Source organism: Polaromonas sp. A23 (genome assembly GCF_002001015.1).
Lineage (GTDB): Bacteria > Pseudomonadota > Gammaproteobacteria > Burkholderiales > Burkholderiaceae_C > Polaromonas.
Genome location: NZ_MUNO01000045.1, coordinates 110665 through 167637, shown reverse-complemented (window position 1 = coordinate 167637; position 56973 = coordinate 110665). Strand labels below are relative to the sequence as shown.

Annotated in this window: 53 protein-coding genes (2 of these 53 cut by a window edge); 38 read left to right on the top strand and 15 right to left on the bottom strand. The window is 62.7% G+C overall.

Annotated features, from left to right (window positions below; all coding sequences use genetic code 11):
- The 6 genes from B0B52_RS20015 to B0B52_RS19990 form a co-directional block, all read right to left on the bottom strand.
- Positions 1 to 57 carry the start of a copper-binding protein gene (locus B0B52_RS20015; RefSeq protein ID WP_077595431.1) on the bottom strand. The gene continues 291 nt to the left of window position 1, outside the view, so the window shows 57 of its 348 coding nt (coding positions 1-57); it begins with the start codon at positions 55 to 57; its stop codon lies beyond the left edge, outside the window.
- Positions 54 to 3248, bottom strand: a complete 3195-nt coding sequence (locus tag B0B52_RS20010; protein ID WP_077595430.1) for an efflux RND transporter permease subunit — start codon at positions 3246 to 3248, stop codon at positions 54 to 56. Before B0B52_RS20010 ends, B0B52_RS20015 begins: the two co-directional genes overlap by 4 nt.
- Positions 3245 to 4903: an efflux RND transporter periplasmic adaptor subunit gene (locus B0B52_RS20005; RefSeq protein WP_077595429.1), complete on the bottom strand. Its 1659-nt coding sequence runs from the start codon at positions 4901 to 4903 to the stop codon at positions 3245 to 3247. Before B0B52_RS20005 ends, B0B52_RS20010 begins: the two co-directional genes overlap by 4 nt.
- Positions 4900 to 6177 (bottom strand): TolC family protein, encoded by a 1278-nt coding sequence (locus B0B52_RS20000; protein ID WP_077595428.1) that lies wholly within the window; start codon positions 6175 to 6177, stop codon positions 4900 to 4902. Before B0B52_RS20000 ends, B0B52_RS20005 begins: the two co-directional genes overlap by 4 nt.
- 68 nt (positions 6178 to 6245) lie before the next feature.
- Positions 6246 to 6635, bottom strand: a complete 390-nt coding sequence (locus B0B52_RS19995) for a hypothetical protein (RefSeq protein WP_077595427.1) — start codon at positions 6633 to 6635, stop codon at positions 6246 to 6248.
- Between the two features lie 65 nt (positions 6636 to 6700).
- Entirely contained in the window at positions 6701 to 7087 is a 387-nt protein-coding gene (locus tag B0B52_RS19990) for a DUF3703 domain-containing protein (protein WP_139352037.1), read from the bottom strand.
- A gap of 200 nt (positions 7088 to 7287) precedes the next feature.
- Between B0B52_RS19990 and nadE the strand changes: the two genes are divergently transcribed.
- From nadE to B0B52_RS19940, 10 genes are all read left to right on the top strand, one after another.
- Complete coding sequence (gene nadE / locus B0B52_RS19985) at positions 7288 to 8112, top strand: ammonia-dependent NAD(+) synthetase (protein ID WP_077595426.1); 825 nt, start codon at positions 7288 to 7290, stop codon at positions 8110 to 8112.
- Positions 8113 to 8291: 179 nt separating this feature from the next.
- The gene (locus B0B52_RS19980) at positions 8292 to 8756 is read left to right on the top strand and encodes a disulfide bond formation protein B (RefSeq protein ID WP_077595425.1); all 465 of its coding nucleotides are present in this window, start codon (positions 8292 to 8294) and stop codon (positions 8754 to 8756) included.
- A gap of 29 nt (positions 8757 to 8785) precedes the next feature.
- On the top strand, positions 8786 to 9409 hold the full coding sequence (locus B0B52_RS19975; protein ID WP_168173602.1) for a thioredoxin domain-containing protein: 624 nt from the start codon (positions 8786 to 8788) through the stop codon (positions 9407 to 9409).
- An 11-nt stretch (positions 9410 to 9420) separates the two neighbouring features.
- Positions 9421 to 11610, top strand: coding sequence for a protein-disulfide reductase DsbD (locus tag B0B52_RS19970; protein ID WP_077595423.1), 2190 nt, complete (start codon positions 9421 to 9423; stop codon positions 11608 to 11610).
- Between the two features lie 405 nt (positions 11611 to 12015).
- Positions 12016 to 12948 carry a LysR family transcriptional regulator gene (locus B0B52_RS19965; RefSeq protein WP_077595422.1) on the top strand — a complete coding sequence of 311 codons (933 nt, stop codon included), beginning with the start codon at positions 12016 to 12018 and terminating at the stop codon, positions 12946 to 12948.
- Between the two features lie 39 nt (positions 12949 to 12987).
- Complete coding sequence (locus tag B0B52_RS19960) at positions 12988 to 14208, top strand: CaiB/BaiF CoA-transferase family protein (protein WP_139352035.1); 1221 nt, start codon at positions 12988 to 12990, stop codon at positions 14206 to 14208.
- Positions 14205 to 15140, top strand: a complete 936-nt coding sequence (locus B0B52_RS19955; RefSeq protein ID WP_077595420.1) for a hydroxymethylglutaryl-CoA lyase — start codon at positions 14205 to 14207, stop codon at positions 15138 to 15140. Before B0B52_RS19960 ends, B0B52_RS19955 begins: the two co-directional genes overlap by 4 nt.
- Positions 15141 to 15164: 24 nt before the next feature.
- Positions 15165 to 16130 carry a tripartite tricarboxylate transporter substrate binding protein gene (locus tag B0B52_RS19950; RefSeq protein ID WP_139352034.1) on the top strand — a complete coding sequence of 322 codons (966 nt, stop codon included), beginning with the start codon at positions 15165 to 15167 and terminating at the stop codon, positions 16128 to 16130.
- Positions 16131 to 16190: 60 nt separating this feature from the next.
- The gene (locus B0B52_RS19945; RefSeq protein WP_077595418.1) at positions 16191 to 17162 is read left to right on the top strand and encodes a tripartite tricarboxylate transporter substrate binding protein; all 972 of its coding nucleotides are present in this window, start codon (positions 16191 to 16193) and stop codon (positions 17160 to 17162) included.
- Between the two features lie 2 nt (positions 17163 to 17164).
- On the top strand, positions 17165 to 18214 hold the full coding sequence (locus B0B52_RS19940; RefSeq protein WP_077595417.1) for an esterase: 1050 nt from the start codon (positions 17165 to 17167) through the stop codon (positions 18212 to 18214).
- Between the two features lie 117 nt (positions 18215 to 18331).
- Here the strand turns inward: B0B52_RS19940 and fdxA are convergent, their stop codons facing one another.
- The 4 genes from fdxA to B0B52_RS19920 all read right to left on the bottom strand — a co-directional run bounded on the left by fdxA (position 18332) and on the right by B0B52_RS19920 (position 21005).
- Complete coding sequence (gene fdxA, locus B0B52_RS19935; RefSeq protein WP_077595416.1) at positions 18332 to 18709, bottom strand: ferredoxin FdxA; 378 nt, start codon at positions 18707 to 18709, stop codon at positions 18332 to 18334.
- A 94-nt stretch (positions 18710 to 18803) separates the two neighbouring features.
- Positions 18804 to 19055: a hypothetical protein gene (locus B0B52_RS19930; RefSeq protein ID WP_139352033.1), complete on the bottom strand. Its 252-nt coding sequence runs from the start codon at positions 19053 to 19055 to the stop codon at positions 18804 to 18806.
- 133 nt (positions 19056 to 19188) lie between these two features.
- Positions 19189 to 20451 carry a L,D-transpeptidase family protein gene (locus tag B0B52_RS19925; RefSeq protein WP_077595414.1) on the bottom strand — a complete coding sequence of 421 codons (1263 nt, stop codon included), beginning with the start codon at positions 20449 to 20451 and terminating at the stop codon, positions 19189 to 19191.
- Between the two features lie 50 nt (positions 20452 to 20501).
- The gene (locus tag B0B52_RS19920) at positions 20502 to 21005 is read right to left on the bottom strand and encodes a TlpA disulfide reductase family protein (RefSeq protein WP_174575511.1); all 504 of its coding nucleotides are present in this window, start codon (positions 21003 to 21005) and stop codon (positions 20502 to 20504) included.
- Positions 21006 to 21216: 211 nt separating this feature from the next.
- Here B0B52_RS19920 and B0B52_RS19915 point away from each other — a divergent pair, with 211 nt between their 5' ends.
- From B0B52_RS19915 to B0B52_RS22860, 14 genes are all read left to right on the top strand, one after another.
- On the top strand, positions 21217 to 21813 hold the full coding sequence (locus B0B52_RS19915) for a thiol:disulfide interchange protein DsbA/DsbL (RefSeq protein ID WP_254425783.1): 597 nt from the start codon (positions 21217 to 21219) through the stop codon (positions 21811 to 21813).
- Between the two features lie 26 nt (positions 21814 to 21839).
- A complete protein-coding gene (locus B0B52_RS19910; protein ID WP_077595614.1) occupies positions 21840 to 22466 on the top strand; it encodes a cation transporter in 627 nt (208 codons plus the stop codon).
- Positions 22467 to 22557: 91 nt separating this feature from the next.
- The gene (locus tag B0B52_RS19905; RefSeq protein ID WP_371327415.1) at positions 22558 to 25656 is read left to right on the top strand and encodes a heavy metal translocating P-type ATPase; all 3099 of its coding nucleotides are present in this window, start codon (positions 22558 to 22560) and stop codon (positions 25654 to 25656) included.
- Between the two features lie 5 nt (positions 25657 to 25661).
- Positions 25662 to 26270, top strand: coding sequence for a phosphatase PAP2 family protein (locus B0B52_RS19900; RefSeq protein WP_077595411.1), 609 nt, complete (start codon positions 25662 to 25664; stop codon positions 26268 to 26270).
- Positions 26267 to 26839 carry a TRAP transporter small permease subunit gene (locus tag B0B52_RS19895; RefSeq protein ID WP_077595410.1) on the top strand — a complete coding sequence of 191 codons (573 nt, stop codon included), beginning with the start codon at positions 26267 to 26269 and terminating at the stop codon, positions 26837 to 26839. The genes B0B52_RS19900 and B0B52_RS19895 overlap by 4 nt, the downstream gene beginning before the upstream one ends.
- Positions 26836 to 28248, top strand: a complete 1413-nt coding sequence (locus B0B52_RS19890; protein ID WP_077595409.1) for a TRAP transporter large permease subunit — start codon at positions 26836 to 26838, stop codon at positions 28246 to 28248. The genes B0B52_RS19895 and B0B52_RS19890 overlap by 4 nt, the downstream gene beginning before the upstream one ends.
- A 2-nt stretch (positions 28249 to 28250) precedes the next feature.
- On the top strand, positions 28251 to 28742 hold the full coding sequence (lspA, locus tag B0B52_RS19885; RefSeq protein ID WP_077595408.1) for a signal peptidase II: 492 nt from the start codon (positions 28251 to 28253) through the stop codon (positions 28740 to 28742).
- Positions 28739 to 29413: an SCO family protein gene (locus B0B52_RS19880; RefSeq protein WP_254425782.1), complete on the top strand. Its 675-nt coding sequence runs from the start codon at positions 28739 to 28741 to the stop codon at positions 29411 to 29413. Before lspA ends, B0B52_RS19880 begins: the two co-directional genes overlap by 4 nt.
- The gene (locus B0B52_RS19875; protein ID WP_077595407.1) at positions 29413 to 30018 is read left to right on the top strand and encodes a TlpA disulfide reductase family protein; all 606 of its coding nucleotides are present in this window, start codon (positions 29413 to 29415) and stop codon (positions 30016 to 30018) included. The genes B0B52_RS19880 and B0B52_RS19875 overlap by 1 nt, the downstream gene beginning before the upstream one ends.
- A 5-nt stretch (positions 30019 to 30023) precedes the next feature.
- Positions 30024 to 30587: an MAPEG family protein gene (locus tag B0B52_RS19870; protein WP_077595406.1), complete on the top strand. Its 564-nt coding sequence runs from the start codon at positions 30024 to 30026 to the stop codon at positions 30585 to 30587.
- Between the two features lie 95 nt (positions 30588 to 30682).
- Positions 30683 to 31156 (top strand): Cd(II)/Pb(II)-responsive transcriptional regulator, encoded by a 474-nt coding sequence (gene cadR / locus B0B52_RS19865; RefSeq protein WP_077595405.1) that lies wholly within the window; start codon positions 30683 to 30685, stop codon positions 31154 to 31156.
- 62 nt (positions 31157 to 31218) lie between these two features.
- Positions 31219 to 31890, top strand: a complete 672-nt coding sequence (locus B0B52_RS19860; RefSeq protein ID WP_168173596.1) for a helix-turn-helix transcriptional regulator — start codon at positions 31219 to 31221, stop codon at positions 31888 to 31890.
- Between the two features lie 64 nt (positions 31891 to 31954).
- Positions 31955 to 32836 (top strand): sterol desaturase family protein, encoded by an 882-nt coding sequence (locus B0B52_RS19855; RefSeq protein WP_077595403.1) that lies wholly within the window; start codon positions 31955 to 31957, stop codon positions 32834 to 32836.
- 218 nt (positions 32837 to 33054) lie between these two features.
- Positions 33055 to 33483: an AlpA family phage regulatory protein gene (locus B0B52_RS22860; protein ID WP_077595402.1), complete on the top strand. Its 429-nt coding sequence runs from the start codon at positions 33055 to 33057 to the stop codon at positions 33481 to 33483.
- On the opposite strand, the gene B0B52_RS19845 is transcribed toward B0B52_RS22860, so the two are convergent.
- Complete coding sequence (locus B0B52_RS19845) at positions 33411 to 34790, bottom strand: site-specific integrase (protein WP_077595401.1); 1380 nt, start codon at positions 34788 to 34790, stop codon at positions 33411 to 33413. The two genes, B0B52_RS22860 and B0B52_RS19845, sit on opposite strands and share 73 nt — an antisense overlap.
- A gap of 999 nt (positions 34791 to 35789) precedes the next feature.
- Between B0B52_RS19845 and B0B52_RS19840 the strand changes: the two genes are divergently transcribed.
- Genes B0B52_RS19840 through B0B52_RS19800 form a run of 9 tightly spaced genes read left to right on the top strand, consistent with a single transcriptional unit; the run spans position 35790 to position 47978 of the window.
- Positions 35790 to 38057: a TonB-dependent siderophore receptor gene (locus B0B52_RS19840; RefSeq protein ID WP_077595400.1), complete on the top strand. Its 2268-nt coding sequence runs from the start codon at positions 35790 to 35792 to the stop codon at positions 38055 to 38057.
- Positions 38058 to 38085: 28 nt separating this feature from the next.
- On the top strand, positions 38086 to 39543 hold the full coding sequence (locus B0B52_RS19835) for a Y4yA family PLP-dependent enzyme (protein ID WP_254425781.1): 1458 nt from the start codon (positions 38086 to 38088) through the stop codon (positions 39541 to 39543).
- Complete coding sequence (locus B0B52_RS19830; protein WP_077595399.1) at positions 39521 to 40564, top strand: PLP-dependent cysteine synthase family protein; 1044 nt, start codon at positions 39521 to 39523, stop codon at positions 40562 to 40564. The genes B0B52_RS19835 and B0B52_RS19830 overlap by 23 nt, the downstream gene beginning before the upstream one ends.
- The gene (locus B0B52_RS19825) at positions 40561 to 41733 is read left to right on the top strand and encodes an NAD/NADP octopine/nopaline dehydrogenase family protein (protein WP_077595398.1); all 1173 of its coding nucleotides are present in this window, start codon (positions 40561 to 40563) and stop codon (positions 41731 to 41733) included. Before B0B52_RS19830 ends, B0B52_RS19825 begins: the two co-directional genes overlap by 4 nt.
- 37 nt (positions 41734 to 41770) lie before the next feature.
- Positions 41771 to 43666 carry an IucA/IucC family siderophore biosynthesis protein gene (locus B0B52_RS19820; RefSeq protein WP_139352029.1) on the top strand — a complete coding sequence of 632 codons (1896 nt, stop codon included), beginning with the start codon at positions 41771 to 41773 and terminating at the stop codon, positions 43664 to 43666.
- A gap of 6 nt (positions 43667 to 43672) precedes the next feature.
- The gene (locus B0B52_RS19815; protein ID WP_254425780.1) at positions 43673 to 44917 is read left to right on the top strand and encodes an MFS transporter; all 1245 of its coding nucleotides are present in this window, start codon (positions 43673 to 43675) and stop codon (positions 44915 to 44917) included.
- Positions 44918 to 44965: 48 nt separating this feature from the next.
- Positions 44966 to 46171: an ABC transporter substrate-binding protein gene (locus B0B52_RS19810; RefSeq protein WP_077595396.1), complete on the top strand. Its 1206-nt coding sequence runs from the start codon at positions 44966 to 44968 to the stop codon at positions 46169 to 46171.
- Positions 46168 to 47229, top strand: a complete 1062-nt coding sequence (locus tag B0B52_RS19805; protein ID WP_077595395.1) for an iron ABC transporter permease — start codon at positions 46168 to 46170, stop codon at positions 47227 to 47229. The genes B0B52_RS19810 and B0B52_RS19805 overlap by 4 nt, the downstream gene beginning before the upstream one ends.
- Positions 47223 to 47978, top strand: a complete 756-nt coding sequence (locus B0B52_RS19800; RefSeq protein ID WP_077595394.1) for an ABC transporter ATP-binding protein — start codon at positions 47223 to 47225, stop codon at positions 47976 to 47978. The genes B0B52_RS19805 and B0B52_RS19800 overlap by 7 nt, the downstream gene beginning before the upstream one ends.
- A gap of 130 nt (positions 47979 to 48108) precedes the next feature.
- Here the strand turns inward: B0B52_RS19800 and B0B52_RS22535 are convergent, their stop codons facing one another.
- From B0B52_RS22535 to B0B52_RS19785, 4 genes are all read right to left on the bottom strand, one after another.
- The gene (locus B0B52_RS22535; protein WP_168173601.1) at positions 48109 to 48279 is read right to left on the bottom strand and encodes a hypothetical protein; all 171 of its coding nucleotides are present in this window, start codon (positions 48277 to 48279) and stop codon (positions 48109 to 48111) included.
- Positions 48276 to 49193 (bottom strand): DMT family transporter, encoded by a 918-nt coding sequence (locus tag B0B52_RS19795; protein WP_077595393.1) that lies wholly within the window; start codon positions 49191 to 49193, stop codon positions 48276 to 48278. The genes B0B52_RS22535 and B0B52_RS19795 overlap by 4 nt, the downstream gene beginning before the upstream one ends.
- Complete coding sequence (locus B0B52_RS19790) at positions 49190 to 49711, bottom strand: methylated-DNA--[protein]-cysteine S-methyltransferase (RefSeq protein WP_077595392.1); 522 nt, start codon at positions 49709 to 49711, stop codon at positions 49190 to 49192. Before B0B52_RS19790 ends, B0B52_RS19795 begins: the two co-directional genes overlap by 4 nt.
- Positions 49712 to 49969: 258 nt before the next feature.
- On the bottom strand, positions 49970 to 51469 hold the full coding sequence (locus tag B0B52_RS19785; RefSeq protein ID WP_077595391.1) for an AlkA N-terminal domain-containing protein: 1500 nt from the start codon (positions 51467 to 51469) through the stop codon (positions 49970 to 49972).
- A gap of 114 nt (positions 51470 to 51583) precedes the next feature.
- Between B0B52_RS19785 and B0B52_RS19780 the strand changes: the two genes are divergently transcribed.
- The 5 genes from B0B52_RS19780 to B0B52_RS19760 all read left to right on the top strand — a co-directional run.
- Positions 51584 to 53041, top strand: coding sequence for a phosphomannomutase/phosphoglucomutase (locus B0B52_RS19780; protein WP_077595390.1), 1458 nt, complete (start codon positions 51584 to 51586; stop codon positions 53039 to 53041).
- A gap of 145 nt (positions 53042 to 53186) precedes the next feature.
- Positions 53187 to 54248, top strand: coding sequence for a lipopolysaccharide heptosyltransferase I (waaC, locus tag B0B52_RS19775; RefSeq protein WP_077595389.1), 1062 nt, complete (start codon positions 53187 to 53189; stop codon positions 54246 to 54248).
- A complete protein-coding gene (locus B0B52_RS19770) occupies positions 54248 to 55582 on the top strand; it encodes a 3-deoxy-D-manno-octulosonic acid transferase (protein ID WP_077595388.1) in 1335 nt (444 codons plus the stop codon). Before waaC ends, B0B52_RS19770 begins: the two co-directional genes overlap by 1 nt.
- A gap of 4 nt (positions 55583 to 55586) precedes the next feature.
- Positions 55587 to 56699, top strand: a complete 1113-nt coding sequence (locus B0B52_RS19765; RefSeq protein WP_077595387.1) for a DNA alkylation repair protein — start codon at positions 55587 to 55589, stop codon at positions 56697 to 56699.
- A 194-nt stretch (positions 56700 to 56893) separates the two neighbouring features.
- Positions 56894 to 56973, top strand: the 5' end (the start) of a protein-coding gene (locus B0B52_RS19760; protein ID WP_077595386.1) for a hypothetical protein. The gene runs 565 nt beyond the window's last position; only the first 80 of its 645 coding nucleotides appear in the window; the start codon lies at positions 56894 to 56896; its stop codon lies off the right edge, out of view.

Below are 56973 nucleotides of genomic sequence, written 5' to 3'. Positions count from 1 at the left end.
ACCGCCCGACGCCGCAACCCCCAAAGACATGGCCAAAACAAACGCTGACTTGTTCATGAAATTTTCCTTGTGAACAGGTTAAAGAAAACTGATTTTCCACTCGGCGACTTGGTTCCCGTCGCCGCACCCTCCCGCCGGCGCCGGAGCAACAGGTAGGCCGCGGGGATGACGAACATGGACAGCAGCGGCGCGGTGATCATTCCCCCGACCATCGGGGCGGCGATCCGCTGCATGACCTCCGAGCCGGTTCCCGTTCCCCACATGATCGGGAACAGGCCGGCCAGGATGACCGCGACGGTCATCGCCTTGGGGCGCACGCGCAGGACCGCACCCTCGCGGATGGCGTCCAGCAGATCCTGCTCGCCGGTGGTCTCGCGCTTGAGCCGCGCTTCCCAGGCGTGCTTCAGGTACAGCAGCATGATCACGCCGAACTCCGCCGAGACGCCTGCCAGCGCGATGAAGCCCACGGCGCCGGCTACCGACAGGTTGTAGTCCAGGAGGTAGAGCAGCCAAATGCCACCCACGAGCGCAAACGGCAGCGTCGTCATGATCAGGAACGCCTCCTCGAAGCGTTTGAAGGTCAGGTACAGCAACACGAAGATGATCAGCAGCGTGAACGGCACCACCACCTTCAGCTTGGCCGTCGCGCGCTCCAGGAACTCGAACTGCCCGGACCAGGAGATTGAGTAGCCCGGCGAGAGTTCGACCTTCTCTGCAACCGCCTTTTGCATGTCTTGCACGGCGGAGCGCAGGTCGCGGCCGCGGATATCCACGTAGACCCAGCCGGATAGGCGAGCATTTTCACTTCGGAGCATCGGCGGCCCATCGGTGATGCGCACTTCAGCCACATCGGAGAGCACTAGGCGCGCGCCCTGAGGGCTCACGATCGGCAGGCTGCGCAGCTTTTCCAGCGAGTCCCGGATTTCGCGCGGGTAGCGCACGTTGATCGGGAAGCGCTGCAGGCCCTCGACGGTCTCGCCGATGTTCTCGCCGCCGACGCCCGAGCTGATGATGGACTGGACATCGGCGATGTTCATGCCGAAGCGGGCCGCCGCATCACGGCGGATGTTGACGTCCACATAGCGGCCACCGGTCAGGCGCTCGGCCAGCGCGCTGGTGACGCCGGGAACGTCCTTCAGTACCCGTTCGATCTCGGCGGTGGCCTTGTCTATCTCGATCAGGTCCGTACCCGCCACCTTGACGCCCACCGGGCTCTTGATGCCGGTGGCGAGCATGTCGATGCGGTTGCGAATGGGAGGAACCCAGATATTGGACAGACCTGGAATGCGGACGATCTTGTCCAGTTCCTCGACCAGCTTGTCTTGCGTCATGCCCGGCCGCCACTGGTCCTTCGGCTTGAACTGGATGGTGGTCTCGAACATTTCCATCGGCGCCGGGTCGGTTGCCGTCTCGGCCCGCCCTGCTTTGCCATACACGCTCAGGACTTCCGGCACGGTCTTGATCAGCCTGTCTGTTTGTTGCAGCAGCTCGGCCGCCTTGCCGGACGACAGGCCGGGCAGGGCGGATGGCATGTACAGCAGATCGCCTTCGTCCAGCCGCGGCATGAACTCGCCGCCGATACGCGCCAGCGGCCAGGCAGCAGTGAGCAGGATCGCCACCGCAACGACCAGGGTCAGTTTCGGTGCCCGCAGCACGCCGTTGAGCAAAGGCTGGTACACCGCAATCAGGAAACGATTCAACGGGTTGGACTTCTCTTGGGGGATGCGCCCGCGAATCAGATAGCCCATCAGCACCGGGATCAAGGTCACCGACAGGCCCGCGGCCGCTGCCATTGCATAGGTCTTGGTGAAAGCCAGCGGTGAAAACAGTCTTCCTTCCTGAGCTTCCAGGGTGAATACCGGGATGAAGGACAGCGTGATGATCAGCAACGAGAAGAACAGCGCCGGTCCGACTTCCGCCGCCGCATCACCAATCACCCGCCAGCGTGCCTCGCCCTGCAGCTTGTAGTCCGGGTTTTCATGCGCCCAGTGCTCCAGGTGCTTGTGCGCGTTCTCGATCATCACCACCGCCGCATCCACCATCGCGCCGACGGCAATGGCGATGCCGCCAAGCGACATGATGTTGGCATTCACGCCCTGGTAGTACATGACGATGAAGGCCGCCAGAATGCCCAGCGGCAGCGAGATGATGGCGACCAGGGCCGAACGCAGGTGGAACAAAAAGATGAAGCAGACCACCGCCACCACCAGAAACTCTTCCAGCAGCTTGAAGCTCAGGTTGTCGATCGCGCGCTCGATCAGGCTGGACCTGTCGTACACCGGAACGATCTCCACGCCCTTGGGCAGGCTGGCCTGTAGGGACTTGAGCTTGGCCTTCACCGCCTCGATCGTTTCCAGCGCGTTCTTGCCCGAGCGCATCACGATCACGCCGCCCGTGGCTTCGCCTTCGCCGTCCAGTTCGCCGATCCCGCGCCGCATCTCGGGACCGATCTGGATGCGCGCCACATCGCCAAGGCGCACCGACACACCGGCCGGCGTCGTCATGAGGGGAATCTTGCGGAAGTCTTCGAGCGAGGTGAGGTAGCCCGTGGCACGCACCACGTACTCGGCCTCGCCCAGCTCCAGCACCGAGCCGCCGGTTTCCTGGTTGGCCTTCTGCACGGCTTCGGTCACCCGCGTGTGCGGAATGGCGTAGGCCGCCATCTTGTCCGGGTCCAGCACGATCTGGTACTGCCGCACCATGCCGCCGACGGAAGCTACTTCCGCCACATTCGGCACGGTCTTGAGTTCGTACTTCAGGAACCAGTCCTGCAGCGCGCGCAGCTGGCCTGCGTCCTGCGTGCCGCCGCGGTCCACCAGTGCGTACTGGTAGATCCAGCCGACACCGGTAGCGTCCGGCCCCAGCGATGCCTTGGCCGAGGGCGGCAGGCGTGATTGCACCTGGTTCAGGTACTCGAGCACACGCGAGCGTGCCCAGTACATATCGGTGCCGTCCTCGAACAGCACATACACGAACGAGTCGCCGAAGAACGAATAGCCGCGCACCGTCTTGGCGCCTGGCACCGACAACATGGTGGTGGTGAGCGGGTAGGTGATCTGGTTTTCGACGATGCGCGGCGCCTGGCCCGGATAGGTGGTGCGGATGATGACCTGCACGTCCGACAGATCGGGCAGGGCGTCCAGCGGCGTGCGCAGCAGGGCATAGACGCCCCAGGCGCTCAGGCCCAGCGTCGCCAGCACCACAAGGAAGCGGTTGACGATGGACCAGCGGATCAGGGCGGCGATCATTTGCCGGTGCCCTGGGGTTGTTGCAGGGATGGCGGCAAGCTGGGTGCCGGTGCGACACGGGTCAATTGCGGCCCGTCTGCACCCATGTAGAACTCGAAGCTGACGCGGTCGCCGACTTCCAGGTTGCGCGGCAGCGCGCTGGGCGGCGGCGACTTGAACTCCATCGTCATCGCGCCCATCTTCAGCGACGCGATCGGCCCGTGCGACAAGGTCAGGCTGTCGCGCCCGATGGCCTCGATCTTCGCCTCGCCTTCATGCCGCGCCGCGGTGTTGGCTGCGGTCGGTTTGGGAGCGTCGTTCAGGCGGGCTTCCACGCCTTTCAGGCTGGCTTCGGAGTCGATCAGGAACTGCGACGACACCACGACGCGCTGGCCGGCCTGCAGGCCGCTCTTAATCTCGGTCTGGCCGCCCGACTCGATGCCGGCCTGCACTTCCACCGGCCTGAATTTGCCGTTCTCTTCGGCGATCATCACCACCGCGCGCTTGCCGGTCTGGATCACGGCTTCGGTCGGGATCAGCAGCGCCGTTTCGCCGCGTGTGTCCATGAACTGCATGGACACGAACATGCCGGGCACCAGCCGCGCGCCGGGGTTGGCCAGCTCGAGGCGGGCCTTGAGCGTGCGTGTGGTCGCATTCACGTCCGGCAGGATGGCCTGGACCCGGCCCTGGAAGGCCACGCCGGGCACGGCCGGGCTTTGCGCCTGCACCATGGCGCCCGGCCGCACCAGCGCGGCCTGGCTTTCCGGCACCTCGGCGTTGGCCCAGACTGTGGACATGCCGTTGATACGGAACAGCGGCGCCCCCGCCATCACGGTCATGCCCTCCCGCACCGACAGTTCCACCACCACCCCGCCAATCGGCGCGTGGATCGTGGTGCGGGCCTGGGTTTTCAGTGTCCGCTCCACCAGACGGATTTGTTCCTCGCTCATGCCGGCCTGGCGCATCCGCTGGCGTGCGCCATCGACCAGCCCTTCAAGATTGGTGCCATCCATGCGCTTGAGCGAGAGGAATTCTTCCTGCGCCGCCACCCAGTCGGGCACATACAGCTCGGCGAGCGGCTGGCCCTTGCTCACCCGGTCCAGCGTGGCGCGCACGTGCAGGCGCTCGACAAAGCCGGTGGCGCGGGCCTGCACCATCACCTGGTCGCGCTCGTTGAAAGCGATGCTGCCGACGGCGGCCACCTGCGGCGTCAGCTTGCCCTCGGTGACGACTGCCGTGCGCACACCCAGGTTCTGCTGGGTGCGGGGACTGACGGTGACCTTGCTCTGGTCGCTGTCGCCGTCGGCGTACACGGGCACCAGCATCATGTTCATGAAGGGCGACTTGGCGGGCTTGTCGAACTTGCTGGCCGGAACCATGGGGTCGTGGTAATACAGCACCTTGCGGCCGGTGACAGGGTCCATCTCGCCGGCTTTCAGGCCGGCTGCGATGTGGCGGCGGGTGGCTTCTTCGCCTTCGGCGATGCTTTGCGGCAAAGGGCCGGGCGCAGCGGGTACTGCACCTGCTTCTGCTGGCGCTGCTGCACCCGGTGCGGCTGCTCCGGGCGCAGCGGTCATGCCGCCGCCGCGCCGCATGCCCATCTCGAAAGCCGCGTAGCCGAATGCAGCCAGGGCCACGGCGACAGCCATTGCAATGGCGATGTGTTTCCGGTTCATGGTTTGTCCTTCGCAGCGGTGCTGTGTTCAGGGATCAAAAAGTTGACCTGGGCCCAGGCACGGGCCGTTTCCATCTCAACGGTCAATGCCTGTATCTGGGTCTCCACCTCGTCCCGGCGGGCCGTGAGCGTGCTTGCCAGGTCGCTTTTGCCAGTCCGGTAGCTTGTCAAGGCTGCCTCGGTCCGCTGTTTCGCCAGCGGAATGAGTTCGTCCCGGTAGCGTGCCACCCGCTCCTTGCCATTGCGCCAGTCGTTGAGCAGGCCGCGCACTTCTGCGTCGTGGTTGCGCAGCATCTCTTCGTACTTGGCGCGCGCCTCATCCACCATGGCGAGCCTGGCTGCCAATTCGCGGTCCTGGCGATTGGCGCGGTCCCATTGCAGGGGAATGGAAATACCGAACGAAACCATGTTGGAGTAGGCCGAGCCACGCTGGCTGTAGCTGCCCTCGACACTCCAGTCCGGCTTCCTGTTGGCATCTGCAAGCCGTGCTTCAGTCTGCGCGGTCTCGATTTGAGCCCTGAGCATGACGAGATCGGGGTGGTACTGGAAGTGTTCTTCCAGCCGTCCTTCGTCGAGATGGCTTTGCTGCCAGGAGGGCGCGCCTGCGACGGGGCGCTCGGCGGCCGTGCCGACCCAACGCGCCAGCATCAGCGCGGCATTCTTTTCCTGCCGCACCAGCTGGCTCAAGCGGTCCTGCAGCATCGCCAATGCCGCGCGGGCCGCAAAGACATCTGCCTGGCTGTTGCGGCCGGAGCCAAAGCCCGTCTCGGCCGTCTGTGTCTGCAGCTTTGCCTCTTCAATCTGCTGCAATACCAGCGCCCGCATCTGCTGTGTGTAGTAGTGCTCCAGCCACGCTTTTGCAGTCTCGCGCCGGATGTTGACCAGGTTCAGCTGGCGCTCGGCCTGGGTGCGCGCGGCTTCCCGCTCAAAGCGCTCGGTCCGAAGCTGGCGCTTGTCTGCACGTGGCAATTCCTGCGACAGGCCGATGCGTCGCATGGTCATGAAGTCGCGCGAAAGGCTGAGGCGGTCCGGCCCGTTGATGGGCAGGTTTTCGATGCCGAACTTAAGTACGGGGTCGGGCAGCTGGCCTGCCGCGGTGGCCATCTCGCGCGAGGCCGTTATGGACGCACTGTTGGCCGCCAACAGCTGGGAGCGTGCGACGGCGAGCGCCTGGGCCTCCGGCAACGTCAGGGGCTCGGTCGCCCATGCAGGCAAGGTGAGGAATGCGACCCACACGGCCGCGGCGCGCGAGCGTCTCAATGGGGAATGAAACATGACAACTCCAGACGACGAAGAACAGACTGCCGGCGCGAAGCGCAGGCAGCGTCAGACGGTCTGGGGTGTCAGATTCGGAAGCAGCAGTTGCGAACGGCGATCGGCGGAGCCGTAGTTCGCAACAGCGATGGTGCTTGGGCCGGACGTGCCGGCGGGGAAATTCGAGTGGGTTTGATCGTGTAGGCGGAACCAGTCGCCAAAGCGCCCATCGGAGTGGGCGCCTGAACCTTTTCGACCGTCTGTTGGGCAGGCTGGCAGTGCGCATGGCACAAGCTGGGCTGCTCCGTGTCTTTGACCATTTCACCGGCGCAAGGCATCCCGGCTTCAGCCATAGACACCGTCTCGGCTACGTTGCTCTCGACCGGGCACGCATAGCCGGCCACCGCCAGCTGCATGAACAGCAGGCTGAACAGTGCGAAGATCACTGTGAGCAGGCGATGTCGACGGCGAACGAACATAACGCTATTTTAGGACGTTTGGGAAGATGCCAAAGTTGTGGATGAGCTGCGCACCAGAAAGTTCATCATCGTAGACGAGCTACTCTGACCGCGTCGCGAGCGTCATCGATCAGCCGGCGTAGCTCCGGCGACACTGACATGGGCTTGAATGCACTGACGGTTGCCCTCCCGATATTGCCTAGCGGGAGCCTGCCCGTCCCATTCCCCATGGGTACCAACAGGAGGCGCAGCGCTTGGCCAGCAGCCTCCGGCCAGTCCCGTTCAGCCGCAGCGAAGCGAAGCATCATCAGGTGAATGTGCAGGTGAAGGCCCATGCGTTCCTGTCCGGCAATGTGGGCGGCCGTCAACCATTGCCAGCGCTGTTCTGAGTTCTGGTCTGTGCTACCCCTGAACTGTTGGATCAGGTGCGCGTAAATTTCTCGGTCCTCCTGGAGGATCGGCGATCGACGCATGCTCATTCTCGTGGTGTGAAAGCACTGCATTGGAAACCCTGCAGCGACTTCAATGTCAAGTGCCGCCGCACAGTCGTCAAGGTCTCAGAAATTGTCGCCCGTCATCGGTGGGTAGCAGACACCACGCCATTCCTCGCAGCTTGGTAGGAGGCGATGCAGCCCCGCGCCATACTTCATCAATTTCGCTCAGGAGTGCCCCCATGCAACTCGACCGGATCGCAATTGCACGCGAACTTGGCGTCAGCCCCGCTTTCGACGCCCAAGCTGAAGCCGCGCGCCGCGTGGATTTTCTTTGCACTTACCTCGTCCAATCCAGAATGGATTGTCTCGTCCTCGGCATCAGCGGCGGGGTCGATTCGACCGTGGCGGGTCGTCTGTGCCAACTCGCGGTTTACAAAGCCCGCCCCCAGCGAGCGGGCGCCAAGTTTGTCGCGATGCGCCTTCCCTATGGCTCGCAAGCGGACGAACAGGATGCCCGGCGGGCGCTGGAATTCATTGATCCTGACGAGGTCCTCACCGTGAACATCCAACCGGCATCCGATGCCATGCTGGCAAGCCTGAAGGCGGCGGGGCAAGCGTTCGAGCATGCGTCCCAGGAAGATTTCGTCCTGGGCAACATCAAGGCGCGACAACGCATGATCGCCCAGTACGCGGTCGCCGGTGCGCGGCGTGGCCTCGTCATCGGCACCGACCATGCGGCCGAAGCCCTCATGGGGTTTTTCACCAAGTTCGGGGACGGCGCGTGTGACGTGGCGCCGCTTTCGGGACTGACGAAAGGACGCGTGCGCGAGCTCGCTTCCCACCTTGGCGCACCGGCCGAACTAGTCCGGAAAATTCCAACGGCCGATCTGGAGACGCTGCGCCCTCAGCTTCCGGACGAGTCGGCATTCGGCGTCGGTTATGACGAGATCGACGCATTCCTGGAAGGACGGCCCGTGCCGGAATCCACCTTGGCGATCATCGAACGGTTCTACCTCGCCAGCCGACACAAACGCACCCTTCCTGTCCAGCCCGAGCAAAATTGATGGGTGGCCGCTTGACTCTCTACCGACTTTAGGCTTTCAAATAGGCGCTCACCATTAACAAACTGGATCGACTCGCGGGAACTAAGCTGATCAGCACGACTCGCATGCAAGCGACGTCTCCATAGGTGCTTTCATATTTTCCCTCTACGGCTTGCAATCAAGCCTCTGCAATCGACTCCATGCCAATTGGTCTTTCAAACACCACGCCTCCTCGCGCCAACATTCCATCGCCGCAGTGGTCCCTTTTACTGCTGGCTTTCTTGGTTGCGTTCGTCGCAACCCTGGGCAGCTTGTTCTTCAGCGAGGTCATGAAGCTGGCGCCGTGCGTGCTGTGCTGGTATCAGCGTATCGCAATGTTCCCCCTGGTGCCCATCCTCGCCATTGGGCTCTACACGCAAGATTCGGGAGGTATCAAATACGCCATGCCGCTGGCCGGAGCCGGCTGGCTGGCCGCGTTTTACCACTGGCTGCTTTATTCGGGCTACATCCCAAAGGGCCTGCAGCCATGCGGCACGGGCGTGTCTTGCGCCGAGGTCAGCCTGGAATTGGGGGGCCTGGTCACCATCCCGATGCTCTCGCTGGTTTCATTCACCGTCATCATTGTCTTGTTGCTGTTTGCAACCCGGAAAGTTTTGTCCCGATGAACCGGCAGCGAATCCTTCTGATTTCGGCCATGGCCGTGATCCTGCTGTTCGGCTTGGGCGTCTACCTGTACGACAGGATGGAGGACGAACGCCTTGGCGAACTCGCCCGCCAAAGCGACTCCGTGTTTAATCGCCCGCATTCTCCGACGTATGGCTCTGCGCAGGCCAAGGTCAGGATCGTCGAATTCTTCGATCCGGCCTGCGAGACCTGCAGGGCCTTCTACCCCCTGGTGAAGGACCTTGTGGACAGCCACCCCGGCAAGGTTCAACTGGTCGTGCGGTACACGCCGTTCCATGCCGGCGCCGACACCGCCGTGAAAGTTCTCGAGGCGGCCAGGCTTCAAGGCCTCTTCTGGCCGGTGAACCGCACCTTGCTCAACGCCCAGCGAACCTGGGGAGCTGACCACAATCCCCGGCCCGATTTGATCTGGTCCATCGTGGACGGCACCGGCCTGAACCTCAGGAAAGCCCGCGAGGATGCCAACTCACCTCAGGTCCTGGCCAACATCGAACAAGATATGGCCGATGCCAAGGCCCTGAACGTCACCCGCACGCCGGGATTTTTCGTGAACGGAAAACCGTTGAAGGACTTTGGCGAAGAACAGCTCAAAGCGCTGGTCAGTCGAGAGCTCAAAGCGGCTTACCCGCAGTGAAGTGAGATGAGATGAGAAAGTCAAGTTGGTCGCGGAGCAGGCCGCGTGTCCTTCGCGCGGCAAGTGCGCCCTTGGCGTTCGCGCGCCTCGCGTGTGCCGCCCTGCTGATCGTCGGGAGTGCATTCGCCCTGCCGGTCAAAGCGCAAGTGGTCAAGAGCGTGGTCACGACCGAGCGCGCGCGGGCCGAATTGCTGGCCCATGCGCCAGATGGCGTCGAGCCGGGCAAGGCGTTGTGGGTGGGCCTGCAGCTGGCCCACCAGCCAGAGTGGCACACGTACTGGAAGAACTCCGGAGATTCCGGCCTCCCGACGCAGCTGCAGTGGACGTTGCCGCCGGGCGTGGAGGCCGGTGAAATCGCCTGGCCGATACCGAAGAAGTACCCGATCGGAAATCTGGCCAACTACGGCTACAGCGGCACAGTGCTGTTGCCCGTGCCGCTTACCGTCACGCCTCAGTTCAAGCCTTCGCTCCTGGGCGGTGACTTGGAAATCAAGCTGAAAGCGCAGTGGCTGATATGCCGGCAGGAGTGTGTGCCCGAAGAGGGCGAGTTCGCGCTCAAGATTCCCGCGCGCAGTGCCACAGCCCTTTACGCGGATGTCTTCAATGCCAGCTTCCAGGCACAGCCCCGGCCGCTGGCTGGCGCCGGCACGGTTCGAATCGATGGTGGCATGCTCAGGGTCAGCGTGCCCGGTTTGCCGGCGGAGGCGCACGGCAAGGTGCTGGGGTTCTTCCCGGAGACGAAGGAGGTGATCGAGACCGCGGCGCCGGTCACGCAATCCTGGGACGGCAAGGTTTGGAACGCAGTCGTGCCTCTGTCACTCCAGCGCAGCCAGAGCCCGGCGGTGATGCCTTTGGTGCTGACCCTGGGAGACAAGGGATGGCGCACGGAGGCCCAAGTCGTGGGCCAATGGCCGCAAGTTGTGGCTGCAACCGGCGTGTCCCCCGCGCTGGAAGAAGCGTTGCGCCGCAACAGCCTGAGCCAGCCCGCCCCCGCCGTGTCACTGACCTTGGCGGCAGCGCTGCTGGGCGCACTGCTCGGCGGCCTGATTCTCAATCTGATGCCATGCGTCTTCCCCGTGCTGGCGATCAAGGTGATGGGTTTCGCGCGCCATGCCGACGACAGGCGTGCCCACCGCGTCAGCGGCTTGGCGTTTTCGGCGGGCGTGGTGCTGTCGTTTGTGCTGCTCGGCGCCTTGCTGATCGGTCTGCGCGCGGCGGGCCAGCAGCTTGGTTGGGGCTTTCAGCTGCAGTCCCCGCTGGTGGTCGCGACCCTGGCGGCGCTATTCACCGTGATCGGCCTGAATCTCGCCGGAGTGTTCGAGTTCGGCGCCTTTTTGCCGAGCAAACTGGCTACCCTGGAGAGCAGGCATCCAGTGGCCAATTCGTTCTTGTCCGGAGTGCTGGCCGTGGCGATCGCCTCGCCCTGTACCGCACCATTCATGGGTGCTTCTCTCGGCCTGGCGGTCACGCTGCCGACGCCGCAGGCCTTGCTCGTGTTCGCCGCCCTCGGCTTCGGCATGGCCTTGCCCTACCTCGCCGCAGGCTGGATTCCCGCCGTGGCCAGGTTGCTACCTCGGCCCGGACCCTGGATGGTGACGCTGCGCCAGTTCATGGCCTTCCCGATGTTCGCGACGGTGACCTGGCTGCTGTGGGTACTGGGCCAACAAAGCGGGATTGATGGAGCCGCTTCCCTGTTGGTGCTGCTGGTCGCCATGAGCATGGTGATCTGGTCCCTCACGCTGATTGGACGTTCGCGGGGTATCGTGGGTGGCATTTCTTTGGTGGTGCTCGCGCTGCTGATGTGGCATGCAGGTCAGAACATTACCGCAGTCGATGCGCGGCCGACTACGGCTGCCAGCGACGGTGCGTGGCAACCCTGGGAGCCGGGACGCGTCGAGCAACTCCTGGCAACGGGCCGTCCCGTGTTTGTCGACTTCACGGCGGCCTGGTGCGTGACTTGCCAGTACAACAAGAAAACCACCTTGGCGAACCCGGCGGTGCTGGCTGACCTCTCAGCCAAGAATGTCGCACTGGTGCGGGCCGATTGGACACGGCGCGACCCGGCTGTCACCGAAGCCCTGGGTCAGCTGGGCCGCAACGGGGTGCCCGTCTACGTGCTCTACCAAAGTGGCAGGCAGCCGGTGGTGCTCTCCGAAGTGCTGAGCGTGGATGAGGTGCGTGCAGCCGTCGCATCTCTCTGACCTCGTATTGCTTTCACCGCATAGACTTGCCCGTCGGGGGTTGGCGCAAGTTGTCAGTCCAGTTTCGCTCCAGCAATTCGCGTTTGCCGGCCTTTACCGTTCCAGATGTCGGCTCCGGGCACGAGGGGCGTCACCCGCGCGCGTGAGCGGGTTAGGCGTTCAGCTGCCTAAAGGCGAGCTGGCCCAGCGGCAAATCGTCCTCGCAACGGTTCACTTTTCTTGCGATCCGACAACTATCTTGCCCCGCAACGTCTACTTAGCTAAGTCAACGACCTGCGCGATTACAGTAAAGTCACGCGGAAAAGGCGCGGGGAATCACAACCGAGTGTTGTCAATGTCAGCACGCTGGCCTGCTCATGAATGCAAGTTCCTGAACCTTCGCGTTGACTTCGAAGAAAGTGGGCCATGGACCTCCCGTACAACCTTGCACGTTTCGATCTAGTATCAGTGAAGCTTGCAGTTGCTTGTGCACAGCGAGGCAGCCTTACTCGAGCCGCGCAAGATGCGAATTTGGCTCTGGCTGCAGCCAGTCGTCGAATTCGCGACCTTGAAACCGCTATTGGGGCGCCGCTGTTCGAACGTCATGCCCGCGGGGTCCGTCCTACAGCTGCAGGTCGTGTGTTTGCGAAGCACGGATTGACTCTGCTGCAAACCGTCGAGCGACTCGGCGCGGAACTGACTGACCTACAGCATGGAGTCGTACGGCACATTCGCCTGTGCGCCAGCACGGCGGCTATCAGCCAATTCCTCCCTGCACTGCTTGCGCAATACAGCGAGCGGCAACCGCAGGTACGTGTCGACCTGGAAGAGCAGCTGTCCGAGGCCGCTGCAGCTGCAATGCGAGAGGGCCGCTGCGACTTGGCCATCTTCGTCGAGGGGCCGGATACAGCGAACATTGAGACCCGTCTGTTCCGAGAAGACGAGTTGGTCATCGTTCTACCCAAGGGCCACAGACTCGGAGGCCGTTCGAGACTTCCCTTCGCTCAAGCTCTCGACGAAGACTTCATAAGTCTGCCAGCGGGAGCGGCAATGCTGCAGCAGCAGCAACAAGCTGCGCTGGCGGCCGGCAAGCCCCTGCGCCTGCGAATGCAGGTGCGCAGCTTCGATGCAGTGTGCCACCTGGTCGCCTCCGGCATGGGCCTGGCCGTTCTCCCAAAAGGCGCCGCTTTACCAATGGCTGGAGCGATGGGACTGACCTGGCGCCCGTTGGCAGACCTCTGGGCCCAGAGGCGCCTGCTTATCGGGGCGGCCCGGCAACCGACAGACGACGCCGTAAACCAGCTCATTGACTTCCTGGCGGAGCCTACTCCGATTGCGAAGGCTCCCCGCCGAAAGTAGCAATGGTCCTCAGGCGTGATGGCTGACACATTACGCCGTATGAACAGTGCAGGCGTAGGTGCAGGTCCGTTAACCGGTCTCAAAGTCTTGGAACTTGGGCAGCTTATCGCTGGCCCTTTCGCTGCAAAGACCTTGGCCGATTTTGGTGCGGACGTCGTTAAAGTCGAACAGCCCGGCGCAGGTGACCCGCTGCGTCGCTGGCGCATGTTGAAGGACGGGACATCTGTTTGGTGGCAGGCCCAGTCTCGCAACAAGAAGTCGTTGGCCCTCGACTTGAAGAGGCCCGAGGCGCAGGACATTGTCCGAAAGCTCGCAAGCGAAGCCGACGTCCTCATCGAGAACTTTCGCCCTGGCGTCATGGAGGAATGGGGACTCGGCCCTGACCGCCTCCTAGAGGAAAACCCTCGGCTGGTGATGCTGCGAATCAGCGGCTACGGCCAAACAGGCCCATACCGTGACCGTCCCGGCTTCGGGGTGGTGGGCGAGGCGATGGGTGGCTTGCGCCATCTCACTGCCGAGCCCGGACGTGTGCCTGTGCGTGTGGGTGTCTCCATTGGAGACACGCTGTCCGCCCTGCACGGCGTCATCGGAATCCTCATGGCGTTGCAGGAGCGTCAGCTCTCAGGGTTAGGCCAGGTCATCGACGTGGCTCTGTACGAGTCGGTGTTCAACTGCATGGAGAGTCTGCTGCCGGAATACAGCGCTTTCGGGGCGGTCCGTGAGCCCGCAGGGAGTGCACTCCCGGGAATCGCCCCCAGCAACGCGTACCGTTGCAGTGATGGCGGGTTTGCATTGATTGCCGGCAACGGCGACAGCATCTTCAAGCGCCTGATGGAGGTCATCGGCCGGCAGGACCTTGGCAGCGACCCGCGGTTCGCGGACAACGCAGGGCGCGTGCAGGACGTCGCAGAGCTCGACGCGGCCATCGGTGAGTGGACTGCATTGCGTCCGGTGGACGAAGTGATGCACGCGCTCGAGACGGCCTCGGTGCCGGCAAGCCGGATATACACCGTGGCCGACATCGCCAAGGACCCCCACTACAAGGCCAGGGGCATGCTGCAAGAGGTTGCGCTGAACGATGGCAGCAAACTCATGATTCCAGGCATCGTCCCCAAGCTGTCTCGCACTCCTGGAGCCCATCGACGCAATGCACCATCTGTGGGACAGGATACCCGCGAGGTGCTTACAGGACTCGGCTTTGGTAAGGAGCAGGTCGATAGGCTTAAGGCCGCCGGCGTCATCGCAGGGCAGTCGCTATGAGGCCCCGCATCTACTTTCATGAGGTTGTCACCCGAGACGGCTTCCAGATCGAACCCGAGTTCGTACCCACAGACCAGAAGATTGCACTGGTTAACGCCTTGTCCGAGTGCGGTTTCGCGAAGATTGAAGTCACCTCGTTCACCTCGGCAAGGGCCATTCCTGCTCTGCGTGACGCCGACGAGGTGATGGGCCGCATCGCTCGGGTACGTGGCGTCGAGTACACGGTGCTGGTTCCGAACCTCCGAGGCGCGGAGCGCGCGTTGGAAGCGAGGGCCGACGAGTTAAACATCGTGATGTCCACCTCGGAGACTCACAACCTCGCCAACCTGCGGATGAGCCGGGAACAGAGCTTCGCTGGCCTGAGAGAGGTCATCTGGCTCGCGCAGGGCCACGCTGCCATCAATGTTTCCCTTTCAACTTGCTTCGGCTGTCCCATGGAGGGCACCGTGGCGCAGGAGGAAGTTATCCGCTGGGCCGACCGCTTTGCCGAGCTAGGAGTGCGTGGCCTGACCATCTGCGACACCACAGGAATGGCCCATCCCGGGCAAGTTGCACGAATGTCGCAAGTGCTGCTGTCTCGGTATTCACAGCTGCAGCTGACCCTTCACTTTCATAACACTCGGGGTATGGGACTGGCCAACGTGTTGGCGGCCGTTCAGGAGGGAGTGGTCTGCTTCGATGCTTCGCTAGGTGGCCTGGGTGGCTGTCCGTATGCACCAGGAGCGAGCGGGAACATCTGTTCCGAGGACGCCATCCACATGTTGGACGCCATGGGCTACGACACCGGCATAGACCTGCCGCGGCTGTTTGCGCTCGCGCGTGCGCTTCCCGAACTCGTTGGACACCAGGTCCCCGGACAAGTGGCCAAAGCCGGGCGGATCCAAGACCTACATCCCCCGCCCAGCGCCCTCGTCGCGCAGGTAGCCGCCTGAACCCACAATCAAATGGAGACACTTATGAACCGTAGAAATCTCGTCGCAGCTGTTGCGGCAGCAGCCGCGCTCGCATCTTCCCCGCTACTCGCGCAGGACCTGAAGCGGCCAATCACCCTGGTGGTCCCGACTGCGGCCGGCGGAACGACCGACATTTCGGCGCGGATGCTGGCCGAACCGCTGGGCCGCATACTTGGTACGTCTGTGGTGGTGGACAACCGAGGGGGCGGGAACGGCAACATCGCTGGCCAGTTCGTTGCCCGAGCGGCTCCAGATGGGAACACGCTGCTCGTACAGTATTCTGGGTTTCACAGCATCACCCCCCAGATTCAGCCGGTTCAGGGCTTTGACCCCGGGAGAGACCTCAAGCCGCTGGGTCACCTCATCGACGCACCGCAATTGCTCGTCGTGCGAGCAGACTTCCCAGCCAACACGGCTGGCGAGTTCATCAACTACGTGAAGGCCAACCCTGGCAAGGTGAACTACGCATCCAGCGGCAACGGCTCGTTGCAGCACGTGACCACTGAATTGCTCAAAGACCTCACCAAAACTTTCATCACGCACATCCCATACCGCGGAACTGGCCCGACGGTGACGGACATCTTGGCTGGTACCGTGGACCTGACCATTACGACCCCGCCGCCGCTGTTGGCTCACGTGCGAGCCGGCAAGATGAAGCCTCTGATGGTCACTGGCAAGACCCGGCTTGCCGTGCTGCCGCAGGTGCCCACGGCCATGGAGCTGGGCATCCCGTTAGTGGCTTCTTCTTGGTTTGCCGTCTACGGGCCCGCTGGCTTGTCGGCCGATGTGTCGACGAAGCTAACGGCCGCCATCCGCCAAGTTGTGGAGTCTGAAGCCTTTCGCAAGCGCGCCGAAGACCAGGGGGCCAAGGCAGTGTTTCTGGACGGCTCCGCGCTGGCCAAGCTTGCTGATGACGAGCGAAAGATGTGGGGACGCATCGTGAAGGTCGCGAACATCAAGGCTGACTGAATGCGGGGCGCCTGACGGGCGCCTCGTTGCTTTTCCCGATAACAACGAAGGAGACAAGACATGCCTGGTATTTCACGCCGCTCACTCGTGGTGGGCACTGCTGCAGTAGTCGCAGCGCCAGCGTTCGCTCAGGAACTGCTGGAACGACCACTAACCATCATCGTGCCTGCGCCGGCCGGTGGTACCGCTGACATCGCAGCGAGGGCACTGCAGGAGCCTCTGAGCAAGGCTCTGGGCCAAACAGTGGTCGTCGAGAACAAAGGTGGTGCGAACGGCGTTGTGGGCAGCCAGGCAGTCATGGCCGCCCGGCCGGACGGTCACACGATGCTGATGGCGTTCTCCGGATTCCACGTCATGACGCCCCATCTGGTGAAGTTGCCGTACGACCCTATGCGCGACCTGCAGCCGGTGTGCAACGTCTACTCCGCGCCCCAGGTGTTGATCGTGCGCTCCACGTTGGACGAAATCAAAACCGCCCAGGATCTGGTCCGCTACGCCAAAGCGCGCCCAGGCAGGCTCAACTACGCGTCTGGCGGCAACGGGTCTGTCCAGCACGTCGCAGCGGAGCTATTCAAGAGCAATGCCGGTGTCTTCATGACGCACATCCCATATCGAGGCACCGGCCCAATCGTGGCGGACCTGCTCGCGAGTCAGGTGGATCTGACATTGACAACGGCTCCTCCCCTTATTCCCCACATTCAGAGCGGCAAAATGCGCCCGCTTTTGGTCGCCTCGCGCAAGCGGCTCACGACGCTACCGAACGTCCCGACTGCCGAGGAAGTGGGCATCAAGGACTTTGACGTGGCGAGCTGGTTCGCCCTGTACACGCACGCGGGTGCTCCACAAAAAATCGTGGACTACGTCGCGGCAGAGGTCCAAAAAATTATGCGCACGCGAGCGTTCAGCGAGCGGGCCGCCGGTCAGGGAGCAGAAGCAGCGTTCCTCGACCCAATGCAGATGCGAGCATTCGCCGCAGTCGAGTATTCGCGTTGGGGCAAGGTCATCAAAACAGCAGGAATAAAGGCAGACTAATCATGAATACAACCACTCAGAGTCTTCTGAAAATCGTCGGGGCGCTGGGCTTAGCCGTGGCCGCAACGGGCTGCGCGAGCACGGGCGGCTTCCAAGTCAAGGAGGTCGGCAGCTATCACGTTGGAGGACGTAGTGTCACTTTGGCCGGACTGCCGACGAAGGAGATTACGTTCACGCCCGGCGCACCGCCCCTCAAGGTTGACCCCAACGGTGATTTCGAGGTCGAGTCGCTATATGCGCGCTACACGCGTCTCGCTAGTCCCAAGGCGAAGTACCCACTCATGCTTTGGCACGGGGGCGGACTCGCTGGTGTGACCTTCGAGACCAAACCCGACGGCGGCGCCGGGTGGGAAAGCTACTTCCTCAATGCCGGGCACGACGTCTACGTTAGCGACGCCGTGGAGCGGGGGCGGGCGTCATGGGCGCGCTACCCTGAAATCTTCAAAAGCGAACCGTTCTTCCGTCCGAAGAGGGAGGCGTGGGAGCTGTTCCGTATCGGAGAGAACGGCTCGTATGACACTACCGCTGCGAAGCGGCGCGCTCTTCCAGGCACGCAGTTCCCGGTCGACTTCTTTGACCAATTCGCCAAACAAGGCATTCCGCGGTGGTCCACGAACGACGCTGCAACGCAGGCTGCGTACAACGCGTACGTGGATAAGCAATGCCCCTGCGTCATTGTGGTGCACAGCCAAGGTGCGAACTTTGCCTTCCAGGCTGCCCTCGCGAAGCCGGAAAAGGTCAAGGCTCTGGTGGTTGTGGAGCCGTCTGGCTCGCCTGACCCGGACACGACGGACTACACGCGCCTGCGCAACGTCCCGGTTCTTTGGGTGTGGGGAGACAACCTTCAGCGCTACCCGTTCTGGCAAGGTATCACTGCCCGTCAGGAGCGGTTCCGCACTGGCTTGGCGAAGACTGGCGCCGTGGCCGATAGGCTCGCATTGCCAGAGGTGGGCATCGCCGGCAATACTCACATGGTGATGATGGATCGCAATTCAGACGAAGTGGCAGCACGAATCCAGGAGTGGCTGAGCAAGCAAGGGCTCATGCGTTAAGCGCAAGTTGGTACGAGCCAGTCGGATTTAAAATTGCAGGCCGCCGGTAGTGTTATCCGAGGTATTGAGCGTGGATGAGGTGCGCAGCCGTCGCATCGCTCTGACATCGTATTGCTTTCACCGCATAGGCTTGCCCGTCGGGGGTTGGGGCAAGTTGTCAGTCCAGTTTCGCCCCAGCAATTCGCGCTTGCCGGGCTTGCCGTTCCAGATGTCGGCATCCGGCAATGGAAGGATCGTGCGGACGAGGGGGCGCCAACCGGGCGCTCGAGCGAGTTCGGCGTTCAGTATTATGAAATCACGCTGGTCCGGCGGCACATCGTCCTCACCGAAGATCGCGTCGGCGGGACACTCTGGAACGCAGACCCCACAGTCGATGCATTCGTCCGGCGCGATGACCAGCATGTTGGGGCCTTCGCGGAAGCAATCCACAGGACACACGTCCACGCAGTCCGTGTATTTACATCGGATGCAGTTTTCGGTGACCACGTATGTCATGGGATCAGGGTGAACTGAACTACCAAGATGATTGTGGATGCCAAGCCACTGCATTAGTGTGGCAAGTCGTCAACTTCGTCGCCACTGAGTGTGATTATTCAGTCCCAAAATGAGCACGCAGTGCCATCTTCAACGAACTGACGTTGATCGGACGCTGATCCACACTTAGGCAGTGTTGCTCAATCACGCTGACGCATTCTTCAACAAATATCTGAGCAAATTTGTCGAAATTTAGCTCGCTCCAGGATTCGCTTTGGCCGGAGCAATTGTCGCTATTTTGCTTGAACTCCGTCGCTTGGTTTGCAAGCGCCTTCACTCGTTGACTCGTAGGTAGAGTTGTTTGCATTGACGCCTCCAAGTATTCGTTGAATGCCAGCCACGCTCCATAAAGTCAGGATGAAAAACCTCACCGGCCTTCGAGGGTTTTGCGCGGAATGCATGAGAACGGGGGTGCGGACGACGGTGATGCCTGACCTGACTCAGACCACACCCTCGTAAAAAATCTTCCATCCATTGCGCTGGCGCTGCCAATACTGACGCAGGGTGCGCCCTGACTTCGCCCCGGCTATGACCTCTCCGAACGTGGCAATCATGATCTCGGCATCGTCGCCTGAGCGAACAAGGGAGATGTCACTGAGCTGGACGACGCGCCCCCTGACGCGTATTGTCTCGTTTTCCAAAACGGTGCTGTAAGCACGCAGGTTCTTACCATCCGCGAGGAAATCGGGGGCATAGTAGGCCATGAGCTTGGGCTGCTCGGCTGTGGATTTGGCGGTCGCCCATGAGCGCAACCGCTCCTCGAATGCTGTTTTCTCGGACGCCAGGCTTTCGCTCCGCACCCAGTGAAGTTTTTTGGCAATCGCCACCGGGGTGGTGCGAATCTCCACGGTCTTGATGATGCGTTGGAGGTCGGGGTTCGCGACAGCGACACAGCCATCGGTGGCCCGCGGCGCCCGGGAGAACTGGTTCGCCGGGGTGCCATGCAGCCAAATGCCGCTGCCCGTCTTGCCTCGTCGTACGTCCAGCGCGTTGGGGTAGTTGATGGGGAGCGCACCGACCCCATACAGGTCCTTCAAGGTTCTCGGATCCAGGTTGCTGGTGATGAAGTAGGTCCCGATAGGCGTGCGCTGGTCGCCTTCTACGCTCTTGTCGACGCCGGCTTTGCCCACAGACATGTAGTAGTCCGCGACCAACCTGACACCACTGCTGGAGTTCTCGAAGAGGTAAAGCCGGGCGTTTGACACGTCAATGGCGATGGCGTGCTTGTTGCGCGGGGAGAGGCCAACAAACTGAGATGGCACCGAACCAAATGGGGGGCGCTCCCTCACGGCAGTAACGCGAAGCTGCGATTCCGCGCGAAGATCGTCCAGTGTCTTGTGGGCGGCCTGGGGCAGTTCCGCCGGAATGTCTCCAAGCATTCGCACCGGCTTCACTCGTGCCGAGAGGAGATCGCCGTAAACCAGTTGGGCCAGCTGAAATGTCGGATAGTCCTTGACCAGCTTTTCAGATGCCTCCAGCGCCGCACGCGCTCCGCCGACGCCCATCAACCGATAAACTTCCAAGAGGCGAGCTTCTGCATCAAGTTGCCCGCTGCGTGCGCGCGTCTGGATGGGGGTTGACGGCGTCGTCGCTCCAGCGGTACTGCTCCAAGCGGGCCCGACTGCGACCGACAGCCATGCCGCCATGCACACCGTGACATTCCGGAGGATCGGTTTTACGAAGGGTAGCTGGTTGCGAGTCATAAATCAGAGAGGTTCTGTGGCGTCGTGTCGTCCTTTGAATGCGCGGGCGCTCATGCCTCGGCAAGCAATTCTTCGATCAGCTTTTCGAGCTCGCCGAAGTTCGGCTGGCCAACGTACCTCTTGACGATCTGACCGCGCTTGTTCACGACAAAGGTCGTCGGTGTGACCTTCACATCGCCCCAGGCCTTCGCCACTGCACCGGTGTTGTCCAGGGCGACGGCGAACGGCAGCTTGCGAGTGCTGGCGAAGTTGACAACATAGGCCGGCGGGTCGTAGCTCATGGCGACCGCAAGCGTCTCGTACCCACGCGAGTGGTACTTCTCATAGGTCCGCACGATCATCGGCATCTCTGCCACACAGGTGGTGCAGCTCGTGGCCCAGAAGTTGACCAAGGTGACCTTCCCGCGAAAGTCATTGGCTGTCCTCGATGATCCGTCGAGAAGAACAAACGTGGCTTGAGGCGCTTCGCCGGAACTTGTGCTGTAAAGCAGCCCGGCGCCAAGCAACGCGGCAACCGCGGCAACCGCGGCCATCGTGGCGATCAGTTTTCTCATGCTCATTTTTTGACGACCCGGTCTGCTGCGCTTCGGCATTCTAGGCAGCACCACCTCCTGCGGACCGAATACCCCATGGTCGCGCTGCTCGCAAGTTTCCTGACTTGACCTTGTACCGACTTTATAGTTTCCAATTAGGGGCTTTGCGAAAACCGCGCACTTCCGAACTCCTATGAAACGACGACTTCTTGCTGCATCTCTTTTGACTCCCATGGCCGTGTGGATGGTGCCTGCGGCTGCCCAGGACCGCCCCGTGGAAGGCCGCAGCTATCTGGTCCTGCAGTCTCGGCAACCCACGCGCGACGCGGGCAAGGTGGAGGTGCTGGAGTTCTTCGCCTACAGCTGCGGGCACTGCAACACCTTCGAACCCATGATCGACGCATGGCAGAAGAAGCTGCCGCGCGACGTTCTGTTCCGCCGTATCCCCGTGGCGTTTCGGGAGGACCTCGTGATCCACCAGAAGCTGTACTTCGCGATCGAGGCGATGGGTTTGGTGGAGCAGCTGCACCCGAAGGTGTTCGCAGCCCTTCACGCCGAACGCAAGAAGCTCGACACGCCCGATCAGATCGGAACCTTCGTTGCGGCCCATGGCGTGGACCGTGCACGGTTCCTGCAGACGATGGATTCCTTCGGTGTCACGGCGAAAGTGAAGCAGGCCACCGCGCTGGCGACCGGCTACGCGATCGAAGGCACGCCGTCGATCGGTGTGAATGGCCGCTGGCTCACGTCCGGTTCGCTGGCCGGAGCGAATGCCAAATCCCTGTCGGTGACCGAGTACCTGCTGGATTTAGCGCGCAAGGGCGGATAGTGGACGACGACGACGAATTTGCCGCGATGGACCTTGCGTCCAGCAATGCGCAGGACCGCAGGATCCTGTGGTACGTGCTGCTGATCAACCTGGCCCAGAGCGCGCTGGGAATGGGTGTGGGCGTGTGGGCGTCTTCAACCGCGTTGATCGGCGCCGCGCTGGACAACCTGGCGGACGCGTCGGTGTACGCGGTGGGCATCTACGCGGTTGGCCGTAGCGTGCGCGCCAAGGTGATAGCGGCCCGTCTGTCCGGGTGGTTGCTGATTGGCCTGTCGATCCTGCTGGTCGGCGAGGTGATCCGCAGGTTCATGGGTTCGGAAGCGCCTATCGGGCCGGCCATGATGGCGATGGCCGCGGTGAATGCGGCGATCAATGTGTTCTGCCTGCGCCTGCTCAAGCGGCACAAGGGCGAAGACGTCAATTTCAAGGCATCCGCCATCTTCACGAGCAACGACTCGATCGTGAACATGGCGATCCTCGTCAGCGGCTTGCTCGTTCTGTGGCTGGGATCGAATCTTCCGGACCTCATCCTGGGCATCGTCTCGGCCCTGTTTGCGGCTAATGGCGGCAGGGAAATCCTCGAACACGCACGCAAGGCTTCACGCGAGTCAGCTGCGTCCAGCTCTGAGCAAACCGCCCACCGCACCGAATGAGCGAAGGCCGAATGGCCAACGGAGCCAGCTTGACTCTGAAGCGACTACAAGGTGTATCGTGACCTCATCGAGATAAATGGAGAGTCAAGCGATGGATTCCAGCAATACAAAATCGTGCGGTACCGCCGCATGTGAATCGCTGGCCAGCGATCCCCTGGTCGGCTCGGCGCGGCCAGCGACCGACACCGTCTTCTACATCGAGAAGATGGATTGTCCGAGCGAAGAGCGCCAGCTCCGGCAGCGCTTGGGGCAGATTGCCGGGGTCGAAGCACTTGGGTTCGACCTGCAGCAGCATCGACTGACCGTGACTCACCGGCTCGACGACCTGTCAGTTGTGACCTCGGCGCTCGTGGAGCTCGGACTTCCGCCTGGGCGGCAGGAAGAAGTGCGCACGGAAGCCTTCCACGTTCCTCGCATGGACTGCAAGAACGAAGTCGCGCAAATCCGCGCCAGCCTTGGACAGGTTGCCGGTGTCGAGGACTTGCACTTCGACCTCGCGCAGCGTGTCTTGACGGTCGAGCATCGCTTGCCCGATTCCATTGCGGTCATGGATGCGCTCGCGGCCTTGGGGATGCCCGCGACGCTGCGCCAGCCAGGCGAACCGGCAATCCGATCCACCTTCCACGTGCCGAAGATGGATTGCCGCAACGAGGAGCGTCAAGTGCGCGAGGCCTTGCAAGGCACGGCCGGTATCGAGGAGTTGGAATTCGACCTGCCGCAGCGCCGGCTGACCGTCGTGCACCGGTTGCCCGACACAGCTCCAATCCTGCGGGTGCTGACGGAGATTGGCATGCCGCCGGGGGACGCGCAGATACCGACGCCAACGCACGGTGGATCCGCAGGTGCAACTCTGCGCACCGACACGTTCCGCATCGAAAAGATGGATTGCCCCACGGAAGAGGGCCTGATCCGCAAGCGACTGGGCTCGCTCGAGGGGATCGATGGCCTCGATTTCAATTTGATGCAGCGCAAGCTGACTGTGCGGCACACATTGCCGTCGACCGAGACCATCGTCACCGCGCTGAAGGACATCGGCTTGCCGCCCGCCGAGGCAGTTGCCTCTACCCCTGGCGGCGCGCAGCGCAGCATCTATCGGATCGAGAACATGGATTGCCCCACGGAGGAAGGCCTGATCCGCGAGAAGCTGCAGAACATGCCGGGTGTCCAGTCGCTGGACTTCAATCTGATGCAGCGCAAGCTGACTGTGTCGCACACGGCGCCGGCCGCCGACCTGGAGTCTGCGCTGCACTCGATCGGCATGAAGGCCGTGCCGGATGGAGGCAGCCCCGCCATCGAGGAGTCTCCCAGACCCTCGGTCAGCAAGCGGCAGTGGGGCTTGATGGCCGTCTCCGGCCTGAGCGCCGCCGTGGCCGAAGCCATTGCATTCAGCACGGGGAATGACTCTGCCTGGCCAGTGATCGGCCTTGCGCTGGTATCCATCGCTACCGGCGGCTGGCCCACCTACAAAAAGGGCTGGCTGGCCCTCAAGAGCGGCATCCTCAACATCAACGCGCTGATGTCGATCGCGGTGACCGGTGCGATCTTGATCGGCCAGTGGCCCGAGGCGGCAATGGTAATGTTCCTGTTCGCCCTGGCCGAGGTGATCGAGGTGCTGTCGCTGGACCGCGCCCGCAACGCGATCCGGGGTCTGCTGGCAATGGCGCCGGAGCAAGCCACCGTGCAGCAACCCGATAGCAGCTGGCTGGAGGTGCCAGCCAAGACAGTGGCCGTGGGGCAACTCGTTCGCATCCGGCCAGGCGAACGCATTCCGCTGGACGGCATCCTGGAAAGCGGCCAGTCGGCGGTCAACCAGGCGCCCATCACGGGTGAGAGCATCCCGGTGGCCAAAGGTGCCGGTGATACGGTGTTCGCCGGGACGATCAACGAAACCGGCTCCTTCGTCTATCGCGTGACGGCCGAGGCCACGCACTCCACGCTGGCGCGCATCATCAAGGCGGTCGAAGAGGCCCAGGGTAGCCGCGCGCCCACCCAGCGCTTCATCGACCAGTTCGCCAAGGTCTACACCCCCGCGGTCTTTGCGGTGGCGATGGCAGTCATGCTGGTGCCGCCCCTTTTCCTCGGGGGCGCGTGGATGGACTGGGTCTACAAGGCGCTGGTGATGCTGGTCATCGCCTGCCCCTGCGCCCTCGTGATTTCCACGCCGGTCACGGTGGTGAGCGGCCTTGCGGCGGCGGCGCGCCGCGGCATCTTGATCAAGGGGGGTGCGTACCTGGAACAGGGTCGCCTGCTCAAGTCGCTCGCGCTGGACAAAACGGGAACGATCACGCAGGGCAAGCCTGTCGTCACCGATGTCGTGACACTCGGGTCCGATGAGAACGAGGCACTGCGCCTGGCGGCGAGCCTGGCCGCGCGTTCCGACCATCCTGTCTCGGGCGCTGTCGCCACCTACTGGCGCGAAAAGCATGGTCAGGCGCTGGGTGAAGCGGACGATTTCGAATCGCTCACCGGACGCGGTGTCAAGGGTCGGGTTGGCGGACAGTGGTACTACCTCGGCAGTCACAGGTTGCTGCAGGAACTGGGGATCGGCAGCGCGGCCGCTGAAGCCGCGCTGAAGAAGCTCGAGGGGGAGGGCAAGACCGCCATAGCTATCGCCAGCCAGAACGAGGCTTTGGCCGTCATCGGGGTAGCGGACACCGTGCGCGACTCCAGTCGGGAGGCGATCGGCGAACTACACGCCCTGGGCGTGCGCACGGTCATGCTCACCGGCGACAACCAGCAGACGGCCAGCGTGATCGCACGCGACGTGGGCATCGACGACGCGCGTGGCGGGCTGCTGCCGGAAGACAAGCTCAAGGCCATCGACGCCGAACTGGCCGCGCACGGCACGGTGGGGATGGTTGGCGATGGCATCAATGACGCACCGGCGCTCGCCAAGTCCAGCATCGGCTTCGCTATGGGGGCGGCGGGTACCGACACCGCGATCGAGACGGCCGACGTGGCGCTGATGGACGACGACCTGCGCAAGATCCCGCAGTTCATTCGCCTCAGCCGCAAGACGGGGGCGATCCTGAAGCAGAACATCGTGCTGGCGCTGGGCATCAAGGCAGTCTTCCTGGTGCTGGCGCTGACGGGCACCGCGACCCTGTGGATGGCGGTGTTCGCGGACATGGGAGCAAGCCTGCTGGTGGTGTTCAACGGCCTGCGGCTGCTGAAAACGCGCGGCGCCTGAGCGCGATGGGCGCTGGCGACATGGGACTCTTGCGGCATTGGGTGTATGACTGGGGCGGTCTCAACACCCAACTGATGCTGTGGACCAACCGATCCGTGTCGGCGGACTGGATCGGCGTGGCTCGCGCGCTCTCCGCAATCGGCAGCTATTGGGGCGCGCCAATCATGGGTCTGCTTCTGCTGGGCTGGCGAGCGGTCAAGCGCTGTGAGCCCGCGGCTCTGGCACCGTTCCGGTTTGGGGTCGGTGTCCTGGTCGCCATGCTCCTGGCCTGGACGGCCAAGGCCACGTTTTCGCTACCGCGGCCGTCTGACCTTTATGCCAACGATATGGCGTGGGTGCTTGGCGCGCCCGACAGCCTTCATGCGTTTCCCAGCGGCCATGCTGTCTATACCGCAGCCGTTGTAGCTTGCCTCTGGCCACTGGGTCCATGGCCGTTCCGGTTGCTTCTGCTCGCACTCGCTGCAGCCGTCGGCTGGTCCCGCGTGGCACTGGGCGCGCATTTCCCGGCGGATGTTGTGGCCGGCTTCCTGCTCGGCGCCGCCTGCGTTGCAGCGACCCATGGTTGGGCCGTGTCGTTGAAGCGAGCAGTCGACGAGTGGCGGGCTACGCGATGAGGTTCGGATTCGCCGCAGCGCTGCGCCTTGCGAGCCGCATCGACACCGTCAATCGCCAGATGGCGTTCGCGGTGCGCTGGGGCCTGCTGGCCAATGCCGTCCTCATCGCCGGCAATGCGTTCAGCCGCAAGCTGTTGGGCGTGGCGTCTTCAAGCATGTACGACGTGCAGCCGCATTTCTTCGCGGCGGCGGTGCTTCTGATGGCCGCCTTTGCGCTGCAGCGCGATGAGCATGTGCGCGTCGACGTCTTCTCGGGATGGCTCGGGCCACGGGGCATGGCCTGGCTTGACTTGGTGGGGGTTATCGTCGTGCTGCTGCCGCTCTGCGTGGTCGCTGTCTGGGTGACTGCTCCGGAGTTCGCGCGGTCCTTCGCCAGCGGCGAAACGCGCGGTAGCCGCGAAAGCCTGAGCACATTTCCCGCGTGGATCATGAAGGGGATGATCCCCCTGGGATTCCTCTCGCTGGGCTCCCAGGGCATCGCCGAAGCCGTGCGCTGCATCGCCTTCCTCGCCGGTGTCCTGCCAGCCCGGCGCGGCGCACAAACCGTGTTGCATGGCGGCCGTCCATGAGTCCCGAACTCATCGCGCCCGTCATGTTCGGCACTCTGGTGGTCGTGCTGCTGGCCGGGTTCCCCGTCGCCTTCTCCCTGGCGGCGGTTGCTGCGGTGTTCGGCATGGCGGGCGTTCTCAGCGGACAGTTCACAGCGCCGTTTCTGATGAACATGCCGCTGCGGGTGCAGGGCGTTTTCAACAGCGACAACTTCCTGGCGATTCCCATGTTCGTGCTGATGGGCCTGATCCTGGAGCGAACCGGGATCGCTGAGGACACCCTCGTTGCCCTCGGCCGCCTGTTCCGAAAGCAGCCCGGCGGCTTGCTGGTGGCCACCCTCATCGTGGGATCCATGCTGTCCGCCATTACCGGGTTCGTGTCGGCCTCGGTCATTGCCATGGGCCTGATAGCGCTACCGACCATGCTCAAGGCGGGTTACGACCCCAAGCTGGCCACCGGCTCGATCGCGGCCGCCGGCACGCTGGCGCAGATGCTGCCGCCTAGCCTGGTGCTCATCGTGCTGGCCGAGCAGGTCGAGGTACCGCTGGTGGAGATATTCCACGCGGCCCTGCTGCCCAGCGCCATGCTGGTCGGTCTCTACCTGGTGTACGTCGTCGTCGCAACCCGGTGGCGCCCCGGTTTGGCGCCGCCCTTGATAGATGCCACCACCTCCTCCTTTTCGAACGCGTGGAAGGAGGCTGCGGTGGCGGCCGGTTTTCCATTGATGCTCATCCTGGCAATCCTGGCGTCGATCTTCTTCGGCGTCGCCACCCCGACCGAAGGCGGTGCGGTGGGCGTATGCGCCGCGCTGCTGATCGGGCTGGCCAAGCGCCGCCTGAGCCGTCAGCGGCTGACCGAAGCGCTCACCAACGCAGGCGTCTTGTGTTCCAGCGTGATCTTCCTGCTGCTGGGTGCATCCTTCTTCATGCTGGTGTTTCGAGGTTTCAACGGGCAGGCCTGGATCGAACAACTCTTCGGCCACCTGCCGCAGGGACAGCTGCCCTTCCTGCTGTTCGTGTGTATCGGCATCTTCTTGCTCGGATTCTTTCTCGACTTCTTCGAGATCGCCTTCATCGTCGTGCCCCTGATCGCGCCGGTGGCCCGCAAGCTCGGCATCGACATGGTCTGGTTCACCGTCATCGTGGCGGTGGTCCTGCAGACCTCTTTCATGCACCCGCCGTTCGGCATCGCGCTGTACAACCTGCGCAGCGTGGCACCGCCGGAAGTTCGAACGTCCGACATCTACCTCGGCGCCATCCCGTTTCTAATACTGCAGATGGTGATGGTGGGCATCCTCGTGGCGTTCCCCGGAATCGCCAGCACACCGCCGCCGGCGGCCACGCTGACAGATAAGCAGGTCGAAGACGCGTTGAAAGCGCCGCCCGAAGTGGCACCAGAACCGCCCCCAGACCCCATTCCCACCAAGTGAATATGCATCCACATCGACAAGCTCCCTGGTTCTCGCTCGCCTTTGTTGTTCTCGCCGCCGACCAGGCCGCCAAAAGCACCATCGACGCCACCACGCCCCTGGGTTGGTCCTATCCGGTCACGGCGTTCTTCAACTTGGTCCATGTCCTGAATCCGGGTGCAGCCTTCAGTTTCCTTGCCGGCGCGGGCGGGTGGCAGCGCTGGTTCTTCCTGGCCATTGCGATCGCGGCTTCCGCCTGGTTGATCTGGATGTTGCGGCAACCTCGGCCGCGCAGCGAGTCGCTGGCCTTCAGTCTGATCCTGGGGGGCGCGCTGGGAAATGCCTTTGATCGAGCCCTGCGCGGACAGGTCATCGACTACCTGGATTTCCATCTCGCCGGATGGCATTGGCCAGCGTTCAATGTGGCAGACATCGCCATCACATTGGGCGCGGCTTGCCTGGTGCTTGCATCGTTCACCGCTTCGAAGCAACCGCAGGCGCAGGAGAAGGCATGAGCAACTCCAGCGCTCGCAAGCTTCGCCGAATGTCGAACGGGCCGCAGGACGCGAAGGTGGAGCGCAAGCGAGTCGCGCTGGTGGTCGGGATCTTCATGCTGCTCGCCGCGCCGACCGTATTTCTTGTGCAGTCCAAGTCCTATCCCGTACCCAGCCCCTTCAAGCTGATCGACATCACCGGAGCGGGTTATGCGGGCGACTTCCTCTTGCCCGATCACAATGGCGTGACGCGCAGCCTCAAGGACTTCAACGGCGAAGTAGCCGTCGTCTTCTTCGGCTTCACGCAGTGCCCGGACGTCTGCCCAACCACCTTGACCGAAATTGTGCAGGCCAAGAAGCTGATGGGCCCGGACGGGGCCAGGCTGAAGGCAATCTTCGTGACCGTTGACCCGGAGCGCGACACCTCGCAAGTGCTGAAGACCTACCTGGCCAATTTCGATCCCGCCTTCGTAGCGCTGCGGCCAGAGCCGGGCCAGCTTGAACAAGTGGCAAAAGAATTCAAGCTCCACATCCGAAAGAATCCGGGGCAGTCGCCCAGTTCGTACACGATGGACCATACGGCGGCCAGCTTCGTCTATGACCCGCGTGGCCGACTGCGGCTGTATGCGCGGTATGGCGTTGGCGCCGAGGCACTGGCCGCCGATGCCAAGCTGCTTCTGGGTGGTGCGTGATGCAGGCCCTGGTTGATGAATTCACGGGCAGTCGCCGTCGGCGCTGGATGCTTGCGCTGGGCCTGCCGGCTGCGGCCGGGCTGGGCCTGTTCGCATACCTCTACTCCAATCGGCCGGCCGGAAGCGCCAGCGTGAGCGCTCTGCCGCTTGTGATGCGCGCGCAGCCTGTGCCGCTGCCGGACCTGAGAGTGCTGGATGGCACGGGGCGGCCGGTCGATCTCTCGAGTTTCAGGGGGAAGGTGGTCCTGCTGAATATCTGGGCCACGTGGTGCCCGCCGTGCCGCCAGGAAATGCCTTCCTTGGACCGGCTGCAGGCGCAGTTGGGTGGTGGCGAATTCCAGGTCGTCGCGCTCTCCATGGACGCAGGCGCCAAGGCATTGGACCAGGTCAAGTCCTTCTATGCGTCGGTGGGAATCAAACATCTGGCTGTCTACCTGGACGCGGATGCGGCCGCGATCTTCACGCTCAAGGCGGTCAGCGTGCCCACAACCTTGCTGCTGGACCGGCAAGGCCGTGAACTGGGCCGCATGAGCGGAACCGCGGAATGGGACAGCCCGCAGATCGTCGAGGCTCTGCAGGCGCTGTCGGGCGCGCGGGGGAAGTGATGGCTATGACACCCTACCAATTGACGGAAGACGAACTTCGACAGGAGCAGCGCAAGGTGCATTGGCGCAGCGGCGCAGCGGCGGTCGTCTGTGCAGTGACGTACGGACTTGCTTACCTGTTTCTACCGAACTTGCTGCACTTCCCGGACGACCTCGATTCGGCATTGACGTTCGGAGCGGGTGCCAGCCTCTTCATCGTCCTGTGGATCATGGTCGGCATCGGCCTGGTCTCGCGCGGCAGACGGCTTTCCGCGCAGGACATTCGCGGCTCGGCCTACGGTCAGCCGAGCCTGCGGATCGCGGTGTATGCGGCCTTCCTGCAGAACACGCTGGAGCAGGCCACGGTCACGATCATCTTGCTGCTGGCCGTCCTTCTGCTGCTAAGGGGCCAGGCAATGCCGTTTGTTGGCGCATCCGTGGTGCTCTTCGCCGTGGGCCGGGTGGCGTTCCTGCGCGGATACCCGGACGGGGCGGGGGCGCGCGCGTTTGGCATGGCCTTGACTGCCCTGCCGAGCGTAGTGGCCTTTGTCGCGGCGGTGGCCGCGGTCATCACCCGCATCTTGCGATGAGTAAGCCAACTACATCGGCGCTGGCACCGGCGACGCCCAACTCTACAGGCACTTCAAGGTTCAGCGCTACACTTCGGGGTTGGAAAGGCCTTCCCATGAAGATCGGCGAACTCGCGAAAGTGACCCAGACCCAGGCGGAAACCATCCGCTTCTACGAGCGCGAGGGTTTGTTGAAGGAGCCCCCTCGCAGCGACGGAAACTACCGGCTCTACGGGCACGAGCACCTGGAGCGGCTCGGTTTCATCCGGCACTGCCGCTCGCTCGACATGACGCTCGATGAAATCCGCGCGCTGCTTCGATTCCAGGATGCGCCCCGCGAGAACTGTCATGCCGTCAACGACGTTCTGGACGAGCACATCGAGCACGTGGCTCAGCGCATCCGCGACCTGAAAGAACTCCAAAGGGAGCTCAAGTCGCTTCGACTGCAATGTGATGGCGTGGCGGCCGAATGCGGCGTCCTGGATGGCCTGAAGCAAGTCACCGTCCGAAAGTCCACGGGTCAAGGGGTGCACTCGGTCGGGCACCGGCGGCCCCCGCAGGGACCGCGCAGCCCGAAGCCAGCGCATTGAAGTCGTTGGAACCGGACGGCCTCGCTTGGGCTGGGCGCGCTTGGATCGCCCCCGGGGTAGGCGTGTTCCGTGGAAGCGTCGGCGCACACGACTGGCACCAGCACCTTGCCCACCAGATCACGGTGGGCCTGGAAGGGGTCGTCGAGGTGGAGACCCCGGCCGGTCGCCTGCAAGATCAGGCACTGGCGATTCCGGCCGGGACGCGTCATAGGCTCGGCGGCGGCGCGGTGCTTTCGATCTACCTGGATGCGCTCGCACCCGAGGCGACGGCGCTGCGATTGCGCCCGCACCAACCCGCTGTGGCGCTCGATCCCGACATGGCCCGGCGGCTGCTGGACGTCGCGAATGCAGACGACCTGGCGACCGTTCAAAGCATCTTCCGGCCGGACCCGCCGCATGCTGCAGACAAGCGACTGGAAGCGGTCGTGCGCGAACTTCGAGCCTGCAGGGGAGAGACCGACAGGCGCAGCCTGGCGGCGATGGTTCATCTGTCGCCCGAGCGCTTTTCGCACTGGTTCGTGGAGCAGACGGGCCTGCCCCTTCGCAGCTACCTGAAGTGGGTGCGCCTGATCGAGACGCTGCGGCAGCTTGCGGCAGGAGGCAGTCTTACCGATGCCGCCCATCTGGCCGGGTTCTCCGACTCGGCCCATCTGAGCCGGACGTTCCGAGCCACGTTGGGAAGCAGCCCGGCGAACCTGCTGAGACAAGTCGCGCTTTCCGGCGCGATCGACTGATTCGTTCAAGCCGCAAGCGCGGCGCGCCTCTATCGTCGGCACCCATCAGAACCAAGGTACCGACATGAAGCAACTCGCACAATCAGTCCTGCGCTGGGGTAGCTATCCGCTGGTATTCGGCGGTTCGGCACTGGCCATTGTCTACACGCTCTATGCCGGCATGCCGTACTGGCCCATCGTGCCCGCGATCTCGCTAGCCGGCGTGCTCGCCGTTGCGTTCCTCGAGCGATTCCGGCCCTTCCGCGCGGCCTGGCTGGTGGACCACGGCGATACCCACACCGACATCGCGCACACTGTTGTCAACCTCGCGGTCATCCAGCTGACCGCCGTGTGGATCGCCAGACTGGGCGACTTCGTGCCGTCGGAGTGGCGCCTGTTTCCCGTGCAGTGGCCCTTGTGGACCCAGTTGCTGCTCGTGGCTGCCGTGTTCGACCTCGGTCTCTATGCCGTGCATCGCGTCAGCCATGCCGTGCCCTGGCTTTGGCGCCTGCATGCGCCGCACCACAGTGCCGAGCGCCTGTACTGGCTCAACGGCGAGCGGCGGCATCCGTTGCATGCCGCACTGATGGCGGCGCCTGGACTGACCGTCCTGTTCGCGATGGGCACTCCCTCGGAGCTTGTCGCGGCCTGGCTAGCGATCCTGGTCGTTCACTTGACATTCCAGCACTCCAACCTGGACTACAGCCTTGGACCCATGCGACACGTGATCGGGGTTGCCGAGACGCATCGTTGGCACCATAAGCGGGACTTCGAAGACGCGCAGGTGAACTTCGGCGAGTTCTTCATGATCTGGGACAGGGCCATGGGGACCTACTTTGACAGCAGGGACCAGCTGGGCGACGAGGCGGTGGGCCTGCGAGAAAAGGACTATCCGCGGGACTACTGGGGCCAGCTGCTGCATCCGCTCAAGCGCGCGGCTACCGCCGATGTCATTTCCCCGAAGTAACGCGGATGGAGGGTGCGGGTTGATCAACAGAGGGTGCAGATCAGCTGGCACGCCGCGATTGAGTCGAAGCCGGGCCACGACAATTCCGATCAATCCAAGTCGCTGGCACTGGACTGACCGCCCCCGCTAGGAGACTGAGCGCGGTTGCGCTGCGATTGCGCTGCGGTACGCCAGGATGGGTCGTTCTCGGCGGCGCTGCCGGGCAATCTGCTGCCCTGATGTTCTCAGGAGTGTGCAGCTTGTCTACCAACGAATCCGATGATCCTCGGAAGTCCGGCGCGGGGGTCCCGCCCCTAACCACCGCTGCGCCGGCCTTCTTCCGCATCGCCGACGTGATGCGCATCACCGCCTTGAGCCGCGCCACGGTGTACCGCCGGATCGCCGACGGGATTTTTCCGCCGCCGGTGCATTTGGGTGGGCGGGCATGTGGCTGGACGCCGGCAGCGCTCCAGGCGTGGATCAACGATCCCGGCGGCTACCGCGCGCCCCGCTCGCCGCATGATGACCATGCCGACGTGACCCCAGCATCGCCAGGGGCGGGGAGGGTGGCAGATGCCCTACAGCGAGGCAGGCGTCAGCCGTCGAGCAGGGCCGCATCGAGCCGCTCGCCGAGCTTGCGCCAGGCTTCGCGTTTCTCGTCGGCGTAGTCGTGGTGCAGGTAGTGCCGGCGCACCTTGCTGCCTGGCATGACGTGGTTCTGGCAACGGTCGATGACATCCAGGCTGACGCCGAGCGCCTGCATCATCGTGGCCGCGGTGCGGCGCAGATCATGCGGGGTCCATTCCCCGTTCTCGCCTTTGGACAGCACCAGCGTGTCGTCGTTTCGGCGGTTCTTGAGCGGCTTGCGGTTCTTGAAGCGCATCTGTCTGTCGCCGACCTGCTTGGAAACGGTCTTGACGTCGATGTGACCCTCTTTCTGGCGAGCGGGGAAGCACCACTCGCTTTTGCCTTCACCTTCGCCGGTGAGCCCATGCAGTTCCTTGAAGTGACGCAGTGCGAAGTCCGACAGGTAGACCTGCCACTCCACGCGCGTCTTAGTGTTCTCGCGCGGAACGAACCAGGTGCCGGATTCGAGGTCGATGTGCTCCCATCGGGCCATCAGCAGCTCACCGATGCGGCAGGCCGTGCCGAGGCAGAGCCACAAGGCCAGTTGCGTTTCGCGCTGCAGCGGGCGATCGGCGCTACGCCGGTTCTCCGCCATTTCGTACTGCGCAAACGTGGTGTCGAAGATGTCGCGCAACTCGCGGATTTCGGCAGGCTTGAGGACACGCTCACGGATGACGGGTTCGTAGCCATTGGGAACCACCTGCTTGGTCTCGACCAGCTCGGCCGGATTGCCCTCGCTGAGCAGCGCTTTCCAGGGCTGGCGCTTGATCGCCCAACGGTACATTTGCCTAATCTCGGACAGCATGCGTTCAGCCGTGCGCCCACGGCCACGGCTGCGACCGACCTTGCGCAGCGCGTCGCGCAGCTCAATGTCGGTAATGCCGCGTACCGGCTTGTTTCCGAGGCGGGACAGGATGTCCTTATCGAACGTGCGGCGCAGTTCGGCGTTGCCGTCGGAGCGCTGCACGCCGTTCTCGAGCCAGGCATCGAACAGGTCGTTCAGGGTGGATGCCTCGCGTTTGCGCTGGATCTCCGCGGCGATGAGGGCCTCGCGCTGAGCGGACTGCTCGGCCTCGCGCTCCATCATCGCCACACGCGGGTCGGCGCCGGAGGCGATGCGGGCGCGCTCCTCGGAGGCGGCTTCGCGGGCCTTGGCGAGCGACACGTCGGCGGCGTTGCCCAAGGCCAGTTTCTGGCGCTTGCCGTTGAAGCCGTAGACCAGCATCCACGACTTGTAGCCAGTTGGCAGGACACGCAGGAACAACCCGCCACCGTCGGCCATCAGGCGTTCTTTGTCTGTTGCTTTGGCGGTCTTGACCGCCCGATCTGTCAATTGAAAGTGAGCCATCCTGTGCTTCTTGGTGAAGGGGGTCGCAAGGGGTGGCCGGGCAGTTGTTCCCACGCTCCGATGTCGATCCACGACCCCCGGCAATATGGGAACAGAATAGCTCAAAAACGGGTTCCGTGGGAACAGCGTGGGAACACTTTGCACGCGCTTGAAAAATTCGACTTCAGATCGCTTGAGGCAGCGCGAGACAATAAAGTCTTTTATAAACAAGGACTTGTAGTTGTGTCGCTGGATTCATAGCGTCTCAGGCTGTCGCACTAAGTTGGTGCAGTTTTGTCATTTTACGGCCTGTCACGCCGGGGGTCGCGGGTTCGAGTCCCGTCCACTCCGCCAAATTGATGAAGGTTAGCAGGTACATATCTGCTGACCTTTTTTCATTTCTGCGCCATATTCCCTGAGCGCCACATGTCCGGTCCCCGTGATGAACAGCGCCGGGTCGACTCCCAAGCATTTTCGCCGGGGGATCGTGGACGCAGCGAGGCACTTTTCAGCCGAAGTTGTGGCGCGAATACGGTCTGTCCCGCCGTTGCTTCGCTGCGTTTATTGCGGGGGTGATCCGCGCTGCTCCGCCCATGGTGGACGCCGATGTTCGCTGCCATGCCCGCATCCATAGCTCCAGACGGTCTGTACTGCGCCAGTACTGCAACCCGGAAGTAGCGAGACAAGATGAAAGTGATGGATTCGTGCCCAGGGCAAGGCGCAAGCCGCAGCGAAGGCTGGCCGCCTTCGCAAGGATTGCAACGCCGCCATGGGTACGAAGACGCGCTTTCATGTTTCGATACTTCCGGGTTGCAGTACTAGGGGGTTTTGCAAATCTTGACTGCGGGAGATCGATGGGTGCTGCCGCTTACTCGCGCGTCCCAACAATAAACATGCGGTTGCTCTTTATCTAAAAATGTAATTGAGAATCATTCTTATTTCAATTAAGATTATGGAGATTTGATTTTTACCTTCTGACTTTTCTCCCGTCTTCATATCTCTCTCAAACAATAAAAGGACATGCGCATCATGCTCACCGGGTATCACCCTCGTCTCCCAGTCTTTACCTCGCGTTTTTTGCCGCATCCGCCGTTCGGCCTCGTTAATCTGTTGGCCCCTGCCAGGCGCGTGGCTGTGGTGGGGCTGCTGGGTATCAGTTGTCTGGGCGAGGCGCAGGCGCAGGCGCAGGCAGTGCGACCTGTCACTGAAGAGGCGGTGGAAAGTGTCAAGACAGAGGGTTCCAAAACTCTCTCCGAGGTAATCGTCCGCGAACAACGGGCGGACGGTCTTCCGGCGCCTTATGCCGGTGGGCAGGCGGCACGGGGGGCGCGGCTCGGCTTGCTGGGCAATACGGACATCATGAAAACGCCCTTCAGTGTCAGCAGCTACACCGCGCAAATGATTCAGGACCGGCAGGCGGGCACGGTTGCGGACGTTTTGGCCGCAGATTCGTCCGTGCGCTCGACGGGTCAAACGGGCGGTCTGCTGGATGCATTTTTTATCCGCGGCTTCCCGATTGGCGAGGGGAATGTGGGCGAGATCGCATTTGACGGACAGTACGGGGTCGCGCCTAACTACCGGCTCTTTACCGACTACATTGAGCGCGTGGAGGTCCTGAAGGGCCCCGGCGCCCTCTTGTATGGCATGTCACCGAACAGTGGCATCGGGGGCGTGATCAATGTGGTTCCAAAGCGGGCGCTGAAGACCGACCTGACGCGTTTTACGGCTGACTATGCTTCTGGTCCACAGGGCGGAGGCCATCTCGATGTGAGCCGCCGCTTTGGTGCGGACCGCCAGTTCGGTGTGCGCGTCAATGCCGGGCATCAGCAGGGCGACACCGCCGTGGATAAACAATCTCGCAAGGCGAGTGTGGGTGCGGCCGCGCTGGACTTCCAGGGCGAGCGGCTTTCCGCGTCGCTGGACCTCATCAGCCAGGTGGAGCGTTTTGACGCGCCGTCGCGTCCATTCCTGTTGCCTGCTGCAAGTGTGGTGCCCGCGGCGCCTGATGGCAGGCGCAATGTTACGCAGGCATGGGAATGGTCCAAGGTCGAGGACCAGTCGGCCTTGCTGCGTGCGGAATACGAACTCAGCGACAAGCTGACGGTGTTTGCGAACGCGGGGGGAGGGAAAACAACCGTGGCGCGGCTTTTCGGCACGTCCAACATCCTCAATGCCGCGGGCGACACCAGCACGGTGCCGGCCTATTTCAGGTTCGACATTGACCGCGCCACCGCTGATACCGGCGTGCGTGCCCGCTTTGATACAGCAGCCATACGGCATGCGGTGACCTTGCAGGTCAGCAGTTACCGGGACCGCCTGGACCGCGGCTCCACCAACGGTACAGCTGTGCTCTCCAACATCTATTCGCCGGTTGAGCGGGCCGCGCAGAATGTCGCGCCACCTGCCCAGGTTTCGAAGATCTCCGAGACCACCCTGAGCGGCGCGGCGCTCAGCGATACCTTGTCGATGCTTGACGACCGTGTACTGCTCACCATCGGCGCGCGCCAGCAACGCGTCAAATCCGATAACTTCAATCCAGCCACAGGCGCGCTTGCATCGACTTATGAAAAGTCCGCGGTCACTCCTTTGGCGGGCCTGGTCGTCAAGCCCTGGCAAAACGTTTCCCTTTATGCAAATTACATCGAAGGCTTGAGCAAGGGTGACGTGGCGCCGCAGACAGCCTCCAATGCCGGAGTGGTCTTCGCCCCCTACAAGTCCAGGCAGCATGAGATCGGGGTCAAGTTTGATCATGGCGCGTTGATTACCACTGCCAGCCTGTTCCAGATCGAAAAACCCAGCGGGCAACTGACCGGGAACGTGTTTGCGGTCGATGCCGAGCAGCGCAACCGTGGCCTGGAGTTGAATATGCTCGGCCAAGCCACGCCGGGCATCCGCTTGCTGGGCGGCGTCACCTTGATCGATGCCAAGCTGACGCGGACAAACAGCGCTGCAACGCTGGGCAAGACACCGGTCGGAGTTCCTGCGGTGCAAGCCAATCTAGGCGCGGAATGGGACACCTCCTGGGTGGGTGGGCTCACCCTGACCGCCGGCGCGTTCTACACAGGCGAACAGAGCGTCAACCAGGCCAACACGCAAGAGATCCCGGCGTGGACACGCATTGATCTGGGTGCGCGCTACACCACCAAGATTTCCGGAAAACAGACTGTTTTCCGCGCCAGCCTGCAGAACGCATTCAACAAGGCCTATTGGTCGGGCGTCGCTTCGTATGGCGCCTTTGTCCAGGGCGCGCCGCGTACGCTGCTGATGTCGGCGGCGGTGGACTTCTAACGGCTTTTCCAAGGCAACGAGAACATCCGTGCAAGACAACCTTATGCTCGCTCAGACCGGCATTGAATTCCCGCAGCCTATGTCAGGGCAGCCGACCGCGCCGCTCACACCTGTTCTTGACCCCAAAATAGCCCGGCTCGTTTATGCGTGCCCGGCAATCCTCGCGGAGATGGTGGAGCAGTATGGCTCACCACTCCACGTGGTGTGGCCGCACAGTCTTGTGCGCAATGTCCTGGCATTCCGCGCAGTACTGAACGCGCACGGGTTGCGGCACCTGATTTTCTACGGGGCAAAAGTCAACAAATCCCAGGCACTCGTTCGCGCGGCCGTGGAAGCGGGCGTCGGGGTGGATGTCTCCAGTATTCACGAATGGCGCGATGCCCTGCATGCCGGAGCGGATCCTGCGCATTTGTGCGCGACAGGCCCGGCGAAGACCCGGGCGTTTCATGCCGAACTGGTTGCCAGCTATGGATTGATTTCCATCGATTCCGTGGAAGAGCTGCATGGTTTGATGGCATGCATGGGGCAGAACGAATCTTCTCGCCGGGCGCGGGTTCTCCTTCGCTACCGGCCGGCCCTGTCGCAGGCGAGCCGCTTTGGAATGGGCTCCGACGACCTGTTGCGGTGCATGGGGCAACTGTCGCAGGAGAGTGCCCGGCTGGCTTTTGAAGGCTTTCACTTTCATCTTGGTGGTTACGCACTTGAAACGCGAGCGCAGGCCCTGCGCGAACTCATCCCCTACGTGGAGGCGGCGCGCGCCATGGGGCTCACGCCGGGGATCATCGACATCGGCGGCGGCATGCCGATCCAGTACGTGGACAGCGACGGGTACGAGATATTCCTGCGCGGGCAAAACAGCAGCCATTACCGCAACGCGAGGGTCCCGGAGGCGTTTTACCCCTATGGCGGTCGGCTTGACGCCTTCGAATGGTTGAATCGCCTGCTGGACTCGCCTTGCCGCGGCGATCTGTCGATTGCCCAATACCTCAGGAAGGAAGACATTGCGCTGGCGATCGAGCCCGGACGCAGCCTCGCCGACCAGGCTGCCATTTCCGTCTTCAGGGTGACCCGCGTCAAGCGCCTCGCGGGCGGCCACCACGTGATATTTGTAGAGGGCAGCAGTTTCAGCGCCTGCGAAACCTGGTTTGCATCCGAATTCCTGCAGGACCCCATTTTGGTTTCCGCAACGGCCACCCGCGAGGTCTGCGGTGTGCCTCTTTCTTTTCATGCCTATATCGCCGGGCATAGCTGCCTGGACGACGACGTTCTCACCAATCGCTTGATCAGCTTCAACCGGCCTCCCTGTGCCGGGGATCTGCTGGTCTATGCCAACACCGGCGGCTACCAGATGGACCTGCTGGAAAACGAGTTTCACCGCCACCCCATGCCCCGCCGGATTGCCGTGCATTGCAATGCAACCGGCGGTTTCGATGTTTCACCTGATGACCCAAGGGAGCAACTGGATGATATTGAGCAAAGTGACTGACCTTATCGGCAACACGCCGATTCTCGGATTTCCCATCGCCGGGAAGAACGCCACGCTGCTGCTGAAGATTGAGAAAAACAATCCCGGCGGCAGCATCAAGGACCGCATGGCCCGCAACATGGTGATCGCCGCCCTCAAGGCTGGGCGCCTCAAGCCCGGCGGGGTGGTGGTGGAGTCCTCCTCCGGCAACACCGGCATCGGGCTGGCCATTGCCACCATAGAGTTCGGATTGCGGTTCATCGCCGTCGTCGACCACCATGCGGCGCCCGACAAAATTGCGGTGATGCGCGCGCTGGGCGCGGAGATCCGTTATGTCGACGGCAATTACAACGAAGACGAAGTGGCCGTCGTCGAGCGCCAGCGCCTGGCGGCGGAACTGGCCAGCCAGATCCCCAATGCCGTGTTCATGAACCAGTCTGACAATGTCGCAAACGCGGGTGGTTACTTCGACTTCGTGCGGGAGGTCATTGAGCAAGTCGAAGGCCCCGTGGGCGCATACGTGGGTTGCGTCGGAACAGGGGGGTCGATGACCGGGATTGCAAGCGGATTGAAACTGCACAATCCCCGCACCAAAACCATCGCGGTCGAGCCCGCCGGCTCCATCATCTTTGGCCAGCCCGGCCGGCCTTACTACCAGTCCGGTACGGGCACGCCGCAGGGCGATACCGTCGGCCTGGTGCTCGACTACAGCTGCATCGACCTCGGTGTGCAAGTCACCGATTCGCAGGCTTTTGAAACCGCCCGTTATATGGCCCGTCACACCGGGCTTCTGGTCGGCGGATCTACAGGGGGTGTTATTTACAAGGCGCTCGAGCTGATCCATGGCGGCCAGATTACCGGCAACATCGTCGCCGTCGTGGCAGATGGCGGCGAGAAATACCTCCACACCGTCTTCAGCGAGGCCTGGCTCAAGGAGCGCGATCTTCTCGATCCCAAAATCTGGGAACGGCTGGGCGGATGGCTTGCCCAGGAAAGCATGGAGGACACACCCAGTGCTGTTCCCCGTCTAAGCATCGCATGATGGAATATGCCGGAGGCCGCGACCCGGTCCATCGGCCGCTCCGTGTGGCCCTCTGCGGCGGGGGCCGCACAGGCCACCTGAACGCGGTGCTGTTCAAGCAGCTTGCCGGCGTGAAAGTGTCGCTGCTCACCAGCCGCAGCGAAGTGATCGAGCGCCATCGCAATGGGGGTGCCATCACCGCGCTGCTGCCGGATGGCGGCTCGCTCGCCGCGCGGCTGGATGTGGTGGCCAGCGAGCCGGCCGAGGTTATTGCCGATGCCGATGTGGTGATTGTCACGGTGCCAGCCCACGCAAGGCCGGCCCTGTTGCAAGAGATCGCGCCGCACCTGCCGCCGGACAAACCCGTGTACGTGGGCGCCATTCCGGGCTTTTGCGGGTTTGACTGGCTGGCCGAGAAGGCGCTGCAGAGCCGGTCCAACGCTGTCATCTGGGGCATGAAGGACGTCCCGCACACGGCCTACGACCTCAAGCCCGGCGTGTCGGTCAGGATGGGTGGCCCCAAGAGCACGCTGTACATCGGAACGCATGCGCGGGAAGGCGATGCAGCGCGCGATGAGCTGCTGGCACACCTGCGCAGGCTGTACACGGCACCGGTCGAGTTGCTGGGCCATTACCTCGAAATCACTCTGACTCCCGGTAACCCCATCATGCACAGCTCAGTGGTGTATGGACTGGTCGGGCCTTACGGACAGTGGCACAAGCGAGTCTTTCCCGCACGCATGTGCTGGTGGACGGACTGCACCGAGCTGGGTGCCTACTTCCTGGAGCGCAGCGACCAGGAGAGCCTGATGCTTTGCAAGGCCATCGAACAGCGCCTGGGCCTTGACCTGTCCTCGGTCAAACCTTTGAAGCAGGAGATCATTGAAGCCTACGGCGACCAGATACGTGACCCAGCCTCCATGCTGTCCGTGCTGCGAACCAATCAGGCCTATGACGCCATAGAGGCGCCCCTTGTCCCTGCGCCCGGCGGTACCGGCTACACCATTGATACGGAAAGCCGGGCATTTCACGAAGATGTGGCTTATGGCCTTTCGCTGCTCGTCGCGATGGCCGGACGGCTGAAAGTGCCGGTGCCGCACATCGCGGAGATCTTCAAGTGGAATGTGTCTTACATGAACGGCTTGCGTGGTTCCGCGCTTGATTATTTCCCCGACCACTGGCCAGCCTGACACCTCTTTTTTCAAACCGTGACCGATGCTGAACCTTATGAAAAAAAACTCTGCTCTGCCGCAAACGAAGCCTGCAGCTGACCCTGCATCCGGGAATGCCGTGATGGCTTTTTCACGGACCAATGCCATGCGCCGTGTGGTCCGCTGCCTCTTCGCCGAGAAGATCCTGGACAAAAGCCTGCTGGTGTTCGCCCCGCAAGGCCACTCAGCCTGGTTTCCACTTTGGGACAAACATGCGTTGGTTTTTTTCGAGAACCTCTGGGCCGCCCCCGCCGACACCTTTATAAATCGCGGTGCCATCACCCTCATCGGCGCCGGTGATGCCAGGACGGTGGTCGAAACACCCGACCAGCTGATTAGCCTGTTGCGAAGCAGCTTTGATTTTTCACCCGGCGATGACGGCGTGGAGGGGCTGAAGGCGGACATGGTCAACAGCATTCAAAACGATGCACTGGCACGTGTCCATCGGCAGGGCTGGAATCAGCGCCTGAAGGAGTTGATCGATTCGACCGGCGCCGGCGGACTGGTCGACTACCTGCACCGCCAAGCCAGCACCCGAGACGCGGCCGGCCTTCTTGACCAATGGGGCTCGCTCGAAGGCCATCCGTTTTATCCCACCTGGAAGTCCAAGCCGGACCTCACTCCCGAAGGGGTGGCATTGCTGTCGCCAGAGTTCAATGCCCGGGTCGGGGTTCGGATCGCCGCATTGCGCAAGGACATGGCGTACATGGAACGCATGCCGCATGTCCACGCCTACCATGACTGGTTCGCAAGTAATTTTCCGGCGCTGTGGGCAAGCTGGAAGGAACAGCTGAACGCCAGGCAGCTGGACGAGGCCGACTGGTTGCCCTTGCCCATCCACCCCTGGCACCTTGAGCACTATGTGAAAAAAGAATACGCCACCGAGATCGCAGAAGGCCTGCTGATCACGGACGGCCCCGACATCGAAACACTGCCGACGATGTCCTTTCGCACCATGATGCCGTGCTTGCCAGCCCCCTTGATCAAGCTGCCTGTCGCGCTGTGGCTCACCAGCGAACAGCGCAGCCTGCAGGCCAAGTCGATCCATATGGGGCCGCGCATCAGCACGGTAATCCAGAAAATACTGGCGGAGGAGAACGGCTTGGACCAGACACTTTCGATCTTTCCGGAAGAAGTCGCATTCCACTACCGGCACGCCGCGCGGCAGGAGGACAGGCCCGGCCGCCACCTGTCTGTGGCCTTTCGGGCTGGCAAGGAGGCCTTTGAACGGTCTGACGGCTTGTTGCCCATCACCGTGGCTGCCTTATTCACCACGTCGCCCGCCAATGGCAAGCCACTGATGACGGAACTGGTGGAGCGCGACGGCGGTGCGGCGTCGACCGCGGCGGTTGAGGCCTATTTTCGGCAGTACGCGCGCGTTGTCACGCGACCGGTGATTGGCATTTACCTGCTTTACGGTATTGGGCTGGAGGCGCACCAGCAAAATACATCGGTGCTGTTTTCCGCGGATGGCCTGCCCAGGAAGCTGTTGATACGCGACTTTGGCGATGGCCGCACCTACGCGCCTCTGCTGTCCGGGCGCGGGCACGAGCTCAAGCCGTATGTCCACCCGGGCATTCTTCCCACAGTGTTTTCCGACGACATCGAGCCGGTGCGTACGTTTGTGCTCGACGCGTGCTTTGTGTGCCACCTGCACGAAATCGCGTTGATGCTGACCAGCGAATACGGACTCGCACCGTCGCACCTCTGGGAGATCCTGCGCGAAGAAACGCAAGGAGCCTTCGATGCTGTGGCCGGCCGTGTTTCCCCTGAATTCTGGCGCGCGGAGTTGGCCGAGTTCCTTGAACGCCCATGGCCAACCCGCTCGGTGCTGCGCATGCACCTGCTCCGGTATTCCGACTACCGGCTGCAGCACCATTTGCCCAATCCGTTGGCCAACGGCGGGAACTGAGTGGTGGTGAAGACCGCGCCCATACCCGCCAGCAGCGGGTATCTGATTCACGTTCTCTTTGCCATCCAGCTGGTGTCCATGGGCGCCATGGAAATGAGCGGGCCTTTTTGGCCTGTGCACCTGCAAACACTAGGCGCATCCGGGCAGCTTCTCAGTTTCGCCGGCATCGCGGTCTATGTGGGGCCGATGCTGGGTATTGTCTTGACGAGCGCATTCTGGGGGCGTATCGGCGACCGCTTCGGCCACAAGCTGATGATGATCAGAGCCTTGCTGGGGTTGGCATTGACGCAGTTCGCGCTGGCGTTCACCAACGATGTCTGGGTCATTCTGGTGCTGCGTTTCATGCAGGGCGCCTGCGCGGGCTACATTGCGCCGGCGCAGGCTTACAGCGTCAGCATCGAGCCGGTCCAGCGGCGGGCGCGCCTGTTTGCCTACCTGCAGGTCTCCACCAATGTCGGTTCTTTGGGTGGGGCGGTGGCTGGTGGCCTCATTCTCGACCATGCGAGTTTCTTCTGGATCAATATCGCTGCGTCGCTTCTTTGCGCGGCGTGCGCGGCAGCTGCGGCGTTCATCCTGCCCGATGTCCCGGTGTCAAGGCACACAGCCTCCGCGGCCACAGGCTCGCCTGAAACAGAAGCAGGTCCATGGCCCACATGGCGCTCCCCGCCCATCCTGGGCTTGCTTGGCATCATCGGCATTTTGCTGCTGAGTCGCATGTTGACGCAGACACCTTTCGCCCTTTATGTGCGATCGGTTTTCGGCGCAAGCAATTGGGTGGTGGGGCTGTGTTATGGCCTGCTGGCGCTCGGATTCGTGGTGTCCGCTTCTTTGTGGGCCCGGTATTTTGAACAAAAACCGATGACCGATTCTCTGCGGAAGATAGCTCATGTGGCCATCGTCTGTGCGGCGCTCACGGCCGTCGCAGGCATCACGCGGAACATCGTCTTGTTCACCGCGATTCACTTTGCCTGGGGGTTGCTGCTGGGCGCCACCACCCCGGTGCTGATGTCGCTGGTTTCCAGGGCCGCCGGTAGCCAGCGGCAGGGCTACATCCTGGGGGTGGCCCAGAGCACCGCCCAGTTTTCCTCCATCACCGGCATTGCGATCGGCGGCTGGCTCAGCCTCGGCCTGCAGCTGCAGTACACGTATTTTTATGTCGCGGTGTCGTACGTGATGGCGTTTTTTCTGATTGTGGCGAGTTATCGAAAAAATCCGGTTCTTGCGCATTCCGGGGTAGCAGCGGAGCGTTAAAAGTCCTGTTGCAATGACCTGTTTACCTTATTACAAGAGTTCAACACGATGGCAATTCAACGACGGTGGGCCGGCGCGCTCATCACTATTTTTATCGCGGGCGCCGTACTGACGGCCTGGTTCTTTTTTGCCGGCCGAGGGGCGGCACCAGAGCCGGGCGTGGCCAGGGACCCATCGGCAGGCACGACCACGGTCACAGACCTCCTCGGACGCCAGGTTCAGGTGCGCGTTCCGGTTCAGCGTGTCATCCTGGGAGAGGGGCGGCAGCTGTACCTGGTCGCTGCGCTCGATACCGAGAACCCGCTGCAGCGCATCGTCGGCTGGCGCAAGGACCTGATCCAGGCGGACCCCGATACCTACGCCGCCTACCTGCGCAAATTTCCAGAGATCGCCGGCATCCCCACTTTTGGCGGTTTTGAGGAAGGTACGTTCGACATCGAACAGGCCATTGCGCACAAGCCCGATGTTATTTTCCTGAACATCGAAGCGCAGCGTGCCACCGAGGATTCGCGTTACATCGAGAAGCTGGACGCGCTGGGCATCCCCGTGGTGTACGTCGATTTCCGGCATCACCCTGTTGAAAACGCCGAGCCGACCATGCGCCTGTTTGGCAAGCTGTTCGGCAAAGAGCAGCGGGCCGAGGACTTCATCGCATTTCGTACCCGGCAAATCCGCCGTGTCACCGACATCATCGAAGCACGCCAACCCCAGAGGCCCAAGGTGTTCATCGAGCGGATAGGCGGCTACAGCCAGGATTGCTGCCTGAGTTTCGGGAACGAGAACTTCGGCAAGTTTGTAGAGATGGCTGGCGGCAGCAACGTCGCCAAGGCAGTCATTCCCGGAACCTTCGGGCAATTGAACCCCGAGCAGGTGGTGGCGGCCAACCCGGCCCACGTGGTGGTCACCAGCGCAAACTGGGAGGCCTACGCACCGGGGGGTGCCTGGGTCGGCGTCGGGCCCGGCGCCGATATGGACGAGGCCAGACGCAAGCTGCAAGCCTATCCGCAGCGCGCGGCCTACACAGGCAGCCCGGCCAGCCGCGACCGTGCCTTTCATGCGATCTGGCACCAGTTCTACAACAGTCCCTACGAGTTTGTCGCGATCCAGCAGCTGGCGAAGTGGTTTCACCCGGAACTCTTTTCCGACCTTGACCCGGACGCGACTTTCCGCGAATTGCACGAGCGCTTTCTGCCTGTGGAATACCGGTCGGGTTATTTTGTGAGCCTTCGCGCAGGCGCAGAGGCCCGTCCATGAGCGCCGTCCCGTTGCCGCAGCACGGTCCGCGAGAAGCCTATCGCTCGCTGGTGCGGCGCCGGCGTTTGGTGCTGGCCGGACTTTTGATCCTGCTGTTGTTCAGCGTGTTGTTGGACCTGGCGCTGGGCCCCGCCCGCTACACGCTTGAAGAAGTGGTTCGCGCCTTGTTTTCGCCCGCGAGCGCACCCTTGCAGGTGCGCGTGGTGATCTGGGAGATTCGCCTGCCCATCGCGCTGATGGCCGTGGCCGTCGGCGCCGCCCTGTCCCTGGCGGGTGCGCAGATGCAAACCATCCTCAACAATTCTCTGGCAAGTCCGTTCACACTGGGCATCTCCGCCGCCGCGAGTTTCGGGGCGGCGCTGGGACTGGCGTTCGGTGTACGGGTGCTGCCCGTGATGGCGGAGTATGTGGTTCCCCTCAACGCTTTTGTCATGGCCATGCTGTCGGCTTTCCTGATCCACGTGCTCAGCATGCGGCGTGGCGTGACAGCTGAAACCATCGTACTGCTCGGCATTGCGCTGGTGTTCACCTTCAATGCGCTGCTGGCGCTGGTGCAGTACTTTGCCTCCGAACAGGCGGTTGCCACCGTCGTGTTCTGGACCATGGGCAGCCTCACCAAAGCCACCTGGCCCAAGCTGGGCGTCACCTGCCTCGTTATCGTCATCACCTTGCCCATCTTCGTGCGACGCGCCTGGGCGCTCACGGCGCTACGGCTGGGCGACGACAAAGCGGCCAGTTTTGGCGTCAATGTACCGCGCCTGCGGTTTCAGACACTTGTGCTGGTGAGCCTTTTGGCCGCTTTTCCTGTGGCCTTCGTCGGCACCATCGGTTTCATCGGCCTGGTGGGGCCGCATATCGCCCGCATGCTGATCGGCGAAGACCAGCGCTTTTTCCTGCCGGCGTCGCTGTTGACCGGGGCGTTGGTCCTTTCCCTCAGTTCCGTGGTGAGCAAGACCCTGATTCCGGGCGCTATCTTTCCCATCGGCGTGGTGACCTCGCTGATCGGCGTGCCCTTCTTCATCTCACTCATTCTTGGCAGCAAGAAAAATACATGGTGACATTAAGGCTGGAAGGCGTCAGCGCCGGTTATGGCGCGCGCCAGATTGTTTCGGGCATCAGCACGCCCGCTTTCCACGGTGGTGAGCTGGTTGCGGTCGTCGGGCCCAACGCGGCGGGCAAGTCCACACTCTTCAAGCGGGTGGCCGGCCTTCTCAAAGGCGCCGGCAATGTCGTGCTGGAGAATTCGAAAAAAGGACACGACGGTATCTGCTACATGCCGCAGGAAAGCAGCGCAAGCGCCCGGTTGACCGTGTATGAGTCGGTATTGCTGGCCCACAAGCAGCGTGCGCCGTCATGGGTGGTTCACGACGCGGACCTGGCCCTGATGGACGACATCATGGCCTCGCTCGGCATAACCGACATCGCTTTTCGTTACCTGAGCGAGCTCAGTGGCGGTCAGCGCCAGTTGGTGTCCATTGCGCAGACGCTGGCCCGGGAGCCGGAAGTGCTGCTCATGGATGAGCCAACCAGCGCCCTGGACCTGCACCGCCAGGTGCAGGTGCTCGACTTCATGCGCACACTGGCCCGCCAGCGTGGGCTGATCGTCTTCATTGCCATGCACGACCTCAACCAGGCGCTGCATTTTTCTGACCAGGTCATGGTGATCGCCGACGGCGCCCTGCGCGGCTGCGGCCGGTCGGGCCAGGTCATCACCGTGGACATGTTGCGCGAGGTCTATCGCATCGGCGCCCGCATTGAACGCTGTTCCAGAGGCCTCGATCACGTCATCGTCGACGGCGTGGTGTAGTTTTGGTTGTATACGCGGAGTCGCTCAAAGTGCGGCGGGCAGGGCGCGCAGCTGAAGACATCACTCTGCAACGCCATCGCATCATTCCACCATGATTTCAGTGGCCTTGTGCCTTGCAGGCTGCTGATTCCTATATTTGAAGCAACTGCTTCTTCAGGGCCAGCTTTTCCTTTTTGCGCAGGCTCGCTTCTGATTTGCGGTGCGATCCCGCCTTGCGCTGCGCTGCGTGCACGACCAGCGGGTTGCGGGGTTTGGCGGCTTTGATCTTGAGCTTGATCTTGACTTTGCGGGCAGAACTCATCGGCCGATTTTAAGCAGACCGGTAGACAGCGCCGTACCGCAAACGATGACCACGGCGCAAAGCAGCATCCATAAAGTCACCGCTTCACCGAGAAACAGCGCGCCGTAAAAAACCGCGAACACGGGAATCACAAACGTCACTGCCAGCGCGCGCGCCGGGCCGGCGTTTTCGATCAGACGGAAGTACAGGATGTAAGCGACGCCTGTGCACAGCACGCCGACGGCCAGCAGGGCCAGCCAGGCGGTGGTGCCAGGCATGCTTGCCGGCCAGAACCACAGCGCAGGCAGCGCCAGCCCCACCGTGGCGCCGATCTGGCTGCCTGCTGCGGTGACCAGCGGCGGCAGCCCGGTCAGGTAACGCTTGGTGTAGCTTGCCGACAGTGCATAACAAACGCAGGCCAGCAGGCAGGCAAGCACTGCCCAGCCCGGTGCCACGCCAGAAGCATCGGGCTTGAAAGTGGCCTTGTCCCAGGCCAGCATGGCCACCCCGGCAAAGCCGACAACCAGGCCCAGCAAGCGCGAATGATTGGGTTTGTCCTTGAGCCAGATCCAGGCCACCAGCGCGCCGAACATCGGAACGGTGGCGTTGAGAATGGCCGACAGCCCGGTGGTGATCGACAACAGCGCAAACGCAAAGCAGGCAAACGGAATGCCGGAGTTGAACATGCCGATCAGGAACACATGGCGCCAGTTTTTAACCAGCGTGGGCCCCAGTCCGCGCAGCAACACCAGCGGCAGCAGAAAGGCCGCAGCAATGGCCACGCGCATGGCGGCGGTGGGCAGCGGGCCAAACTCGCCCACGCTCAGTCGCGTGAACAGAAAGGACGAACCCCAGATGGCAGCCAGCAATACAAAGTCGACGGCCCAGGTTTTCTGCCGGGCGCCGGCAGCTACGGCAGAAGATGTGACGCTCAAGACGCGCTCCCCTGAAGAACTCCCTCTAGCGTCAGCAGGGCAGCCTTACGCTCAAGCCCGCCCGCGTAACCGGTGAGCGCACCATTGGCGCCCATCACGCGGTGGCAGGGCACGATGACGCTGACCGGGTTGCGGCCAACGGCTGCCCCTACGGCCCGCACGGCGGCAGGCTTGCCGATGCGCTGGCTTACCTCGCCGTAGCTGGCGGTGCCGCCTTGCGGAATTTTCAGCAGCGCCTGCCACACAGATTGCTGGAAAGCCGTGCCGTAGGCCAAGTCCAGTGGCACATCGAATTGCGTGCGCTGTCCTGCAAAGTATTCCTGCAGTTGGCCTATTACCTTCTGCAGAACGGGATGTGCCGGATCGCTGGGCCACAGGACTGGCCCAGCCAATTCAGGAGGGAGATGGCGCTGGCCCTCAAACCAGAGCCCGGCAAGGCCGTTGTCGGTTGCGGCAATGATCATTTTGCCCAGAGGGCTTTGGAAAGTGGTTTGAACGATGGAGCGGGTAAATTTCATGGTGTTCACCTTTGAATGATTTTCGGGTTCTGCCTGTTATTCAGGCTGTTATTGCGTGTTTCCCCTTTAAGTGCGGGCGCTTCCAGCTATTAATTCAGTAGCAAAACAACTACTTCTAAAACTTCTTCTGCCTCGCGGGCATTTCAGGGAAAAAAGAACCTCAATCATTCGCCACTGATCCTCGCGCGGCGGCGCATTTCCGTCCAATGAAATCGAGGCACCTGATTCATTCCCTGTACGCATGGATCTCCTGCGCCGTCAGCCGCCGGGCTGCATCGCTCCACCCCAGGCGCGGATGACGGCGTAACTTCGCCAGGGTTTCCAGGCCACCGACGCCAGCTCGGCTTCTTTGGCTGGGTTCTTTTTGCCTTGCACGCCAAGCGCCTTGTGCAGTGCCACATCACCGGCCGGAAAGGCGTCGGGCCAGCGCAGCGCCCGCATGGCGATGTATTGCGCCGTCCAGTCGCCAATGCCGGGCAGCTCCTTCAGCGTGGCGATGGTGGCGTTGACATCAGCCCCGCCGTGCAGCTGCACGCGCTTTTCCGCCACAGCTTTGGCGATGCCGACAATCGCCGCCTGCCGCTGCTTGACGATGCCCAGTTGCCCCAGCGTGTCGCCACTGGCCTGGGCCAGTACCGCGGCCGATGGGAACAGCCGAGTGAGTTCGGGCCAAGGCGTTTCTATCGGCTCACCCAGTTTGTCCACCATCCGCTGCGCCAGCGTGCGGGCTGCCGCCACCGTGATCTGCTGGCCCAGCACCGCACGCACCGCCAATTCGTAGCCGTCCATGGCGCCCGGCACCCGCAGCCCGTCGCCGCCCGGAAAGCTGTTGTGCAGCACGGCATTGATGGCTTGCGGGTCGGCGTCAAGGTCCAGCATGGCGCGCAGCCGGCGAATCACCAGCGGCAACACCTCGCGCAGCGAGTCGCTGATGCGCAGGGCCACGTGGCTGTGGCCTTCGTCAAAGGTGGCGTGTATCCAGCCCACGTGCACTTTGCCTCCGGATTCCACGCGAAAAGTGCGTCCTACCCCCGTCGCACCTGCGCTATTTGCTATAAATTCGATAGCGTTGATCTGCCGCTTCCTGAAGAAGGCGGCCATCGCTGCCACGTCATAAGGCGGGCGGTAACCGAGCCGCACGGTGATGCCGGTGTCTGAGCCTGAGGCGCCCTGGCGCCGCAGCTGTGTCGGGTTCAGCCCATAGTGGCCGACAAAGGCGGCGTTGAAACGCCGCACGCTGGCATAGCCACTGATCAGGGCAACCTGTGTGATGGGCAGGGCGGTATCGGCCAGCAACTGTTTGGCCGTCAGCAGGCGGCGGGTTTGCAGGTATTGAAGGGGTGAAACCCCGAACTGGCTTTCAAAAATGCGTCGCACGTGGCGGTCGCTCACGCCCAGTCTGGCTGCCAGCAGTTCAACCGAGGGAGCGGCATCCAGCCAAGCCTCGGGTTCGTCCAAGAGACGGGCGGCCTGGTGGGCCAGGATGTAGCTCGCGTCCTGGATGGACCATGCCACCGAATGCGGTGCCAGCTCGGGCCGGCAGCGCAGGCAAGGGCGGAAGCCGGCGTTTTCGGCCTGGGCTGCGTGCACAAAAAAGCGGCAGTTTTCGCGTTTGGGGGTCTTGACGCTGCAAACCGGACGGCAGTAAATGCCTGTGGAGGTAACACCGGTAAAAAAGTTGCCGTCAAACCGCGCATCCCGCGCCTTCAGGGCGAGGTAGCAGGCGTCGTCTGCCAGGGGGGTATTGCTCGGGTTCATGGCTTGAATAATACGCGTCGCCTACGTTTGAACTAGCCGTTTTCGGACATCTCCCACAGAAGATCGCCGCCTACAATCGTGCCTTTCCCGCAACCCCCAGGAGTGCCACCCCTCATGCAACTTGACGCATCGATATTCAAGGCTTACGACATCCGCGGTGTGGTGCCCGCTACCGTCAATGAATCCGTCGCCGAATCGCTCGGCCGTGCGTTCGGCAGCACAGCCCTGGCCCAGGGTGAACGTACGGTGGCTGTGGGGCGCGACGGGCGCCTCAGCGGGCCTGCACTCAGTGCGGCGCTGATTCGCGGCCTGGTGGCCAGCGGTGTGGATGTGGTGGATATTGGCATGGCCACAACGCCCATGCTTTACTTTGCGGCCAGCACACTGGCGAGCTCCGGCATCCAGATCACCGGCAGCCACAACCCGCGCGACTACAACGGCTTCAAGATGGTGCTGGCCGGCCGGGCGATTTACGGCGACGACATTCAAGGCCTGCGCCAGAGCATGGAAAACGCCGCCTGGGCCACACCAGCAAGGCAAGGCAAAGTGACCCACGTCAATGTGCTCGGCCCTTATCGCGACCGCATCGTGTCCGACATCAAGCTCACGCGGCCCATGAAAATTGTGGTCGATTCTGGCAACGGTATTGCCGGTGCCTCGGCCCCGGACATCTTCCGCGCGCTGGGCTGTGAAGTGACCGAGCTGTTCAGCGAGGTCGACGGCAACTTCCCTAACCACCACCCGGACCCGAGCAAGCCGGAAAACCTGAAAGACCTGATCACTGCACTGCAGACGGGCGACGCCGAGCTGGGCCTGGCGTTTGACGGTGACGGTGACCGCCTGGGCATCGTCACGCGCGATGGGCAGAACATTTACCCCGACCGCCAGATGATGCTGTTTGCCCGCGATGTACTGTCACGCGCACCCGGCGGGGCCATTGTGTTCGACGTGAAGTGCTCGCAGCGCCTGGCGCCAGAGATTGAAGCTGCTGGCGGCGTGCCCATGATGTACCGCACCGGCCACTCGCTGATCAAGGCGAAGATGAAGGAAGTCAACTCCCCGCTGGGCGGCGAGATGAGCGGCCATATATTCTTCAAGGAGCGCTGGTTCGGCTTTGACGACGGCACCTACGCGGGTGCCCGATTGCTTGAAATCGTCAGCCGCTCGCCCGATGCCGGAGAGCTTCTCAACAGCCTGCCCACCAGCTTCAGCACGCCCGAGCTCAACGTGACTTGCCGCGAAGGCGAGCAGCATAAGGTGGTGAGCACGCTGGTGGCTCTGGCCATGGAAGCCATGCGCGGTGCCGGGCCGGCCCCGGCGAGCCCCGAGCCTTCGGGAAACAGCGCCTTGCGCGAAGCCATCAACGCGGGCGCCAAAATCTCCACGATCGACGGCGTGCGCATTGACTGGGCCGACGGCTTTGGCCTGATCCGCGCTTCCAACACCACACCGGTGCTGGTGCTGCGGTTTGAGGGGCGAACAACAGAGGCACTTGCGCGCATCCAGGCCGACATGCTGGGCCTGCTGCGCAGCGTCAAGCCCGACGCGAGTTTCGGAGCGGCTGTTCACTGATGCCCCCACGTTCGTCACTTCGTGTGCCTTCAGCGTTGCGCTGCCCCTCGCACCAAGAAGAGGGGCGCAGCGCCTGCGGACCGGCGGAGACGGATCCGCGGCCCCTGCTTGACGAAGAGTTGCCGCGTTCGGGGCTGGTCTGGTTGTGAAAATACTTTTAGTCAAACTCTCGTCACTGGGCGACGTGGTGCATACCTTGCCTGTGGTGCAGGACATCCTGGCCGCGCGGCCTGATGCGCAGATCGACTGGGTGGTAGAAAAAGCTTTTGCGCCGTTGCTCACGCCTTTGATCGACCTGGGGCTTCACCGCGTCATCAGCTGCGAGATACGCGAATGGCGCAAGACCTTCTGGACAGCGGCCACGCGCGCAGAGTGGGGCGCTTTTCGGCGCGAGCTGCAAGCCGAGCATTACGACGCGGTGATTGACCTGCAGGGGCTGACCAAATCAGCCGTGGTGGCGCGCCTGGCCCGGCTGGCGCCCGGCGGCAAACGGTATGCGATGGCCAACCAGACCGAAGGCTCGGGCTATGAAGCGCCAACGCGCTGGGTCGCCGATGTGGCGATCACCATCGAGCCGCACATCCACGCCGTGCAGCGTGGCCGCGAACTCTGTGCCCGCGCCCTGGGCCATACCCTGCCGGTGGCACCAGATTATGGGTTAAACAAGGCTGCAGCCCTTATCAGCCGGGCGCCAGAAGCTCCTGAAACCATAGCATTCGTACATGGCACCTCGCGTGCCGACAAGCAGTGGCCCATGGAAAACTGGATCATGCTGGGCCGGCAACTCAATTCGGACGGTTACCGTATTGCTTTGCCGCATGGCAGCACCGATGAGCGCGCCACCAGCCAGGCCATTGCTGCGGCCCTGAACGACGACGTGCCGGCGGGCGCCACGCCGCGTGCCGTGGTTTGGCCACGCCTTCCGTTGAATGAGCTGACGCAGCATATGGCGCAATGCGCCGGCGTCATCGGGGTGGACAGCGGCCTCAGCCACATTGCCGTGGCGCTGGACCTGCCGCATGTGCAGATCTACAACTTCGACACTGCCTGGCGCACCGGCCCGCTACCGCGGCAAACTGCAGCAGATGCTTCGCGCCAGCTCAGCATCTTCGCCCAGCCTACCCCCTCTGTGCAGGCCGTGTGGGACGCCTGGCTGAACAGCCAGCCCAGCCCACCTTCGACCTCGGGTATGCTGCCATCCCAGTGATGAACCCTCTGATCCGCAAGTTTTACTCTTTATTTATGTGGGCGGCCCAGCCCTTCCTGCGGCGCAAACTGTTGCGGCGTGGGCAGGCCGAGGCCGGCTACCTTGAGTTCGTGGAAGAGCGTTTTGGCGCGTACCTGCAAGCGCCCGAAAAGCAATCCGAGCTGGTCTGGGTGCACGCCGTGTCGCTGGGCGAAACGCGTACCGCCGGCATTTTGATTGACGCGCTGCGGGAGCAGTGGCCCGGGCTGCGCATTCTGCTGACCCATGGCACAGCCACCGGCCGCGCCGAGGGCGCCAGCCTGCTGCGTGGCGGCGATGTGCAGGTCTGGCAGCCCTGGGACAGCGAAGCGGCCGTGGCGCGGTTTTTCAAGCACTTCCGTCCCCGCCTGGGCTTGCTGATGGAGACCGAGGTCTGGCCCAACACCGTGGCCCGCGCGCAGGCCTGCGGCGTGCCGCTGGCACTGGTCAACGCACGCCTGTCCGACAAGTCGCTGCAGCAGTCGCTGCGTATTGCGCCGCTCTCGAAGCCGGCTTTTGCCGCGCTGGCCGCGGTTTATGCGCAAAGCGAGGCCGACGCCGAGCGGCTGCGGGCGCTCGGCGCGCCGGTGCACGGTGTGTTCGGCAACCTCAAATTCGACGCGACACCCGACGCGGCGCAGCAGGCACTGGGCCGCAAGTGGCGCCAGGCGCGAGACTGCCCGGTGTTGATGCTTGCGAGCTCGCGCGAAGGCGAAGAAGAAGAATTTCTCAAGCAAATAACGGCTCTAGCCCTTTCAGAACGGGCGCAAGCAGCTACAGAAACAATAGCAGCCGGCATAGACGAAAGCACCGTCATGGCCTCACCCTTCCAGCTCCTGATCGTGCCGCGCCACCCCCAGCGCTTTGCCGAAGTGCGGGCCCTGGTTGAAAAACACGGGCTTTCGGTCTCGCGCCGCTCAAGCTGGAACGGCGCGCCCCCGGCCAATGCCGATGTGTGGATAGGCGACTCGCTGGGCGAGATGGCGGTGTACTACACCATGAGCGACGTGGCCCTGCTGGGCGGCAGCTTTGCGCCGCTGGGTGGGCAGAATCTGATTGAAGCCGCTGCCTGCGGCTGCCCCGTCATTATGGGCCCGCACACCTTCAACTTTGCTGAAGCGGCAGAGCTTGCCGAAGCGGCCGGCGCCGCACGCCGCGTCCAGGACATGGACGAGGCCGTACGCAGCGCCAGGGCCATGCTCATCAGGCCGAGTGCGCAGAAGGCCGCCTCGGCTGCCGGGCTGCGCTTCGCGGCGCAGCACCGTGGTGCTGCGGCCAATACGGTGCAGGCCTTGGGCAAGCTTCTCAAAGGCTGAAGCCGTGGCCGAGCCCCTCGTCAACCAGTACGGCGCCGACGTGCCCGAGGCGATTGCCCGCATGATTTCTGCGGTGCACCCCAAGTTCGAGTCCAAAAAATTCATGCGCGATGCGTTGCAGGGTTACGAAGCCCTGGCACTGATGCCGCGCGGCAAACATATTGCCCAGGCCTTGCACAAGCACTTGCCAACGGACTACCCGAAAGCGGTAGACATCTTGCTGGCCTCGCTGGACCAGCCGCATGGCCGGCCAGAGGGGCTCAGCTTGGCCTCTTTTCTGTATTTGCCGCACACGATGTTCGTGGCCGAATTTGGCCTTGACCATTTTGAAGACTCCATGCGGGCACAACACGCGCTGACCCAGCGCTTCACCGCTGAGTTCAGCATCCGCACGTTCTTTCAAAAACATGAGGCCGCCACACTGGCGCGTTTCAAACAATGGGCTACCGACCCCAGCGTGCATGTGCGCCGCCTGGTGTCCGAAGGCAGCCGCCCACGCCTTCCCTGGGCCAGCCGCCTGCCGTCTTTCCAGAAGAACCCGGCCCCCGTGCTGGCGCTGCTCGATCTGCTCAAGGACGACCCCGAGCTATATGTGCGCCGCTCCGTCGCCAACAACCTCAACGACATAGGCAAAGACCACCCGGCCGTGCTGGCGCAGACGGCGAAGCAGTGGCTCAAAGGCGCCAGCGAAGAGCGCCGCTGGATCGTCCAGCACGCGCTGCGCTCAGCCGTCAAGCGCGGCGAGGCTGCGGCGCTGGAGGTGCTGGGTTTTGGCCAGAGCGCGAAAGCTGAAGTTTCGAACGCGCACATTACGCCAAAGCGTGTGGTGATGGGCGAGAAAGTGAACATTGCCTTCGACGTTTCCAACACCAGCAACAAGGCGCAGCAGGTGCTGGTGGATTTCTGCATCCACTACGTCAAAGCCAGTGGCAAGACCAGTGCCAAGGTGTTCAAACTCAAGGTGCTGGATTTGGTGCCGAAGGAGACGGTGCGATTGAGCAAGACAGTTTCCACTGCTGAGATGACCACGCGCAAGCATCATGCGGGGGCGCATCAGGTCGATGTGCTGCTTAATGGGCAGGCGAGGGTGCTTGGAGCGTTTGAGTTGGTGGCGTAGTTTTCTGAGAAAAAGCTGGCGCAGCCACAGAAGCCATTATTCGCTCGAAACTTCGACCCTTCGAAAGGCTTGGGACGAGTGGTAGTCAGTCGCATGTCATGAGTTGTGGAAGTCTCAATGATCAGAGTACGGACGGTCTCGGAGTAGCTGTCGTCGCCGGTGCAGAAAGCGGTCAAAGAGGCGAGGAGAGAGCGATGACTCGTGAACGCCCTCCAAGTTTTTTGTTCGAGAAACTGGAGTTTATAAAAGTGTTGCCAATGCCTCAGGAAATCGA

Bases quoted from the DNA above. Each gene is read 5' to 3' on its own strand.
- B0B52_RS20010 (WP_077595430.1), bottom strand. From the start codon at position 3,248: ATGATCGCCGCCCTGATCCGCTGGTCCATCGTCAACCGCTTCCTTGTG.
- B0B52_RS20005 (WP_077595429.1), bottom strand. From the start codon at position 4,903: ATGAACCGGAAACACATCGCCATTGCAATGGCTGTCGCCGTGGCCCTG.
- B0B52_RS20000 (WP_077595428.1), bottom strand. From the start codon at position 6,177: ATGTTTCATTCCCCATTGAGACGCTCGCGCGCCGCGGCCGTGTGGGTC.
- B0B52_RS19995 (WP_077595427.1), bottom strand. From the start codon at position 6,635: ATGTTCGTTCGCCGTCGACATCGCCTGCTCACAGTGATCTTCGCACTG.
- B0B52_RS19990 (WP_139352037.1), bottom strand. From the start codon at position 7,087: ATGCGTCGATCGCCGATCCTCCAGGAGGACCGAGAAATTTACGCGCAC.
- nadE (WP_077595426.1), top strand. From the start codon at position 7,288: ATGCAACTCGACCGGATCGCAATTGCACGCGAACTTGGCGTCAGCCCC.
- B0B52_RS19980 (WP_077595425.1), top strand. From the start codon at position 8,292: ATGCCAATTGGTCTTTCAAACACCACGCCTCCTCGCGCCAACATTCCA.
- B0B52_RS19975 (WP_168173602.1), top strand. From the start codon at position 8,786: ATGGCCGTGATCCTGCTGTTCGGCTTGGGCGTCTACCTGTACGACAGG.
- B0B52_RS19970 (WP_077595423.1), top strand. From the start codon at position 9,421: ATGAGAAAGTCAAGTTGGTCGCGGAGCAGGCCGCGTGTCCTTCGCGCG.
- B0B52_RS19965 (WP_077595422.1), top strand. From the start codon at position 12,016: ATGGACCTCCCGTACAACCTTGCACGTTTCGATCTAGTATCAGTGAAG.
- B0B52_RS19960 (WP_139352035.1), top strand. From the start codon at position 12,988: ATGAACAGTGCAGGCGTAGGTGCAGGTCCGTTAACCGGTCTCAAAGTC.
- B0B52_RS19955 (WP_077595420.1), top strand. From the start codon at position 14,205: ATGAGGCCCCGCATCTACTTTCATGAGGTTGTCACCCGAGACGGCTTC.
- B0B52_RS19950 (WP_139352034.1), top strand. From the start codon at position 15,165: ATGAACCGTAGAAATCTCGTCGCAGCTGTTGCGGCAGCAGCCGCGCTC.
- B0B52_RS19945 (WP_077595418.1), top strand. From the start codon at position 16,191: ATGCCTGGTATTTCACGCCGCTCACTCGTGGTGGGCACTGCTGCAGTA.
- B0B52_RS19940 (WP_077595417.1), top strand. From the start codon at position 17,165: ATGAATACAACCACTCAGAGTCTTCTGAAAATCGTCGGGGCGCTGGGC.
- fdxA (WP_077595416.1), bottom strand. From the start codon at position 18,709: ATGACATACGTGGTCACCGAAAACTGCATCCGATGTAAATACACGGAC.
- B0B52_RS19930 (WP_139352033.1), bottom strand. From the start codon at position 19,055: ATGCAAACAACTCTACCTACGAGTCAACGAGTGAAGGCGCTTGCAAAC.
- B0B52_RS19925 (WP_077595414.1), bottom strand. From the start codon at position 20,451: ATGACTCGCAACCAGCTACCCTTCGTAAAACCGATCCTCCGGAATGTC.
- B0B52_RS19920 (WP_174575511.1), bottom strand. From the start codon at position 21,005: ATGAGAAAACTGATCGCCACGATGGCCGCGGTTGCCGCGGTTGCCGCG.
- B0B52_RS19915 (WP_254425783.1), top strand. From the start codon at position 21,217: ATGGCCGTGTGGATGGTGCCTGCGGCTGCCCAGGACCGCCCCGTGGAA.
- B0B52_RS19910 (WP_077595614.1), top strand. From the start codon at position 21,840: ATGGACCTTGCGTCCAGCAATGCGCAGGACCGCAGGATCCTGTGGTAC.
- B0B52_RS19905 (WP_371327415.1), top strand. From the start codon at position 22,558: ATGGATTCCAGCAATACAAAATCGTGCGGTACCGCCGCATGTGAATCG.
- B0B52_RS19900 (WP_077595411.1), top strand. From the start codon at position 25,662: ATGGGCGCTGGCGACATGGGACTCTTGCGGCATTGGGTGTATGACTGG.
- B0B52_RS19895 (WP_077595410.1), top strand. From the start codon at position 26,267: ATGAGGTTCGGATTCGCCGCAGCGCTGCGCCTTGCGAGCCGCATCGAC.
- B0B52_RS19890 (WP_077595409.1), top strand. From the start codon at position 26,836: ATGAGTCCCGAACTCATCGCGCCCGTCATGTTCGGCACTCTGGTGGTC.
- lspA (WP_077595408.1), top strand. From the start codon at position 28,251: ATGCATCCACATCGACAAGCTCCCTGGTTCTCGCTCGCCTTTGTTGTT.
- B0B52_RS19880 (WP_254425782.1), top strand. From the start codon at position 28,739: ATGAGCAACTCCAGCGCTCGCAAGCTTCGCCGAATGTCGAACGGGCCG.
- B0B52_RS19875 (WP_077595407.1), top strand. From the start codon at position 29,413: ATGCAGGCCCTGGTTGATGAATTCACGGGCAGTCGCCGTCGGCGCTGG.
- B0B52_RS19870 (WP_077595406.1), top strand. From the start codon at position 30,024: ATGACACCCTACCAATTGACGGAAGACGAACTTCGACAGGAGCAGCGC.
- cadR (WP_077595405.1), top strand. From the start codon at position 30,683: ATGAAGATCGGCGAACTCGCGAAAGTGACCCAGACCCAGGCGGAAACC.
- B0B52_RS19855 (WP_077595403.1), top strand. From the start codon at position 31,955: ATGAAGCAACTCGCACAATCAGTCCTGCGCTGGGGTAGCTATCCGCTG.
- B0B52_RS22860 (WP_077595402.1), top strand. From the start codon at position 33,055: ATGTTCTCAGGAGTGTGCAGCTTGTCTACCAACGAATCCGATGATCCT.
- B0B52_RS19845 (WP_077595401.1), bottom strand. From the start codon at position 34,790: ATGGCTCACTTTCAATTGACAGATCGGGCGGTCAAGACCGCCAAAGCA.
- B0B52_RS19840 (WP_077595400.1), top strand. From the start codon at position 35,790: ATGCGCATCATGCTCACCGGGTATCACCCTCGTCTCCCAGTCTTTACC.
- B0B52_RS19830 (WP_077595399.1), top strand. From the start codon at position 39,521: ATGATATTGAGCAAAGTGACTGACCTTATCGGCAACACGCCGATTCTC.
- B0B52_RS19825 (WP_077595398.1), top strand. From the start codon at position 40,561: ATGATGGAATATGCCGGAGGCCGCGACCCGGTCCATCGGCCGCTCCGT.
- B0B52_RS19820 (WP_139352029.1), top strand. From the start codon at position 41,771: ATGAAAAAAAACTCTGCTCTGCCGCAAACGAAGCCTGCAGCTGACCCT.
- B0B52_RS19810 (WP_077595396.1), top strand. From the start codon at position 44,966: ATGGCAATTCAACGACGGTGGGCCGGCGCGCTCATCACTATTTTTATC.
- B0B52_RS19805 (WP_077595395.1), top strand. From the start codon at position 46,168: ATGAGCGCCGTCCCGTTGCCGCAGCACGGTCCGCGAGAAGCCTATCGC.
- B0B52_RS19800 (WP_077595394.1), top strand. From the start codon at position 47,223: ATGGTGACATTAAGGCTGGAAGGCGTCAGCGCCGGTTATGGCGCGCGC.
- B0B52_RS22535 (WP_168173601.1), bottom strand. From the start codon at position 48,279: ATGAGTTCTGCCCGCAAAGTCAAGATCAAGCTCAAGATCAAAGCCGCC.
- B0B52_RS19790 (WP_077595392.1), bottom strand. From the start codon at position 49,711: ATGAAATTTACCCGCTCCATCGTTCAAACCACTTTCCAAAGCCCTCTG.
- B0B52_RS19785 (WP_077595391.1), bottom strand. From the start codon at position 51,469: ATGAACCCGAGCAATACCCCCCTGGCAGACGACGCCTGCTACCTCGCC.
- B0B52_RS19780 (WP_077595390.1), top strand. From the start codon at position 51,584: ATGCAACTTGACGCATCGATATTCAAGGCTTACGACATCCGCGGTGTG.
- B0B52_RS19770 (WP_077595388.1), top strand. From the start codon at position 54,248: ATGAACCCTCTGATCCGCAAGTTTTACTCTTTATTTATGTGGGCGGCC.